Below are 53,974 nucleotides of genomic sequence, written 5' to 3' on the forward strand. Positions count from 1 at the left end.
TAACCCTAAGCATGGGACTATTAAGGTGGAGCATGAAAAAGGTTTTATTCTCATGGACCTAGAGGGGTTCATGACTTTACCGAAATCTAAACAAACAAAGATTTTAAAATTAGGAGGAAATTAATATGGAATTAGTAATCAAAATTAGTGAAAAGGACTTAGTAAACAGTCCGGCAATTATAGATGTTGTAAAGGTGCTGGCAGTAGAGATATCTAAAAACGGTTCACCTGTCGCATCATCTGCACCAGTAATTCAGAGTGCAGCTCCAGTAAACCAAACAATGACACCGGCAGTAATGCAGAACCCAGTACCAACAGCCCAGGTAATAACACCACCCGTAATGCAAAACCCAGTACCAATGCAGCAAATGCAAGCGCCGGTGATGCAGAATCCTATTTCTACTACGGCGCCGACAGCACAGCCGGCAGTATATACCTTAGAACAGCTTTCGTTGGCAGCAGCTCCTTTAATGGATGCAGGTAAAACGGATGTGCTGGTGGCGTTGATGCAGTCCTTCGGTGTACAAACACTGCAACAGCTGCCACAGGAAAGATACAATGATTTCGCAGTGGCCATCAGAGGGATGGGGGCGCAGATATGAGCCATGCTTTATTATCTGCAAGTGCGGCCGATAAGTGGCTGCACTGCACCCCCTCAGCTAGAATGGAGTCAGTTTTGCCAGACACTGCAGGGGAGTCTGCCCAGGAGGGATCTCTTGCCCATGAGCTGGCCGAGTTAAAAGCAAGACGACATTTTCATGGAATGGATAAGGGCGCCTTTACCCGTAAGTTTAACAAAATAAAGAGCAACGAATTGTATATTGTGGATATGGATCACGATACGGACACATACGTAGAATACTTAAAAGATGTTGAAATGATGTTTTCTTCAAAACCCTATGCGGTGTTTGAAACGAAAGTGGACTATTCCCATATTGCTCCTGAAGGGTTTGGAACCGCCGATAGTATTATGATTGGTGGAGGACATCTTCATATCGTGGACTTTAAGTATGGGAAAACCGTTCAAGTGGATTGCGTAGATAACCCACAAATGAAGCTGTATGCTTTGGGCGCTTTGAAAAAGTATGATCTTTTATACGACATTAAGGACATTACCTTACATATTGTACAGCCTAGAATGAGCAATATTTCTTCTTGGACGATTAATTGTGAGAACCTAAATACTTGGGGTGAAAGCATTAAGCCCGTAAGTCAAATGGCATTCGATGGTTCAGGTGAATGCGTTGTGGGCGGCTGGTGTGATAGTCATTTCTGCAAATGCCGTGCTACCTGCAGGGCGTATATGGAACGTATGCAACGTGTAACACAATTCATGGACAAGCTTCCACCCGTACTTACGGATGATGAAGTGGGGCAGTGCCTTACCTTAGCAGCTGACATTAAAAAATGGTATTCCCTTTTAGAAAAATACGCAATGACTGCGCTGCTGGAAGGCAAAAACATTGCCGGTTGGAAAGTAGTAGAAGGGCGCAGCAACAGGGCGTTCAATGACATTGACCAGGCATACAAAGCCTTATCTGTATCAGGGATAGACGAATCTTTGCTGTACAAGCGAGTGCCCATCACTCTTACAGATTGCGAAATTATGCTAGGGAAAAAAGGTTTCTCTGAAATGCTGGCGGATTACGTTGTAAAACCTCCTGGCAAACCCACTATTGCTCCGGAGAGTGATCCAAGAAAGAACTATAACCCTGCAATGGCAGATTTTGCAGGACTTGAATCTAATAAATAATTACATATTGAAAGGATGATTTTATGTATCAGAATATCGCAACAAAATGCCTCACAGGTGAGGTAAGAATTTCTTTTGAACATCTTTCCAGACCGTACAGCAATAACGGTGGTGAGCCAAAATATAGCTGCACAATTTTAATTCCAAAAACAGATACAGCTACATATAATGACCTTCTATCAGCGTTACAGACTGCATATGAACAAGGTGTAAATGATAAGTGGAAAGGTTCTCGTCCCCAGCTAAGATACCCAGTAATTTATGATGGCGACGGCGTTAGACCTTCAGGGGAAGCCTTTGGTGCAGAGTGCAAGGGTCACTGGGTTGTAACTGCGTCCAGTAAACAGCAGCCACAGGTAGTACACCAATCAAATGTTTCTGTGCAGTTGAGTGAGACGGATATTTACAGCGGTATGTATGCCCGTGTGACAGTGAATTTTTTCCCTTATGAAAGTAGTGGAAACAGAGGCGTAGGTTGTGGGCTGGGTAATGTCATGAAAACAAGAGACGGCGAGCCTTTAAGTGGTAGGGCAAATGCAGAGAATGACTTTGCCGGTGCAGGAACGCCTGCAGCTGCAATGCCAATGGGCGGCCCCGGAATGCCTGGATATGCGGCAACTCCTATGGGAAACGCTGCAATGCCCGCTGCTTATAATCCTGCCCCCAGATATGCCCCGGCAGCACCTACAGGCAATATTAACCCAATCACCGGCTTACCTATGTAATCGGGTATGAGGGGGCACATATCCGTCGATATTGAAACCTTCTCCTCCGTTGATATTAACAAGTCCGGGCTTTACAAATATGTTCAAAGCCCGGATTTTTCAATCTTACTGTTAGCTTATAGTATTGACGGCGGGGCGGTGGAAATTATCGACCTTACGAAAACGGAGTTACCAATTGTTATTAAACATTGGCTTTTACATTCTGGTCACATAAAACATGCTTATAATGCTGCCTTTGAGTGGTACTGCTTGTCGAAGTATTTTGGTCTAAAGGAAGAGGAAAGAACAGAGTGGTTGAAACAATGGCGTTGTACGATGATGCATAGTCTTTACTGTGGTTACGTGGCTAAACTGGAGGATGCGGGCAAAGCAATAGGATTGCCGCAGGAAAAACAGAAATTAGCAACAGGGAAAGCTTTAATCAAAACTTTCTGCTCACCCTGTAAACCTTCAAGATCCAATGGAAACAGAACGAGAATTCTACCGGAACATGAGCCGGAACGGTGGAACCTTTTCAAAGAATATTGTAAGCAGGATGTTGTTACAGAGATGGAAATTGAAAATAGGCTGTCTCATTTTCCGGTACCTGATTTGGTGCAGGAGCAATGGGTTTTAGATCAGATACAGAATGAGAGAGGCGTTGCCATAGATCTTGATCTGATAGATGGGGCGTTATATTGCGACAGTGTGGCAACGGAAAAGGCAACAAATATTTCTAGGGCAATTACAAACCTTGAAAACCCTAACAGCCTGGCACAGCTAAAAAAATGGATTGGAGAAAGAACGGGAATAAAAATCTCTAGTTTAAATAAGGAAACTGTGGGTGATATGCTGGATGCGGAAATTCCCGTTTCGGTTCGGAGAGTTTTGGAGTTGCGGCAGCAATTGGGAAAAACAAGTGTATCAAAGTATAAGGCTATGACACGGGCTGAATGCACTGATGGAAGATTGCGTGGATCTCTCCAATTCTACGGTGCGAACCGCACAGGAAGATGGGCGGGACGATTAGCCCAGGTGCAGAATCTTCCAAGAACGTACCTCCATGGTGCAGAGTTGGACTTAGCAAGAAAGTTTGTGAAATTGAAAAATCCCAATGCCATACAGCTGACCTTTGGTAGCGTGCAGGATACCCTTTCCCAGCTAGTAAGAACGGCATTTATACCCGAGAAAGGCAAAGTTTTTGTGGATGCTGATTTCTCTGCCATTGAGGCAAGGGTGGTTGCTTGGCTTGCGGGGGAAAACTGGGTTCTGGAGGTATTCCGTACCCATGGAAAGATTTACGAGGCCACAGCGGCGCAAATGTTTGGGGTACCTATTGAAAAGATTGTAAAAGGAACACCCGAATATGCATTAAGACAAAAGGGGAAGGTTGCCACCCTTGCCCTTGGATATAATGGTGGACCAGGGGCACTTATCAACATGGGTGCGTTGAAAATGGGGATACCTGAGGAAGAATTACAAGAAATTGTGTATAAATGGCGAGGTGCAAATCAAGCAATCGTTCGATGCTGGAAAGCCCTGGAGCATGCAGCCATACAAGCAATTAAAACGGGTAGAGCTGTTGGTACCCATGGATTAGTTTTTGCTAGAGAAGCAGACATTACAAAGGGGCAGGACTTCCTTACAATATTGCTTCCTTCAGGGAGAAAGCTTTTTTATGCAAAACCTCATTTAACTTTAAACCAGTGGGGGAATGAATCCATTGGATATTATGGAATGAACCAGACTTCTAAGAACTGGGAACCTACAGAAACCTATGGAGGTAAATTAACGGAGAATGTGGTGCAGGCCATTGCAAGGGATTGTTTGGCGCATACCCTAACTGTTTTGGAAGCCCAAGGGTACAAAATTGTGTTCCATGTTCACGATGAAGTTATTATCGAAATAGAAAAGGAGAAAGCTGACCTTGAAAAGGTTTGCCAGATTATGAGCCAGCCCATACCCTTTGCGCCGGGATTGCCTATGGCCGCAGATGGCTGGGTGGGGGACTATTTTACGAAAGACTGAGGTGACACGTTTTGCAAAATGACAGACAAATAACCATATCTACTGCAGGTAGCAGAAAGGCCACGAACTGGCAGCCTCAGACCATGCGTATAGCAGAATTATTTGAAAAGCTTCGCACTCCTTTGCGGGGAAAAGAAACTCTTTCGGCTTATATGAGCATGAAAAAGCACCAACAGGATGAGCTGAAGGATGTGGGGGGCTTTATTGGTGGCAACCTGACAGGACGTCGTAAAAAGGGTGCGGTATTAAATCGTGATGTAATTACCCTGGATATGGATAATTGCCCCCCTGAAAGCACAAAAGCAATCCTGCAACGCCTTTCTAGCTTAGGAATGATGTACGCCGTATATTCCACACGAAAGCATAGCCCTGCGGCGCCCAGACTTCGTGTTGTGGTGCCGACAGATAGAAAGATGCTTCCGGAAGAATACGAGCCCATCGCTCGTAAATTGGCAGCATTGGTACAACCGGAAATGCATTGGTTTGATCCTACTACCTTTCAAGTGGAACGTCTGATGTATTGGCCCAGTTGCTGTGTAGATAGTGAGTACATATTTACTTATGAAGATAAGCCGTTATTGTCTGCCGACGGAATGCTTGGCACCTATGAAAATTGGTTAAATGTTGCCTCATGGCCACAAGTGCCAGGAGAACAGAAATTACGGGAAAGGTCAGCGGCAAAGCAGGGAGATCCAACAGAAAAGAGAGGTACCGTGGGTGCATTCTGTAGAATTTACAGTGTGGTGCAGGCACTGGAAGTTTTTCTCCCTGGTGTTTATGCGGCTACGGAACAGTCTGACAGATACACCTTCGTAGGCGGTTCTACCACAGGCGGTGCAATTGTTTATGACGATGAAAAATTTCTTTTCTCCCATCATGCCACAGATCCATGCAGTGGACAGTTGGTAAATGCCTTTGACTTGGTTCGACTACATTTGTTTGGTGAACAGGATGATGAAGCAAAAGAAGGTACCCCTACTAATAAATTGCCTAGCTATGACCTGATGTGCCGTAAGGCAATAGAGGATAAGGACGTTCTTGCTCTGCTACAAAAAGAACGTATGGAACAAGCGGAAACAGAATTTAAAGATATACAAGAAGGTTTTGCAGAAACAGAGGATACCCTTGAATGGATGCGCCGGCTAAGGGTACACCCAAAGACAGGACTTCCGGAAAGCACCATTGATAACGTTTGGATTATTCTCGAAAACGACAGAAATCTGAAAGGCAAGTTTGCCATTAATGAGTTTGCCGGCAGAGGTGAAATTCTAGGTGCACTGCCATGGAACGCAGGAGTAAAACGGCGATTTTGGGATGATAACGATAACCAAGGACTTTATTGGTACTTGGAAAAAAGCTATAGAATATCCGGCGCCGCTAAGATAGATGGTGCTCTATCCCTACACAGCAATAAAAATTCCTTTAACGATGTAACAAAGTATTTGAATGAATTAAAGTGGGATGGTACCCCTAGATTGGATACTCTTTTGATAGATTATTTAGGAGCAGAGGACAGTATTTATACAAGAGCGGTTACACGTAAGGCATTTACGGCGGCAGTGGCCAGAGCCTACATACCAGGTTTTAAATTTGACTATATGACCATTTTTACAGGGCCACAGGGTATCGGAAAAAGTACCCTGCTTGCAAAAATGTCAAAAGGCTGGTTCAACGATTCCATAAGAACTTTTGAAGGAAAAGAAGCCAGTGAGCTCCTACAGGGCGTGTGGTTGGTAGAGGTTGGTGAATTGGATGCATTTAATCGCAGTGACGTTGGCCGTATTAAACAGTTTTTAAGCCAACAGGCAGACAGATTTCGTGCTGCATATGGCAGACATGTAAAAGAAATGCCTCGCCGTTGTGTTTTCTTTGGTACCACTAATGATGCGGAATTTTTAACGGACAGAACGGGAAACCGCCGTTTTTGGCCCCTTGTGGTAGGTGCGAGAAAAGCCAAAAAAAGCGTGTGGGCTGATTTAGATAATGACTTAGACCAGCTGTGGGCAGAGGCTGCCATGCGGTTTAAAATAGGTGAGCCTTTGTATTTATCCGGTGATGTAGAAAAGGCAGCCAAGGAGCAGCAAGAGAGCCACAGAAAGACTTCCACCAGAGAAGGTATTATTTCAGATTTCTTAGAACAAAAGGTACCTGCGGATTGGCTTAGTTGGAAGCTGGAACAACGCAGGATGTTCTGGGAAGGGAATGCTGCTTTTGACGGAGAGCTGGTTCCCAGGAAGAAAGTTTGTGCTTTGGAAGTGTGGTGCGAAGCTTTGGGCTGTGATCCAAGGATGATTAGGAATAGTGATACAGCAGAAATAAACAGCATTATTTCAAGCGTAAAAGGATGGAGTAGATTACAAAATCCACAGCCGTTTGGGTATTGTAAAAATCAAAGAGGGTTTAAAAACGACCAACTACAAAGTCCGTTTTAAGATTGTAGTTTTTACAAAAGTCGAAACTACAAAACTACAATTAAATTTTAGTTTGTAGTTGGGTTTGTAGTCGGCGAAAATGCTGATATTTCAGGGGTTTAAGTATATAAAACTACAAAACTACAATCTTTTTTAATAAATAATATAATAAAGAGAATATATAAATATACCCGCCTGCGCCCATATACGCGTATATATAGGGAAATAGATTGTAGTTAGCGCAAATGGAGGCGATTTTTTGCAAGAAAAGGAAATAGAGAAGTACCTCGTAAAACGAGTGAAGGAAATGGGTGGTAAGGCTTATAAGTGGGTCAGCCCGGGAAATGATGGGGTGCCCGATAGGATAGTTTTCTTCCAAGGGATGACTGTTTTGGTGGAATTAAAGGCCCCTGGGAAAAAGCCTACCCCATTACAGATAGCAAAACATAAGGAATTGGAAAGACTGGGACAGAAGGTTGTAGTATTAGACAGCAAGGAAAGTGTAGATGAATTTATGGGGAAAGTAGAGGGTGGTATGTATGAAGTTTGTACCCCATAATTACCAGCAGTATTGCATCGATAGACTTTTAGTAGAGCCGGCTTTGGGGTTATTCCTAGATATGGGATTGGGGAAAACTGTTACCACGCTTTCGGCAGTAAAGGAATTAAAATATTACCGTTTTGCAATACATAAGGTTTTGGTTATTGCCCCAAAAAAGGTGGCCGAAGCAACCTGGAGCAAGGAGGCTGCAAAGTGGGAACACTTGCAAAATCTAAGAATCTCCACAGTGCTTGGCAGTAAGAATAAGCGTGTTGCAGCGTTGGCCGCCACTGCGGATTTGTATGTGATAAATCGTGAAAACGTAGAATGGTTGGTGGATTATTACCGGAACGATTGGCCGTTCGACATGATTGTGGTTGATGAAAGCAGCAGCTTTAAAGATCAGAGTACAAAACGATGGAAGGCCTTAAAACGAATTCGGCCAAGAATAAAAAGAATCGTTTTGCTGACAGGTACACCGGCGCCCAATAACTTGATTGATTTGTGGGCACAGCTTTATTTGCTGGATGAAGGTGCAAGACTTGGCCGAACCATTGGCGGCTTTCGTGAAAGGTATTTTAGTCCGGACAAGCGTTCTGCAGAAAGAGTGTTTACTTACAAGCCAAAGTATGGAGCAGAGGAAAAAATTGAAACTTTGATCGGTGATATTTGTATCTCCATGAAAGCTGAGGATTATTTGGAGCTGCCAGACTGTGTAACAGTAAATACCCCGGTGGCCTTAGACAGCAAAGCGAGAAAAGCATATGAAACATTAGAAAAGACAATGCTTCTTGAAATCAACGATGAAGAAATTACCGCAGATATGGCGGCGGTTCTTACAGGGAAGCTGTTGCAGCTTGCCGGCGGTGCTGTTTATGATGGCAACCATAACGCCCAGGTAATCCATGACTGCAAGATTGCGGCTTTCATGGAACTGATAGACGGGCTTGCCGGAGAGCATGCATTGGTGTTTTATGGGTATCAACATGAGAAGGACAGGCTGTTGAAGGAGCTTGCTAAAACAAAACTTCGGGTAAGAGTCTTTGGCGGGGCAGATGATGAAACGGATTGGAATAACGGTGAGATTGATGTTTTGTTAGCACACCCCATGAGTACTGCTTACGGCCTTAATCTTCAGGATGGAGGACACCACGTAATCTGGTATGGACCTACGTGGAGTTTGGAACAGTATCAGCAGGCAAATAAAAGGCTGCATCGCCAAGGGCAGAAAAAGCCGGTTATCATTCACCATTTGATTGCAGAGGAAACGGTGGACGAGGATGTTATCGAGGCTTTGGAAAATAAGAGTGGTACCCAAGAGGCGTTACTTGGAGCATTGAAAGCAAGAATCGAAAAATATAAGGGGGCTTCATTTTGAAAATGGCGGATTACAGCAGGGGCAGGAATGACGGCCTTGCCCTTGCATTGAAAATAGTAAAAGAGGACGGGATCGAAGCGCTGGAGAAGGAAATAAAGTTTCGGGGGGTTAGTAATATACATACACCGTTAGCACAAAAGGATTTGGAAAAAGCACTTGCCCCTATCAAGGAGCACACGATTGCCACAATGTTGGCCATGTCCATTCATGTTTTATACGATGAGTTTGATTTCCGTACAGTACGGCTAAATCGTTTTAGGGATAGGTTCAATAGCAAAGTGGACTGTCTCCTTGATGATATGGTGACTTGGGGCGATATTGTGAAGGATATTCAGGAAAAAACAAAGATGGTGATTGCTATACCACATAACGAGTAAGGAGCTGAATAGATTGCTAAGAAAAGAATTGCTGTATGGTGTTATTTTTTTGGTCGGGGATGAAATGAATGAGGCTAACCGCAAGTTTCCATTGTTTGCATCTAACCATGAGGGTTATGCCGTAATCAAAGAGGAAATTGAAGAGGCTGTTGAAGAGTGCAATTTGACGGTAGACAATTTAGAAATCCTGTGGAGCATAATTCGTGAAAACGGTGTTGGATTAGAATCCGTGAATTACATAAAGCAGCATGCGATAAAGGCAGCAGCTGAGTTTATTCAGGTTGCGGCAATGTGTGAAAAGTATGTACTGAGTACCGGTAGAAGATAAAACCAGAAAGGAGTAAGAGGTTTGCTGGCCAGCAATAAATCTGGATTTACTCCTGTGATGATATGGGACAAGAATTATTTAATGACAACATGGATCTCGCTTATTTTATCTTGAGAAGATACTTCCCTTGGTATAAGAATGATGAAGATGCAAAGCAAATTTGCTTAATCGGACTTTGGAAAGCAAGTGAAAAATTCAATCCAGATAAAGGATATGAGTTTTCAACTTTTGCTGCAAGGGTAATTATGAATCAAATGCGGATATTTCTTAGGGACGAAAGAAAGAGAAATAAAATCAAGTACGTTGATAATATTGCATACTTTGAGGGTGAACAGTTCGACATTATAGAAATAATACCTGACAAATATGCGGGTGAGGTTTCATTGGGGTTTTGCTTTAAAGAGCTGTCGGAAAAGTTAAATGAGAGGGAAACACAAGTTCTGCAATTGAAGATCAAAGGGTATAACCAGACGGAAATTGGGAATAGGTTGAATTTATCACAGGTAACGGTATCTAGATGTTTGAAGTGCATTGTAAGTAAGTTGTAGAGAGGTTATTTGTTATGAACAACAATCCAGGAAAATGAAAAAGCCACCCAAAAGGGTGGCCATGTAGAAGGCTTAGTTAGCGCAAACATTGACAGCACGTGTTTTACGGCTATCTCTGGGATCTGCTTCTGTATCGAAAGTTACTGCCTGGCCTTCATTTAAAGATTTGAAACCATTTGTCTGGATGGAAGAGAAATGTACAAATACATCTTCTCCGCCGTTAGCGGGTGTGATAAAACCAAAACCCTTATCTGCATTAAACCATTTTACTGTACCGTTATTCATAATCAGTACCTCCTAAAAAATATTATCTCGAGCATATAAATAAAAAAGTTCTCAAGCATTAGTCAGATAATAATTATCGACTAGGACTTAAGAACGAATAATCATATATACGAAATTAATATCAGTATACAGCAACAAAAATGGTTTGTCAAGAAATATTTTACAGGAATGAAAGGATATACAGATTCATGTGTTTTGAGAGGTGATTAAGTGAGTTGGAAGAATAAGAAGATTATACTAAAGACGATGGTGTGGTGCGGAATTTACAGCGCATTAGGAGGCTTATGGCAGACATTAGAATACATGTTTTATGGACAAGCAATCACAAGCTATGAAGATACGCTTGTAGGAATAATTGTTACTTTTGCAATTTATAAGCTTTTTATGAATGGGATTTCATTTGAATAGTGAGGTGATGTTGTTGGGGAAAGAATTATTAACGCAGTATGCTGATCTTCAATTGGAAATTGAGGATTTGCAACGGAGAATTCTAAAGACTGAATCGCAGATAGAACGCATACAGGCAGGCGGTACGGTATTAGATTCAGTAAGGGGGACAAGGTTAGATGGTACTATTGGGAATATACGTATTGAGGGATTTCCTGTGGTTAGTCTTGATGAAAAACTGGATCGGCTTCACCGCTATAGAACCCAGCTGTATAGATCAAAGAAACGTGCTGTTGATTTGGTAAGCGAAGTTGAGCAATACATAAATTCCATTGAAGATTGCCGTATGAGGAGGATTATCAGATACCGATTTATTGATAAGCTTTCATGGAATGCTGTGGCGGATAAGATGGGCGGAAACAATACAGAAGGTAGCATAAAAATGGCGATTTCAAGATTCATAGATAAATCGTAAAGTTGTTACACATGTTACATTTCGATATAGTACAATGGTACTAGTAAGAAGTGTATGATTGATAAACCCTCCTCGGGAAAGGACATCGAAAGGTGTCTTTTTCTGTGGAGATAACTTTACCTGAAAGATATACTTCTGGGAAATTTTGTGTTATACTAAAAATAAAGGCGGTGTTTAATATGGGTGACAAAAGTCCAAAAAATAAAGAGGCAAAGAAGAAAAAGGAAACTGTAGACAACACTGGCAGCACTGTAAAACAAGGTGGAAAGAAAAAGAAAAAAACGTATGAATAACAGCTTAACCGACATTTAACCATGTCGGTTTTTTCATGATATTATAATAACGTGAAAATTTAACAACTCTCCTTATGGGCATTGGAGGAAGCTGGTGCCCTAAACTTTTCGACAAATGGTAGGAATTTGAAATTTTGTGTCGAATTGTAAGGGTGGAGGTGTAATGATTATGCAGGATAGGGATAAAGAATTATGTCAGGAATACTTAGAAGAACTTAATCAGGATTGCATGAAAGAAAGGGACTATACAGAAGAGAACACTGAAAGAAGTGAAGGGGAATATCAAAGGGACTATACCCGTATTATGTATTCATCTTCATTTAGAAGGTTACAAGGAAAAATGCAATTGTTAGGCTTGAAGGATAGCAGTTTTTTTAGAAATAGACTAACGCATAGTTTAGAAGTGGCTCAAATTGCACGTTCAATTGCTGAAAAAGCCGGGTATGATCCGAAGTTATCTTTTATAGTTGAGGCAGGAGCCTTGGCGCATGACTTAGGAAATCCTCCTTTTGGTCACGCCGGGGAAAGATTTTTGAATGATGCGTATATGTCGATTGGTGGATTTGAAGGGAATGCACAAACGTTAAGAATTTTGACAAAACTTGAAAGAAAAAAGCCGGAGTACAGGGGGCTAAATTTAACACGTAGAACTTTGCTTTCCTGTATTAAATACTTCGCCACCGCAGAAGACAGCAAGTTTAATATAAATAAGAAATTTATATATAATGATAACTATGAAGAAATTTTAAAATTTAAAAATGATAATAAGATTACTTTTAGAACTCTCGATGTACAAGTTGTTGACATCGCGGATGAAATTGCTTATGCAGCACATGATTTAGAAGATGGATTGCGTGTAAAAGCATTTACTATTGATGATGTCTTGCAAGAATTTTGGAATAGGTGTAACTTCGGTGATGAAGGGAAGAGATTGTGTATAGGAGCCTTCATGAAGTTTGAAGGAATTGTTGATGCAGCAAAAAAAACAGCAGGGTATAAAAGAGGTATAAGAATAACGTCATCAGAGTATTTGCACTTGTTTGGAAAAGAATTAGCTTCTAAAATTATAAACACAGCTATTGAAGACATAGGAATGGTACCAGTTGACAAACAACTTCGGAATAAAACTAAAAGCGAAAGAGAAGAAGAATTAGGATTTCCAAGCAAAGAGGTAAGAGATTTAGTTGGTGGGCTTAAAGATATAGTTTTCGAGTGCATCAATCACAATAGTGACGTATATCACTATGAACAACAGGGTAAAAAAGTAATAAATTTTTTAGCGGAATTTTATACAGATGGGAATATTAAATACCTTCCTCCTGAATATCGTGCATCTGAGTGGACAGAATATGGAAAACCTAAATCCCAGGAGAGATTGACTTGTGACTATATTGCTGGTATGATGGATTCCTATGCGATAAAACAATATGAAAAATATTCAGGAAAGAAATTTGAAGGATGAAGGTAAAACTATGAATAAATTAATGGGGTTTTATGAATTAAACAGCATGAATCTTCCGTCAATTCCATGGAAAGAATATACAGAAAATACGATTCTTGATGACAGTCAGTTATGGACGATACGTAGTGCTGTCTACCAAGGTGATGATTTGAATCTTCCGAGGTTGGTGGGGGTATCTTCTGCTGAGGCAAAAGCTTTTGCTGATAGCTTAGTAAATAAGTTGGGTGATAATGGAATGGTAATTTGCTACCCTTTCTTTATTGCTAAAAAGAGTGGAAACCTGAATATTTTTTCAAACTCGGTGGTTATTGAGGCTGTGAAAGACGATTTATGGAATTTAGTGACGTACCATAAAATTGATGTTACTATTCAAATTAATAATGATGGTGAATTTCGGAAAGGTGATGCCGAATTTCTAACTAAAGAAGAAATAAATAACCTGTTAATTTATGTGGGTGAGATACGAAAACTTTTTAGGGATGATCTGACAGAGGGGAAAAGTGTTTTGCTTGAATGGAGTTTTGCGCAAAATAGCGGCATTAATAAGACCCCAATTGGAAGTGAATATTTAGTGTTTTATGAAGCAAGGACTGTTGAATAACATTAATTAGCACTCATATGAGTGCTTTTTTATTGCAACGAAAGGGGCGGTAAAATGCCAAAAGGCAAGGGCGGACGACCGCCGAAATACAAATGCAAAGAAGAAATTGAGGGATTGATTGAAACCTATTTTGAAGAATGCGAGGGAATTCCTTGGCTTGATGAAGAAGGGAAGCCATTGCAAACGGATAAGGGCTTTATTATTTACAAAAAACAACCTAAGCCTCCAACTGTAACAGGTTTGGCTTTGGCGCTTGGCTTTAATAGCCGAATGTCACTGTTAAATTACCAAGGTAAAAAAGAATTTATGGACACGATTACACGTGCGAAGTCTTACATTGAAGAATATGCCGAGCGTCGGCTATTTGACAAAGACGGTGTGCAGGGTGCAAAATTTAGCCTGATTAATAATTTTAAAGGCTGGTCAGATAAACCGAAAGAAGATTCGGACAAGGAGATTTACGAAAAGTTAGATGTTATTCTGGAGGGGATTAATCATGCAGCTAAGTAGCAAACAAAAGGAATTTTGGAACAATGCTAATTCCCGCTGGAATGTTAAATCAGGGGCTACACGTTCGGGAAAGACTTACATGGATTATTATGTCATACCCAAACGCATTCGGGCTGTGGCTGGCAAGGACGGGCTTGTGGTTATCCTGGGAAACACAAAGGGTACACTGCAGCGCAATATCATTGAACCCCTTCAGAACATTTGGGGAATGCAGCTTGTTTCTGATATTCGTTCTGACAATACGGCGATGCTGTTTGGGGAAAAGTGTTACTGCCTAGGCGCTGATAAAATTAATCAGGTAAACCGCATACGAGGCTCTAGTATTAAATACTGCTACGGTGATGAGGTAGTGACTTGGCATCCGGATGTTTTCAATATGCTTAAGTCACGTCTGGATAAAAGCTATAGCAAGTTTGACGGTACATGCAACCCGGAGGGGCCTAATCACTGGTTTCACAAGTTCCTGCAAAGTGATGCGGATTTATACCTGCAGCAGTACACAATTGATGATAACCCTTTTAATGCAAAAGAGTTTGTGGAGAACCTTAAAAAGGAGCATAAGGGTACCATTTTTTACGATAGATACATACTTGGCCTGTGGGTTGCAGCAGAGGGCATTATTTATCGTTTATTTGCCGATGATACAGAAAGGTACATCCTAAAAGAAAATCCAAAGGTTGCATTTGCAACAATCGGCGTTGACTTCGGTGGGAATGGATCCGCCCATGCTTTTAGTTGCACCGGCTTTACACAATCCATGAAAGAGGTTGTGACATTAGAAGAATACTACAGAAAAGAAATTATCAGTCCTACTCAACTTGAGCAGGACTTTGTTGATTTTGTGGAAATGTGCAAATCAAAGTACAAGGTTGCAGAAGCTTACTGCGACAGCGCCGAAACAACGTTAATTCAGGGGCTCAGAAATGCCTGTGCCAAGAAAGGAATAGCAATCTCAATAAAGTCTGCAATGAAAAAAGAAGTAAACGACAGAGTCAGGTTTTATTGCAGGCTCATGTCTTCAGACCGTTACAAGATTTCAAAGAACTGTATCCACACCATAGAGGCCTTTCGGACTGCTTTGTGGGACAGTAAATATATTACGAAGGACAAAAGGCTGGATGATGGCACAACTAATATTGACAGCCTTGACGCACAGGAGTACAGCACGGAGCCGTATATGAAAGCAATTATGAGTATATAAGGGGGTGATTTAGTGCAAGCAATTCTACAATATTTGAGCAGAGAAGGGTATGACTCAGTTGACAGTAGCTATTATGCAAAGATTGCTTTATGGCTTAGCTGGTACAAGGGCAAGGTTGTACAGTTTCATAACTACAGGCAGTACAACGGCATGAAGAAAATAAACAGAACCAGAAAAACCTTGGGTATGGCCAAGAAGGTATGCGAGGACTGGGCGAACCTTGAGTTAAACGAAAAAGTTAGTATTGTAATCGATGATGAGAGTATCAACAATGCTGTTCATGGTGTACTGGAAGACAACAACTTTCGTATAAAAGGAAATCAGCTTCTTGAAATAGCCTATGCCCTAGGTACAGGGGCGTTTGTGGAATATCTGGACGGTGAAAAGATTTGCATTGATTATATTCGTGCAAGCATGATTTACCCTCTACAATGGGACAACGGCGAGATATTAAGCTGTGCTTTTGCCAGTGAGCGTGTCAACGGCAAAAAGAAACTGGTATATCTCAACATTCACGAAAGACAGGAAAATGGATTTTATGTAATCAGGAATCGCATGTTTGAGAGAAATGGGAATAATTTAACTGCCGTGGAGCTCCCCGAAGGATTAGTGGAGGAATACAACACAGGGAGCAGTGTGCCATGGTTTCAGGTGATTACTCCGAACATTGTGAACAATGTGGATTTGGATTGTCCTATGGGGGTTTCGGTTTACGCCAATGCAATAGATCAGCTTGAGGGCGTGGATCTGGTGTATGACAGTTACTTAAATGAATTCCGCTTAGGCAAAAAGCGCATTATTGTACCCAATACCATGGCTAGAATGATGATTGAGGACAGCGGCACTGTGAGCCCTCTCTTCGATGATAATGACACAGAGTTTTATTCACTGGGTATCGAGGGAGAAGAGAATCAAAAGATACAGGAAATCAACATGGAAATCAGAGCTGATGCGCACGAAAAGGCAATCAGCAGAGCATTGAGCTTATTATCTGATAAGTGCGGACTAGGCGAAGACCGATATAAATTTGAGAATAGCGGATTGAAGACGGCAACGGAAGTGGTTAGCGAAAAGTCTGAGTTATATCAAAATCTCAGGAAGCATGAGCTTATTCTTGAAGGGGCTTTGATTCATTTAGTGAAGGCCATTGCAACCATGCTGGGGTATCGGAATGAAATACAGGTAACAATTAACTTTGACGATAGCATTATTGAGGATACGGCGGCAGAGAAACAGCAGTTTCTACAGGAAATAAGGGATGGGATTCGGCAAAGGTGGGAATATCGAGTACGGTTCTTTGGTGAGACGGAGGAAGAGGCAAAGGCAAATGTTACAGATTCACAGAGCAACAACATGCTGATGGGGTTTGGTGATGAATAATGCTGAAACCAAAGTATATTGAACAGCTTCCCGAAAATCTGATTGAGCTGTACAGTCAGTTGGAGCAGGATATTCTTGCTGATATGGCAAGGCGCTTAAGCACTTATAATTATTATATACCTGCTGCACAATGGCAGCGAGATAAGCTGATTGAATTGGGTAATTTTGAGGACTGGATCATAAAAGCTTTAGCCAGCAGAACGAGCATGACCCAGGAAGAAATAAAAGCCCTAATGGAAGAAGCGGGCATGAAAGAACTAAAGTTTGATGATAGAATTTATAAAGCCGAAGGGCTTAATGTGCCTCCTATCTCCGCTTCCCCTGCTTTGCTGGATGTAATCAACACGGGGATTAGAAAAACAAACGGACTGTTTGAGAATTTGACCAATACAACCGCCAGTACTGCGACAAAGCAATTAGAAAATGCCTTGGATCGGGCGTATATGCAGATTATAAGCGGTGCATTCGACAAGGAAACCAGTGTTAGAAATGCAATAAAGGACTTGGCTCGTCATGGTGTTGGAGCCATTACATATCCCACAGGAAAGACGGACAGCTTGGAAACCGCAGTAAGACGTGCAGTTGTTACAGGAGTGAACCAGACAACGTTAAAACTGCAAGAGGCAAGGGCGGAGCAAATGGGCAGTGATCTTGTGGAGACTACCGCCCATGCCGGTGCCAGACCTTCTCATGCTGAGTGGCAGGGGAAAGTATTCAGCTTAAGTGGCAAGAGTGAAAAGTATCCTGATTTTAAAAGCTCCACGGGTTATGGAACAGGCGCAGGTCTTGGAGGGTGGAACTGCCGACATAGTTTTTATCCGTACTTCGAAGGATCGCCACAAGCATACACCAATAATGAATTAAAGGGATATAATTCAAAGAACGTGGAATATAATGGCCTGAAAATGACGGAGTATGAAGCTTCACTGCAACAACGAAGCATTGAACGAAATATACGGCGTTGGAAGCGTGAGAAAAAAGCCATGGAAGCCGCTGGATTTCCCACTGAGGAGGCAAGTGCAAAAATATCTAAGTGGCAGGCGGCTCAAAGAGATTTCATTGACCAGACGGGACTAAAACGACAGTATAACAGGGAACAAATTTACACGAATGGTGTTGTAAAGTCAGGAAAAGATAGTATAATAAGATTAAATAAAGATGCTGAAGAATATCTTAAAACCCTTGATTTTTCGCAAATGGATAGGTACAAGGGAAAGCTTAGCAATAGAGCGGTTCGAAAGTGGTATAAACACCATGATGAAAGCATTTTGAGTTCTATTGACCAGCAGTTGCCTTTGGAAGAACGTGCACGTAAAGCTTGTAGTTTAAGAATTCAATATCGTGAGCAGGCCAGACAATTAATGCGTGATGAGGTTGCAAGGAAAGAGCTTCAGGAGAAATTTCCAAGCAGAACGTTTGAACAATTGGTTGCACATAAGAAAAAGAAGTATGGGTTATCTGATGAAGAAGCTTATCAGGACATTTTGAGAAGCAGTCAAACCACAAATAAGGACTTTGATGAAAAGGCGGGTGTTTGATTATGAAAACCTATAGAGATATTCAAGGTGAACTGTTTATACTAGGACCTTGTAACTTCAACAGAGAAGATGAACGGGTTCTATTTCATATTATTTTAAAAAGCTTAGGAGATCATCAAGGAATCACTTTGGAAAAAGTAAGGTCGTTGCCTTATTGTGATATTGTAGATGGACATTGCGAAAAAGGAGATTTCTTTGTTTCTATAGATCTGAATGATGGCTGTGAAATTAAAAGTAAAAATAGTGATGTGATAGATTTTTTGGAAAAGCTGTTACATTAAACCACTCGGACAAACGTTTGAGTGGTTTTTTCATATAATGAATTAGGGGGTGGTACCAAAATGAAGAAGTTACCAATGGGCTTGTAGCGTGGAGGTGATCCCTTTTATCTCGTCTTTGAGTACAGACGTTAAACAGGCTCTTTTTTGATGCAGAGAATTCGCTTGCCTGAGCGACATACAGGCGAGGCACGAGACACGCGACCTCGTAGAAAAGCGTAGCCTAGAAAGGAGTAAATATGAAACGTGATTTTTTAGAGGGCATGGGGCTGTCAAAGGAAAATGTAGATAGTATCATGGCCGAAAATGGGAAAGACATCAAAGCAGTACAAGACGAGCTCACTACTGCAAACACAACAATTACAACCCTGAAAAACACTGTGGCCAAGTTCGATGGGGTTGATATTGAAAAGCTTAAGGGTGATGCTGCCACTTGGGAAAAGAAATATAACGATGACATCAACGCGCTAAAACTCAATTCTGCGCTGGAAGCCGCTTTGGTAGGTGCCAAGGTTAGGGATGCAAAAGCTGTAAAACCATTCTTAAACCTGGAGTTAATCAAACTGGACGGGGATAAGCTTTTAGGATTCGAGGAGCAGCTAAAGAGCGTAAAAGAAACAAAAGGCTTTCTGTTTGAGGATGATGTAAAGCCTGCTTTTAAAACAGGTATCAAACAGTCAGGCACAGACGGTGGTAATGACAAAAAAGAAGAAGCGAACGCAGCCTTAAGAGCTGCATTTGGAAAAGGAGAGTGAAATAATTTATGCCAATTTCAAGAGAACAGGCGGAAGCCTTAATTCAGGAGCAATTGATTAATACCATTCAGCAGGACACGCCAAAGTCCTCTGTATTTATGGGGATGGCGAGAAAGCTTCCCAATATGACCAGCAAACAGACCAGAATGCCGGTACTGGATATGCTGCCTATGGCGTACTGGGTTAACGGTGATATGGGCTTTAAGCAGACCAGTGAACAAGCATGGGACAATGTGTATCTCACTGCGGCAGAGCTTGCGGTAATTGTACCCATTCCTGAGGCTGTTATTGATGATGCATCCTTTGATATTCTTGGGGAAGTACAGCCAAGGGTTGTTGAAGCAATTGGCCAGAGAGTAGACAGTGCAGTTATCTTCGGTATCAATCGCCCTAGTGATTGGGACTTAGACATTATCTCAAGGGCAAGACAGGCGGGGAACAATGTTTCTGTTGGTTCTAATCCTGATTACTATGATTTAATCATGGGCGAGAACGGGGTTATCTCCAAGGTGGAAGAGGACGGCTATATGGCAACAGGCGTTATTTCCGGAATGGGAATGAGAGCCAAACTAAGAGGCTTGAAAACAGAATACGGACAGCCTATTTTCAAGACGGATATGCAGGGATCCACACAGTATGCCCTGGATGGTGCGCCTATGTATTTTCCTGACAATGGTTCCTTTGACAACAGTGTATGCCAAATGATTGTCGGTGATTTTAAACGTGCTGTTTATGCAATTAGACAGGATATTACGGTGAAAATTTTGGATCAGGGTGTGATTCAGAATCCTACCACAAAGGAAATTGTGTACAACCTTGCACAGCAGGATATGATTGCCCTCAGAGTTGTATTTAGAATGGGCTGGGCTTTACCAAACCCTGCAACAAGGATTGACGAGGATAGAGTGGGTTGTCCTTTTGCTTACTTAGAACCAGCAACAGCGGTTACAACACGGGCGGTTACTTTTACTGTGACAGATAATGCAGAAATGCCAAAAGCAATCGGTGGGGTCGTTGTTGAAATGAACGGTGCAAGACTTAAGACCAATGCAAGTGGTATTGCAGTATTTAATCTGAGAGCTGGTACATATACCGCCAAGATTAAGAAAAAAGGTTTCTCCACTGTAACAGAAACGGTTGTTGTTTCCGGTGCAGCAGTTTCCAAAGAGATTACGCTTATTGCAAATGACTAAGGGGGTGTAAGCAATGGCTTACGCCTCTTATGAGTATTATACCCAAGAGTTTTTCGGTAGGTTAATTCCTTCGATTGAAGAGTTTGACCGCTTGGCAGAAAGAGCAAGTGAATATCTTGATTCAATTACAATGCGGAACGCTAAGTCTTTTCGTGACAGTGGGAATGAATTAAAAAGGGCCTGTTGCGCTATTGCTGAGATTATCGTATCAGAGGAAAGTTGCCAGGGTAAAAATAGTGAAAGTGTTGGAGCATGGTCCGTAAGCTACACCTCGAAAAAAGACCTAAATATCCAAAAGTATAATATTGCAAAGCAGTATTTGCTCCACACAGGACTGCTGTATCAAGGAATGAGGTGATTTTATGTTTCCACATACTATCACAGTTTATAGAAATGAAAATGGCATATGGAAAAGATATTATGTCTATGGCGTACTCTGGCAGGATTCAGAGGCGTTTAATACTATAAAAAGCGGCCTTAAGGATGCAAATTCTTTAAGGCTGTTTATTCCTCATTCCTGCAATTTTGAACCTTTAAAAAAGGATATGGTACTGAAAGGCATTGTTGATTATCAAGTGCAATCAAAGCCGTCAGAGCTGTATCCTCTGGGGGATGTGCGAACAATCACAACAGTTGATAGATTTGACTTTGGTGGACTGAAACACTATGAGGTAGGGGGGAGATAGTCATGGGGAAGTACATTGAAACGCCCAGAGGCAGAATCATTCAAACTTCCAGAGGTAAGGCTCAGCTCATATGGAATCCAGAGTTTCAGCCTAAATGGAACGGTAGATATAACGCCGCCCAAATATATGTTGACGACGAAGTTTTAAGGCTGTCTGATCCATATGTTCCATTTCAAAGCGGCATGCTGAAATTGAGCGGCCAGCTTGGAACAGTAATTGGCAGCGGGCTTGTGGTCTATAATGCCCCCTATGCAAAGTATCAGTATTATGGATATGTAATGGCTGGCAGAGCTCCAAAGCAGCTCACAGACATTCCGATTACATATAAAGGGGCACCGAAACGAGGAAAGCTTTGGTTTGAACGGATGAAGGCTGACCATAAAGAAAGTATCATCATTGGCGCAAGAAGAAGGGCAGGAGGTAATTCTTAATGAGCATCTTAAAATCAGTACAGGAATATTTGGAACAATTTGAAGGGATGGAGTTGCAGCCTATCATGACCGACGGGACGGATACTGAGGTAAAAAGCTATGCCTTGGCACCATCGGGAAACAGCAAAACTATTACCGATATTTTGGGTAAGCGCACCTACATAAACAATTACGTGTTTTATGCAAAGGAATACGTTGGAAGTGAAGCGGATCGGCAGGATAATTATGAATTCCTTGATGACTTTTTTGAGTGGATAGAAGATAACAATGAAAATGAGGTATTCCCTGTTATTAAAGGTTATCAAGTAGAAGAAATGAGCGCCACAAATGTACTTCTTTTCGATGTTGGGGAAGATGGCAAGGGGACGTATCAAATTCAAATACAATTAAAATTACAGAAAGGGTGATTCATATATGGGAAAAATTAAAAGGAGTAAATTTGCTACGTTTTTAAAAACGGGCAGTGGCTCAGGGGGCTCATGGTCTTTGGTTGGGGAAGGTGTTACCGGTATGACGGTAAGCTATAACCCCCAGACCAGTGATGAAACATATATCCATCAGGATAGCGGTACCACAGACGTGGAAAGCTACAAACCAACATCCAGCGTTCCTATGACTGCGGTTCAAGGTGATCCTGTATTCGACTTTGTAGATGGCTTAAGGAAGAAAAGAGCTGTATTGGATGAAGCAAGAAGCGAGGTGTGCCTTGTTTATTTGTACGAAACCGCAACGGGTGGGGCTTATCCAGCTGAAAAGAATACCTGCTCCATTCAGATTGACGATTTTGGCGGAGAGGGTGGCGGTTCGAACGTCATTAATTTTACCATTAATTTTGTGGGTGATCCCGTACCTGGTACGTTTAATCCAAGTACAAAAGCATTTACTGAGGATGCGTGAGGCTGTGTTTGTTTTCAGGGCATCAATTGTGTAAAGGTGCCCTGATTTCTTTATATGCAAATAAGGGGGTAAGGTATGGAAAGTATTAAGTATAACGATGGTAAAATTCGTCTAATGATAAATGATGATCCTGATCGAGTAATTACATTTGCTCCAGATGATGTTGGCTTTGTTAGCCGGTATTATGAGCTTGTGGATTTCATTGAAGGAAAGCAAATGGAGTATGTTCAAAAAGCGGAAGAAATAGATAAAAGCAGTGATATGAAAGATAAGGATGGTTTAAAGCTTTACAAAACAATGTGCGAGGATATAAAGAATCAAATTGATTATGTATTTGGTAATGGAACAAGCCAAGCAGTTTTTGAGGACTCTTTACGTTTGGATATGTTTGAGCAGTTTTTGGTTGGGATAGTTCCGTATGTGAAAAAGGCACGTGAAAATAAAGTTAGGCCGTATTTGCAAAACACGAACGGGGTGCTTTAATGAGTAACTATCTAACTTCTGGATACCCTACGAAGGTTAAAGTAGGTGAAGAGTTGTTTGAAATTACAACAAATTATAGAGATTGTATTAAAGTTTTATTAGCTTTAGATGATGATGATTTAACTAATTTTGAGAAACAATCTATTTTGTTGCAAATTATGTATCGGCAAGTCCCGGCTAACATTGAGATGGCTATTCAGAAAGTTCTTTTGTTCCTTAACTGCGGAGTGGAAGAAATGCAAGGCTCAGGTATGAAAGTATATTCTTTTTGTCAGGACGATAAATATATTTTTTCTGCAGTGGATCAAGTTTTACAAGGAAGACTATCGCTGGGAGAGGCCGTTCATTGGTGGGAATTTGTTTCTGCATTTATGGAGATGCCTGATGACTGTGTCATGAGTAAAATTATTTATTATCGAATGCGATATGCCGCAGGAAAATTAACAAAAGAGGAAAATGAGATTTGGAGAAAAAATAGAAAGCTGTTTTTGTTAGACATTAAAGAAAGTAATGAAGATGTTAATTCCAGAAATGAGTTTATGAATCGCCTTTACGGAAGATATTGAAAAATATTGGAAATTGCAGTATGATATTATTAGAGTTTTCCGAAAGGGGCAATTATTATGGGCCTATTTGGTTCACCGGATTTATATCCTTATGATCAGATCGAAAAAAAATGTGTTGCTTGTGGCAAGATGGGTACTGGAAAGTTTTGCTCTGAGTGTGGAGTACCATATAAACGTCATGCTAAGTATTTTAGTACTGCAGCGACAATAGTAATAACAATGTCTATTGTAATTTTTAGCTTATGCTTTATTGCAGGAGGTACAAATTTAGCAAGTTTATTCCTTTCTGCTATGATTGCCGCTAGTGTTTGTTTTTTTGGTAATTTAATAAATATGATACTGTGCTTTTTTAAGAAAAGAAGAAATAGGCTTTACTTAATACATGCGTTATTATCTCTAGCAATTTTGTTTATTGCATTTTTATTATACGGATTAATATGTATAAATTAATTAATTTTAGCACTCAATAGTGAGTGCTTTTTTTATGTAAAAAACAGAAAGGGGGTGTATTTATGACGACTAGTTATGATGGTTATATAAGAATTGATACCAGACTTGAAACATCAAATTTTAACAAGGAGATATCACTAATTCCTAGTAAATTATCCAAGCTAAAGATTGCAGCGGGAGCACTTGGTACGGTATTTGCAGCGGCCTTTACTGTGAAGAAGATAGTTGAAGTTGGGAGACAAGCTATTTCTTTAGCATCAGATTTACAAGAAGTACAGAATGTCGTTAATACAGCATTTGGTAGTATGTCAGATCGATGTAATGAATTCGCAGAGAATGCCATTGAGAGCTTAGGTATGAGTCAATTGGCAGCAAAACAATTCGCTTCTACATATATGGCAATGGGAAGAGGTTCTGGAATTGCTATGAAAAGAGCAGCAGATATGGCTATTGGTGCCACAGAACGAATTGGCGACGTTGCGTCCTTTTACAATAAATCTTTTGAAGAAGTGGATACAATGATGAAATCGATTTGGACGGGTGAAACGGAAAGTCTAAAGCAAATCGGTGTCGTTATGACGCAGTCAAATCTACAGCAATTTGCATATACCCAAGGTATTAAAAAGAAAATTGCTACAATGAGCCAAGCGGAGATGATACAACTTAGATATGCATATGTTATGCAGCAAACATCGTTAGCTCAAGGAGACTTTTTAAGAACAAGTGATAGTTGGGCAAATCAGACTCGTATTTTAAGCGAAAACTGGAAGGAGTTTTTAGGTATCCTTGGCAGTGGTCTTATTAAAGTTCTTATCCCTGTAGTTCAGTTCTTAAACGAGGTAGTAAAGGCATTAGTAGGTATTGCAAAGGTAGTTGCAGCTGTCTATCATATGTTGGCTGGAGAATCAATTAATGATTCTACTGAGGATATATCAGGGGCAGTAGGGAATTTAGCAGAAACGTCTTTAGATGCTGCAGAGGGGCAAGAGGGTTTAGCGGACGGAATTAAAAGTGCGAGTGCTGCTGCAAAAAATGCACTGGCCAACTTTGATGATTTAGACGTGCTGCAAAATAATTTAGGTGGCGGTTTGAGCGGTATCGGAAATTTTGATATTCCAGAATTTGCTTTTGATAAAGGAACTCTTGAAAATACGAAAAGCAGAGTTAAGGATTTTACGGACGATATAAAAAAGTTGTTGGTGGGACTAAAAAATGACGTTGAAGATTTCGTAATACAACCTGTAATAGCTCAGCCAGTAATTCCAAAATTACCAGTTCCTGTTTATAGACCTGAGTGGGGTCTGGTTCCACCGGGAATACCTGTGCCAGAGTTCCCTCCGCTACCGTTGCCTATTTATGAACCAGAATGGGGATTGGTACCAACTTTACAACAAGAATTGGGTTTGGTTTATGGAGAATTAACAGAGTTCGCTTTTCAACTGCAGTATGCGCTGGAATACGCTTTAGGAAACTCTCAGATTGTATTCGATACTGCGATTAGTAATGCAGCTATGGCTTTTGCAAATGCAAGAATAAATTTTGGTTTAACTAAAGATGCAATGATCGCAAATGCAAATGCGTGGATTTCAGAAACTTCAACTGGCTTCCAGCGATGGAAACAGAACATATCTACAGCAGTATATGATACGGCAAGAAATGCTATTGATAACTGGAACGCTGCACTTGAAACAACCAGTATTAACTCAGCAGCATGGATAAATTCAATGTCTCAAAATTTTGTCAAATGGGGAGAGGGAATGCTTAAAGCTTCTTGGGATGCAGCGAGTGGAATGGCAAACAATATGTTAAGCGGCTTTAGAACTATTTGGGAAAACTTTAAAGAATTAATGAGTGGTATTGGTGAAAGTATCAGTACAAAGTGGCAAGAGAACAAGAGCTGGTTAGTACCTACACTGGTAATAGGAGCGGCCGTTGCTGTAGGAGCGGGGTTGGTTTTATCGGGTGGCACACTGGCTGCACCATTGGCTGCGGGTGCTGCTATGGCGGTACCAATGCTTGCCACGGGGGCAGTAATTCCACCTAATCAAGAATTCCTTGCTGTCCTGGGTGACCAGAAAAGCGGTCGAAACCTGGAAGCGCCCGAAGGTTTGATTCGTCAGATCATGAGAGAAGAATTGGCTGGTTTGGGGGCAACGGATGGTGGTAGTGGTACAACAGTGATTTTGGAGCTGGATAAAAGGGAAATAGGTAGAACCTTTCTACCAATCATTAAGAAAGAGGAAAGCCGTGTAGGTGTATCTTTGCGTGTGGGAGGTGTTTTATAGTTGGCAGCTTTGTTTTCTATAGATGGTGTTACATTTAATATTCCTGTGGTTGAAATCAAGCGGGAAGCCCCTGTTCTTGATAAATATGCCACCCGAACTGAGGGAGGAGATTTAGAGCGTGAAATCATTGGTGTGTATTTTAACTACACTTTGACCTTCCCAAACTTAGCCTTAAATATAGCAGAATATGAAAAGTTATGGAATAAGGTAACAGAGCCAGTTGAGTTTCATGATTTTGTTGTACCAGGGACAACCGGTACTTTTTCTTTCCGTGGGTATATTACCACGGCTGGTGATGCACTTAGGCGGGTGCACAATAACAAAAACTATTGGGGTGGGTTAAGCATTAAGTTAATCGCCAAAGAGCCGGCAAGGAAGTGATTTCATGGCAAAAACAAGCGTTGATATTTCATTTGGTTTGGTGGATGTAACTGCAAAAATGGATACTACAGCCTCTGCAGTAGATAAGCAGCCATTTATCAACTTAAACGACCTCAAGCTTGAGGGGGTGTACCCGCCCAAAGCAGCTACATTAGAACAGGATTACTGGAAGCTTGACGGCACGTTTAACACCTTCCCCGATAATCCGCAGGATATTTCCTGGGGCATATGGTCCTCTTCTATGGCGGGAGGGGATGGGCGTTTTGATGCGCCTATTGTATTAACCCTTTCTTTTCAGAATCTGCATGAAAGCTTAGGCCTTACCTTTGAGTTTAATCCATATGATAACAGCTTTTGCAATGACCTAAACATTAAGTGGTATCAAGGGACAACACTTTTATATAACTTGGATTTTGCACCGGATAGTTGGCGCTATGCCTGCATGCAAAAGGTCGAGAATTACAATAAAATTATCATTTCCTTTCGGAGTATGAGCAAACCATACCGATTTTTAAAGGTGCAGAATATCATGCACGGTGTAATTAAGGAGTTTGGCAGTACGGAATTAAAAACCGCCAAGGTATTAGAGGAAATCGATTTGACAGGGCTTACCTTATCAGTAAACACCTTGGATTTCAGCATGTTCAGCAGGGATGATGCTTTCAATATTTTTAATCCTTCCGGGGTCTACACATTGTTGCAGAGGAAACAGCAGTTAATTGTTTCCGGAACGAAAAATGAAGAGAAGATGCATATGGGTACATTTTTTGTGGATGAAATGGAAAGCCAGACAAATAAGATTTTATCCATTTCTGCAGTAGACCCAATCGGTATTATGGATGGAACAACCTTTATGGGAGCGTTGTATAAAAATGCGATTGCAGCTGATGTGGTTGAGGAAATCATGGAGGGTGCTGGGTTTGGTTATGCGCTGGATAACGCCTTGCGAAATAAGACAGTAACGGGTCATATACCTATCTGCTCTCACCGTGAAGCTTTACAAATGCTGGTTTTCTCCATTGGCGGGTTTGTATCAACTACTCGGGGTGGAACGGTAAATATTAAGGAAATACCCGATATAGCCAGCGTACCCACTTCACAAATTGGGATGAACCGAAAGCACATAGGTACGAAAGTAAAGTTAAGAAACTTAGTAACTGGTGTTGATGTTGTGGAGCATAATTTTACTTTGAAATCAACGTTAGAGGAAATTTGCAAAGTGAATCTGGAAGTGGGTAGTAATACAATCACATTTAGTGAGCCTGCTTCAAATATTTCGGTCAGTCGTGGAACAATTGCACAATTTGGCGTAAATTATTGTATTGTAAATAGCACTGCGGCGGGAGAATGTACAGTTTCAGGAAAGAAGTACGATGACAGCCAAAAGACCATACAAAAAAGACTTCCTAATATTCCTGCGGGAGAAAAGGAACTCATTGAAAAAGTGGATTGCAGACTAATACATTCTATAAATAGTAATGAAATTACCCAGAGGTTGCTCGATATTTACCAATATCGAATTGAGCAGTCTCTTTCTTTTATCCTAGATAGGGAAAGTGTGGGGGACTTAGCGGATATTGAAACGGAATATGGTGTGTACCGTGGTGCTGTGGTAGAAAAGTTGGATATTGATTTGACTGGTGGTTATGTCACAAAGGCGGTGGTTGTGGGTGTTTGATTTTAATACATTGATTCGAGATCGTTCTAGCCTTGATGTTGCTCAGGGTGCGTCGAAAGCGTTTTACAATGATAGCGATGTAAATCGCGTTGAGCAGGCTATAAAAGAGTTGAATGCTACTTTATGTGAAGCTGGGTATCCTGTGGGAGCAATCACAAAAACCAATTGGTCTAAAACGGACTTCCCAACGGAAAATGAAATGCAAAGATTCTTATATAATATTCAGCTGCTGCAAAATAGGTTTTATCCCTCAGAGGCACAAACACCAGCCTCTATGAAATGGATTAGTTATGTGGAAGCAAATAATATTGAACAGATTTTGCTTGATGTAGAGGGAATGAGGAGGAAAATGTTAGCGGCATACAAGTATTGCGGCACGTTGGATTGCGGAGGTGATGTACTTTGAAGAATTTTATAGATAGGGTTCCGATGAATCCAAATCGGTATAAGATTACAAATGAAAGTGGAGGTATAAGCTATGCCACCATTGAAAGAGAAGATAATGCCACCGTAGCAGGAACGGCATTAAACAGAGAGGTATTCATGGCATTGCAGGGCATGGAGGCTTCTAATACTTCTTTTGACGCTGATGGAAGTGTTTCTGAGATATACGGAACAGGAACACTTGTCACATTCTTTCCTGTCAACGGTGATGTGGTTGAGAGATTCACTTCGAATACATGCCAAATTATAACGAAAACAACAAAATTTAACACAGACGGAAGTATAAGCGAGGTGATTAGTTAATGGGATTATGGGGATTTGGCAAGAAAGCTCTGAATAGTACTATAGGGCCAGATATGATACCTTTGGATACAGTGGTAAATAACCTGTGGGGTGCCAGTGTTGAGTACACCACGCCCGGAGAGTACACGCTCGAAATACCGCCCTTCGTATCTTGCATTAAAGTAACAGCATGTGGAGGCGGAGGAGGGGGTGGTGGCGGTGCGTACAGTGTAGGTGGCGGTGGCGGTGGCGGAGCGGCGGCTATAGTTTCGCAGAAGTACATTCTTAAAAGCAGAACCGTATCTGTACTTGTAGGCAGCGGCGGAGCAGGAGGAGCAATGAAACAAGGGGGCATCGCAGGCGGTGCTACAGTTATAGCCGGTTATGTAACTCTAGCTGGAGGCAAAGGTGGGTCGGGGAACACAGGTTCCTTAACGTCAGTATCTGGTGGTGCCGCTGGGGGAAGCGGCGGCGGTAATGGGGGTGGTGCAAGCGAAAATCCATCTAATGGAAATCCGGGTATTATCGGTTCCGGCGGAAGCGCAGGAACCTCTACGGGTCAATTTTACGGAGGCGGAGGCGGTGGCGGTTCTATCAATAGCGGTGGAAAAGGCGGCAACGGCTATAGCAGTAGTGCTGGTAATGGTAGCGTCGGCACAAGCGGCGGGGGTGGTGGCGGCGGTGCAGGCTACGCCTCCAATAGTGCAGGTGCGGGCGGTGCAGGCGGTAATGGTTACGTAAAAATTGAATGGGGGCTTGCATCATTATGAGATATGCAATGGTTTTAGAAAGAACAGTTATTGATGTTATATCAAATCGTGCTGTTATACCACAGTGGCCTCCTAGTCCTGACGGCGAAGAAGTAACAGCAGTGGAGTGTGACGATTCTATCTATATTGGTATGCTCTACATTGACGGCGAGTTCCGCGAGCCCGAAATCCCGAAGCCTGAGCTTGCGAAACCCTACAAGCCTACTGCAGGGGAACTTGTAATTATGGAAACACAGGCAACAATATATGAAGAAATGAGCGCAAGTGCGCTTGCTTCTGCCGAGGCAACAGCAGAGGTTTATGAAGCTATTTTATTGATGGGAGGTAACGCCAATGGCTGAAACTTATTTTATGTTGGTGATAAACCAAAAAAGGACATGCGATGTAACAAACACAGAGGTGAAACCAGTACCATCCGCGTGGAGGACGGAAGTAGAAACCCTATTGGATACAAGGGGTTATGATCTGAACGGATATCGGGTAGATAAGTGATAAGACCGAAAGGTCTTTTTTTATTGCAAAGGGGGCGAAATATGAATCAGGATGAAATTTCAGAAAAGTTAGTCGAGGTTGACCAGCGAAGCAAAAGCAATAAGCATCGATTAGATAAAATGGAGGAACGACAGGACAATTTAGAGCAGCTCACTAGTGCGTTCACTAAGATGGAGACGGAGCAAAGCTATATCAAAAAAGATGTTGGGGAGATCAAAGCGGATGTGAAAACCCTGGCCGAAAAACCAGCGAAACGCTGGGAAAGTATCGTGGAGCGGGTGATTACTGTTGTAGTGGGTGCGGTGGTCGGGTATTTCCTTTCTGGGGGGCGATTGCCTTGAGACGAAGAAATGTAAAAGGTGAGTTTTCTAAAAGAATTATGCTGATGGAAATGGCTCTATTGTGGGTGAATACACTTGGGGTGATCGGACTTGCCTACTATAGCGTATTCCGTGGCGCAGATTCAGCTTTCCCTTGGCTCACCGCAATGGTATCGCTTCCATGGGCGGCATGGGGCGTGAGCAAGACAGGCTATACCATGAAAAGTATGAGAGAGAATACAGCAGGCGGGGTTGTTTATGATTCCGTTGTATCCAGAGAGGAGAATTATAATGATGTGGCTGGTTGAGAATTGGTTTGTTTTAATTGCAGTATTGGCGGTTTCTGCGGTGGGTTCTGTAGCCACCTATCGTTTCTATGGACTTCCCTCAGCGAAGCAGATAGAAACAATCAAAGAATGGCTGTTATACGCCTGTATCGAAGCAGAAAAAGCCCTTGGCAACGGTACAGGGCAACTTAAATTAAGGTATGTTTATGATTTATTTATTACACGTTTTCCGGCGGTGGCCAGAATGATTTCATTTACCGTTTTCTCGGGTTGGGTAGATGCAGCACTAGAGGAAATGCGTATCATGCTGACTCAGAATAAGGCGATTCGTGAAGTGGTAAAGGGGGATGTGGCATGACAGGACAAGAGTTAGTAGATTTTGCACGTTCCAAGTTAGGGACGCCATATGTATACGGTATGAAGGGCTCAGTAATGACACAGGCCAACTTCAACTATCTGCAGGGTCAATACGGGAAAAAGTGTGTTTGGGATTCTGATGAAAAGAAGGTGGGTAAAGTTTGTGTGGACTGCTCCGGGCTGATTTCTTGGGCTACAGGGGTTGTGTTAGGATCCGCTCAACTATTTGATAGGGCAATCAAAAAGGAGCTTATAAGTACAATTAAACAGGCTCCTGTAGGTGCTTTGGTTTGGATGAAAGGGCATGTGGGTATTTATACAGGTATGAAAAATGGTGTGCCATATTACATAGCTGCAGATGGTTCGGCGCATGGGGTACGGGAGGTACCGCTAAGCAAGAATGACTTCACCCATTGGTTATTGATGGATTATATTAATTATGTAGAAAGGGATGATGAAGTGGTAAAACGAGAAAAGATTATTGTAAATGGCAAGGAATGCGAAGTGGATATGATTCGTAAGGATGGAATAACGTTTATTAAGACAAGGGATGTTGCAAAATTGCTGGGTTTGAAAGTTGGAAATAAGGGCAGTGTTCCGACATTGGATAAGTAATGACTTTGGGGTGGCGTAAAAGCCACCTCTTTTTAATTTGGAAATAATACAGAGGTGTGAATAGGTGATCGTCTAGAATTAAAACTGCAGAAGCAAACGCCTGAATGGTTATATTTTTTAATATAATATGAAATACTTGACATTTTAAGATATAAAGTATAAAATAATTTATATAAAAAATGTAAATGGGGTGTAACAATGGTTTTGGATGAATTGTGTATAAATAATTTTGATAATAAATTTAAGATTGAAATTACTAAAAATCTTAAAATTGCTTTAGCAGCATACAGTATGTTTATTAAAGAACAAGAAGATAAATATTTAAGAGGCCCCAAAAACTTGCCTTTACTATGTTATTTGAGAGCTCATGCTATTCAACAGCAATTTTATTTAAGTGCATTTAAACCTGATTCAAGATATTCAGCTATTACCAAAGAAACAAATAAATTCCAAAATCCAACTTTATTTTTAGAAACAAATGATTTCATCATTAATATTGGTAAGACTGGACGTCGAGGTATATTATTACCGAAGGCTAATTATAAAACTGAACTTGCTAAAAAAAATTCATCTTCAAATATACAATTAGAATTTAATTTTTTTTCAGAAAAAAACACAATTACAGAGGATCATAAAAAATACGCTGTTATTGCCTATGGATATAATACTGTTACAGGAATAACCCATTTGGATTTGCTGATACCTGATAGCCAATATCGGGGCTTAATTATGCCAATTATTGATTTAAAGATACCTGAATTTATAGATTTGTCTCAAAATAAAGAAGAATATGAGCCACAAATTGCATCTTTAAAGACTCATTTAGAGGAGACAATAAACAAATAGGGGTTTGATGAAAATGGAAAAAAGACTAATACCATATAGAATACGCCAGGCGAGAGTTTCTCGTAATATGTCAATAGCCGAGTTGGCAGAATTAATTGAAGTTAGCAAGCAGGCCGTTTCGCAATACGAAACAGGAAAGACTATACCCAGTATGTTTGTTCTAAATAATATTTCCAGGATATTAAAGTATCCAAACAGTTTTTTTTATAAGCCAGTCCTAGCCACAGAAAATGCAAATAGTATTGTTTTTTTTAGAAGCAATAAAACAGCAAGGGTAAAAAGTAAAAATGCCGCAAAGGAAAAAATGGAGGTATTCCACGAGATTACTCATTATCTTGAACAATATATAAATTTCCCTGTGCTAAACCTGCCCAAAATTTGCTATGATGATAATGGAATAGATCCTATAGATAATGATACAATCGAAGGGTATGCGATGACACTTAGAGAGGCGTGGAACTTAGGCGATGGACCTATAAATAACCTAACAGCAGAGGTTCAAAAAAATGGTATTTTTGTTTCAAAAATTCGTTTGAGACTTCAAAAAATTGATGCCTTTTCTGTTTGGTATGGAAATAAGCCGTATATATTCCTTAATGGCGATAAAAATACGAATGCTAGAGTCAGATTCGATATTGCTCACGAATTAGGACATATGTTGATGCATGCTGATTTCTATACCAATGAGGATTTCGAATCTTCTGCAATTAGTGCAAAGATGGAGGATGAGGCTAATAGATTTGCTGCAGCACTACTTTTACCTAAAAAAACTTTTGAAAAAGATGTTTTTTCATCTTCTATTGATCATTTTATACAGTTAAAAAATAAATGGAAGTCTTCAATTGGGAGTATGATTTATAGATGTGATTCTTTAGGTACTCTGTCTGATAATCAAATAAAATATTTAAAAGATCAAATGACCAAGCGTTTGTATTGGAAAAAAGAGCCGTTAGACAATGAAATTCCTGTTGAGAAACCATTCGCACATAAACAGGCGATAAATTTATTATTAAGTGAAAATATTTTGACACCATTTCAAATTGTTGAAGAAATAGGATGCTATGGAGATGAAATTGAAGAATACTGTTTTTTAGACAAAGGGACACTTGATTTTTCTGCTATAAATACTGGAAATGTAATTTCTTTGAAACCGAAGTCATTTAGTTGATAAATCCTTCTCGCGCGAAGGGTTTTTTATTGCCATAGACAAAAAGAGCCAGATTGAAGTCTGGCTCTTTTTATATAATCATGCTAATTGACCACATTAGACCGTAGGCCCCGAAAGGGGCTTATATTTATAATTTATTGCCCAAAAATGAAATTATTCTGACTTGCATTCTGACTTGCATTTGACTTGCAAAATGATGTAAAAAGACAAAAAAGCATGCTAAACTATAATATTAATTCACTTCAAAACAAAAACAAAAAAGTGCCGAAAACCCTGTAAAATCAACGTTTTCAACACCTTTTATAAGTCATCGAGGCGACAAGATTTGAACTTGCGACCTCTACATCCCTAATGTAGCGCTCTACCAAGCTGAGCCACGCCTCGCCGACGACTTCTATATATTACAACAGGAAAAACCAAATGTCAACACTTTTTTTATTTTGTTGGGGCAATAAATTTGGCTAATTATTTTCATTTGAATGTCTACATTAATATGGTAAATATTAACGCTTTTGAGAGCCAACAGTGCTTTGAAAATTGAAAAGTAAAACTTTTGAAGCATAGAAAAGAGCCATGTGAAAAGTAAAAGATTTAGAAATCTATATAAGATTTATATTATTTAAACATAATGGAGAGAATAGAAGTGTCTTTATACAATCTTAATACCGCAAAGAATATTTTAATTCCTTTTTAACTGTGTATGGAGTATGCTGAAAAATGAATTAATTGCAGATTTTTAGAATGGAAATGCATTCTAATTATGGTATATTTATGAGGATAAATTGAAGTATTCATGCAGATTGTTTTGAGGGGGCGTTTGAAATAAAAGATAAACTTATGAAGCATTTTACTGATATCTCGCCGATGAAGATAATTCTTTTTGGATATTGCTTTATTATTTTAATGGGAGCATTATTACTTATAATGCCATTTGCAAGTCAGGATGGAAAATCTACGGAGTTTTTGACGGCGATTTTTACGGCGACGTCTGCAACGTGTGTAACGGGGTTGGTTGTGGTAAATACATATACCCATTGGTCCTTTTTTGGACAGCTGATTATTCTTTGTTTAATTCAAATTGGCGGAATCGGGTTTATGACATTTTGCATTGCTGCGATTTCACTAACGAAGAAAAAAATTGGATATATTTCCCGCTCACTAATGCAGAATTCCATTTCTGCACCTCAGCTTGGAGGAATTGTGCGGATGACCAAATTTATAATATATGGAACTCTTTTAGTAGAAGGAAGTGGGGCACTGTTTCTTTCAAATTTTTACATTCCCCGTTATGGCTTAAGCAAAGGGATTTGGTATTCTATATTTCATAGCATTTCTGCCTTTTGTAATGCCGGTTTTGATTTAATGGGTGAAAAAACCCATTTTATTTCTTTTACAGGGCATGTAGGAAATGTATATGTTAATGTAATACTAATGATTCTAATCATTGTGGGCGGCCTTGGTTTTTTTGTGTGGCAAGATTTATTAGTAAGCAAGTTGCATTTTTCTAGAATGCATTTGCATACGAAGCTGGTTATTTTTCTAAGTGGTATTTTGGTTATTGGTGGAGCAGCACTTTTTTATACCAGTGAAAAAGGTGGAGCTGAATTTCAATTGCTAAATTATTCGGAACGGATTATGGCATCATTCTTTCAATCTGTTAGTGCAAGAACAGCAGGATTTAACACGATTGATATAGGTTCCATGACACAAACAGGTCAGTTTTTAATGATATGTCTTATGTTTATTGGTGGTTCACCAGGCTCAACAGCTGGTGGTATAAAAACAACAACTTTTGCTGTGCTTACGCTGAGTGTGCTTAGCACCTTCTGGCATAGAAAATCCATTGAAGTTTTTGGGCGCAGAATGGAAGATGGCATTACCCGATTGGCATCTTGTGTTTTTATGATTTATCTTTTTTTGGTTTGTTTTGCCGCTATGACCATTTCTCATATAGAAGGGCTTCCACTGCTTTCTACTTTATTTGAGAGTGTCTCGGCAATTGCAACTGTTGGTTTAACAACAGGGATAACACCCAGTTTGGGAAATACATCTTTGGTTTTATTAATTGTTTTAATGATAATTGGCAGAGCGGGTTCGCTGACGATGCTATTGGCTTTTTCATCCAGAAAAAATCCTGCGGTATCTACACTTCCGCTGGAAAAAATTCAAATAGGTTGATTGTTTGAAAGGAAGGCTGTAAAATGAAATCGATATTAATTGTTGGACTTGGAAGATTTGGCAGACATATGGCTCACAAACTGGTAGAGCAGGGAAACTCTGTTTTGGCTGTGGAAAAAAGCGAAGAGCGAGCAGACAATGCTATAAATATTGTACCCAATATCCAAATTGGGGACGCTGCAAATGAGGTTTTTGCCCAATCTTTAGGAGTGAGTAATTTTGACCACTGTGTGATTGCCATTGGGGATGATTTTCAAACTTCATTGGAAATTACTGTTTTATTTAAAGATTTGGGTGCAAAATTTATCTTAGCTCGCGCCAGCAGGGATGTGCATCGAAAGCTACTGCTTCGTAATGGCGCGGATCATGTGGTTTATGCAGAACGAGAGATGGCAGAACGTTTAGCTGTTAAATATGGCTCAAAAAACTTATTTGATTATATTGAGCTAACACCGGAAGCGGCAATCTATGAAATGAGAGTTCCTGAAAGTTGGTACGGCAAAACCATATTGGAAAAGTCCGTCCGAACCAGATATCACATTAGTATTTTAGCAACTAAGAAGAAGGGACAAATTATACCCCTTCCTCAACCGGAGCATGTTTTCACTCCGGATGAAACCTTGATTGTATTTGGTGGAAAATCTGCGGCGAGGGATTTATTAAAGTAAGTATCTGGGTTTCTTTTCTACCAAAAAATATAGGGATCGTATCGAATAAAGATGGAATTTATTACGAACAAAAGGAAATCAAATTTAGGAAAAGCCAGCAAAGGCAATGAATTGCGGTCTTATGGCATAGCATGTTTTAAAAAACTTACAATAGTGAGAAATATGTTACATGCTTAAGCAAAGGGTGATTTTGGGGGAACTTTCTGTACATAATGAAGAGTCAACCAGAAATGTCCTTTGAACATTTTCACTTTTAGATATACCAGGATTTCAAGCGGAAAGGGGAACCGTGCTTGAGAAAAAACGGCAAAATAAAATGGTTGAATATTGTTTGGACTATTTTAGTATTGATAGGAACTTCCTTATTGGGAGGAGCATTCCATTCGGTGGGCTTTGAGTCCTCTAATATTATTATGATTTATATTCTGGGAGTGCTATGCACAGCAATTTTAACATCAAATCGTGTATATACTATGCTTTCGGCCATGATAAGTGTTTTAATGTTTAACTTTTTTTTTACAGAGCCCATTTTTTCCTTTACTGCTTATGACACGGGGGATACCATAACAATACTAATCATGTTTGTTGTTGCTATTTTTGCAGGCAGTCTGGCTGTAAAGATTAAGTTGCAAGCAGAACAATCCGAAGCAATGGCCTACAGAACAAAAATCCTGTTGGAAACAAATCAGCTTTTACAGCAGGCCAAGGATATGGATGGTATTTTGGAGGAAACAGCCAAGCAGCTAGTTAAATTAATGGATCGAACGGTTATCTGCTACAGAAAAGAAAATGGTAATCAATTATCAAAAGGAAATTTATTTCAGGGAACGAATGAAACAAATGGTATGGCATATCTTACTGAAAATGAGATGGACGTGGCTATCTGGACATTTTATCATAACCAACAGGCCGGTGCAGGGACGCCCCATTTTGGTGAAGCCCTTTGCAGATATCTTGCCATAAGAAGCAAAGGAATGGTTTTTGGGGTATACGGAATAGCCATTCAAGGAAAGCCATTTGACACTTTTGAAACGAATTTGATGCTGTCCATTATAGGGGAGTGCGCCTTGGCTTTAGACAAGGAACTAATCAGCCGACAGAGAGAAGATGCGGCAGCTCAGGCAAAAAACGAGAAGTTGCGGACCAACCTTCTAAGAGGAATTTCTCATGACCTTAGAACTCCATTAACCAGTATTTCGGGAAATGCGGCGGTGCTTTTAAATAATGGAGATACCATTGATGAAAAGCGTAGAAAAAATCTATATCTGGATATTTATGATGATTCTATGTGGCTAATAAATTTGGTAGAAAACCTACTTTCAGTGACGCGAATTGAAAATGGAACCATGAAGCTGTATTTACAGGCAGAGCTGATGGAAGAGGTGATTACCGAGGCAATGCGTCATATTGACCGTAAAAAGGCAGAGCATATGATTATCGTGGAAGATAGCGACGAGATGCTCTTAGCAAAAATGGATGCTAGATTGATTATGCAGGTGGTAATAAACCTAGTTAATAATGCAATCAAGTACACAAGGCCGGGTTCAGAAATTAAAATCAGCATGAAGCGAGAGGGAGAGCAAATTCAGGTTTCCGTAGCGGATAACGGGGATGGGATTCCCGATCATCTAAAGAAAAAGCTTTTTGAGCTGTTTTATACTGCGGGGTATACGATTTCAGACAGAGGAAGAGGTTTGGGTTTAGGATTGCCTCTTTGTAAAAGTATCATTTTAGCCCATGGAGGGACAATTACCATAACAGATAATATTCCTCATGGGGCGGTTTTTACCTTCACATTACAGGCAGAGGAGGTACCTACACATGAATAAGCCTTTTATTTTAATTGTTGAGGATGACAGCGCAGTGCGCAACCTGATTTCAACGACGATGGAAACTCAAGATTATAAGTATCATACTGCGGCTTCAGGAAGCGAAGCTTTAATCGAAGCTGTTTCTCAGAATCCGGATGTGGTTTTATTAGACTTGGGTCTGCCGGATATGGAAGGTGTAGAAATTATTAAGAAGATTCGCTCATGGTCTAATATGCCTATTATTGTAATCAGTGCAAGGGCTGAGGATCGAGATAAAATTGAAGCCTTGGATGCTGGGGCAGATGATTATTTGACAAAACCCTTTTCTGTGGAAGAACTATTGGCACGTTTGAGGGTGGCTTTAAGAAGGATTAGCTATACACAGCGTATGGGTAGGGAGCAAGTTGAGTTTGTCAATGGTGATTTGCGTGTGGATTATGCCTCCGGCTGCGGATATTTTGCAGGGGAAGAGTTGCACCTGACGCCTATAGAATATAAATTATTATGCCTACTTAGTAAAAATGTAGGAAAGGTTCTCACACATACCTATATTACCAAGGAAATTTGGGGGAGTACATGGGACAATGATATAGCTTCTCTAAGGGTATTTATGGCAACTTTACGAAAGAAGATTGAAGAAAACCCAGCGCAACCCCAATATATTCAAACCCATGTTGGAGTGGGATACAGGATGCTGCGTATTGAGGAATAAAAATGTACCGATAGTTTGAAGTTAGCAAGCTAAAGAAGCTGGCCGGCGACAGTCTATTTCGGTGCTTTTTTTATATAAAATGAAGAAAGAATTATTTCGTTTTTAAAATTTAAAAAAATTGAAATATATTAAAATAAAGTGTAAGAAAGTTGACAGAAATTCCTAATAGAATAAAAATAAAAGATGTGTATACTTAAGAGTATAAGTAATTTATTTGCAGGGGGTATTTTAGATGAAGAAAAAAGGTTTTGCTATCGTTTGTGCAGCAGCAATGCTGGCATCTTCGGTGCCTGCATATGCGGCGGATGGCATTAAGGTTTTTGTAAATAACTATGAAGTTGTTTTTCATGGGCAGCAGCCTGTGATTTCCGACGGTTACACCTTAATTCCGGTAAGGGGAGCTTTGGAGGCTATGGGTGTTCAGGTGGTTTGGAATGAAAAAGAAAAATCAGTTTTGCTGAAGAAGGATAAGCAGGAAGCAAAGCTTGTGATTGGTAAAAAATCTTTTGAGGGGGGCACGGTTCAGTTAGAAACACCTGCACAGATTATTGGCGGATCAACAATGATTCCTTTAAGAGCAGTTGCAGAATATTTTAATGGACAAGTGGCTTGGGATGGTAAGAGTAAAGCCGTTTCGATAACTATTGATAAGAAAGAAGATGCATATTCTGCTGTTACATATAAAAAGGATTTAAAAGGGGAAGACGGCACAGTTTTAATTACAGGTACGGTGAAATATCCTCAGCTTAATACCGAAACATTAGGTGTAGAGGCAAGAGCAATTAATGATAAAATTGCATCTTGGGCAAAAGGATGCTTGGAATCCTATTTATCTGAAAACAAAGAGTTAGTTAAAAAGGAAGCAGGAGATCTAGGCAGTGATTTTAGAACCCATGATTTTGTCATTGATTTCGAAACACCTTATTATAAAGATAATCTTTTTTCTTTTTATACCAATCAATATACCTACACAGGTGGTGCCCACGGTAATTCCTATGCGAAGGGTTTTACCTATGATTTAAAAGCTGGAATTGAAAAATCTATATCAGATTTTGTAGCATTAAAAGATACAAATGCTGAGAAACTATTTTTGAAGAATATTATAAAAGACGATATCAAACAAAATCCTTCTAAATACTTCGATGGTGCAGAAAAAATGTTGGAGGAAAGCCCGGCGGATATTGGGTTCTATTTGACAGCAGAAAATCAACTGGTGGTATTTATTAGTGAAGCAGGGGTAGTTGCTCCGTATTCTTCAGGAATTATCAGAGTTGAAAAGAAACTGTCTTTGGGAAATAAATAGGTGGAACTTTAAATAGATCCATGAAAAAGTTCTACTATTTAATAGATAGTGAAATATGATAAAAAAATGATAAAAAAATGGCGCCAATCAATGAACGTAGGTTGGCGTCATTTTTATGACTTCAAAAGATGGTAAGAAAATAATGATTTTTTGCCATATGTGGTTAATATGATGAGTAAAGTTATTTTTTTACATGTGATATTGAATCAACCCTAAGTCCATGGGGTTTCTTTTCTTTGTATTTGGTTACATTTAGCATTCACGGTAGATTACCAGAATTAGGGGACTTTTGTTCTGGAAAATATTGTGATACAATAAATGTAACCATATAAACTTTAGATAAATTAACAATGGGGGGAGAAACAGTTGGAGAGACCATTACTAAAAGATGGGAATCAGTATCCTACGGATATTATTCTAGCTTCTGTACTAGGAAACAGCATGGAAGTTTATCAAGAACTGGTAAGTACTCTTTCCCAATTTCAGATTGAGCTGGATTGGCACTTTTATAATGATAGCAAATCGTGGCTGGGAAAAGCTGTTTCAAAAAAGAAAACTGTTTTTTGGCTGTCAATTTGGCAAGGGTTTTTTAAAGTGAGCTTTCACTTTACTGAGAAAACGCGATTAGGCATAGGGAGTCTGCCTATTTCAGTTGATATTAAAAGGGAAATAGAAGATGCGCCTATTAAAGGGAAGCTGGCGAGTGTTGCTATTAAAGTTTCAGAACAAGGACATCTTGAGGATATCTTAACATTAATTTCCTATAAACGAAGCTGTAAATAAATCTTGTATTTCAAAAATGATATAATAATGTTTTGGTGTATGAAACGGACACAGTATTGTTTATTAATTAAGCTACTGTGTAGTGTGTTATAATAGGAAAGAAGGGATAGGCATGAATTCTCCCCTATATATTCGAGATGTAGCATTAACTTCGCCTGTATCTGGGGAATCATATCTGTCTCAGATTCCGGCGGTACAATACTTGAAAGAAAACAAAAGGCTATCATTCACAAGTCCAATTACATTTTTTGTTGGTGAAAATGGCACGGGAAAATCCACACTGCTTGAAGCAATTGCAATTGCCTACGGATTCAATGCCGAAGGTGGCACCAAAAACTTTCAGTTTTCCACAAACAATTCCCATTCTGAACTTTATAAACATTTAACATTGCTAAAAGCTGCTTTTTCCAAGGATGGGTTTTTTCTTCGGGCGGAGAGCTTTTATAATGTAGCCAGTTATGTAGATGAGGTGAGTGCCATCGCAAGCTATGGAGGAACCTCTTTGCATGACCAATCTCACGGTGAGAGTTTTTTGGCATTGGTTCAAAATAGATTTAAAGGAAATGGAATGTATATTTTAGATGAACCGGAAGCGGCACTCTCGCCATTGAGGCTGCTTACTTTAATGGCAGAAATTGATTTTTTAGTGAAAAATAATTCTCAATTTATTATTGCCACCCATTCACCTATACTTATGACTTTTCCCGATGCAGAAATATTAGAATTTTCTAAAAATGGCATACAGTCTGTTTCCTATAAGGAGACGGAGCACTACCAGATTACAAGAAGCTTTTTAGATAATCCTGAGAAAATGTTAAAGCACCTGCTAAACCCATGATTTTATACTGGGGTTCGTGTATTAATAATGAAGAAATAGCTGTAAAAGAGTAAGGATATGAAGTGTATGGGCGAAGGTGAATGAAGCTTAATTCAGCAGATACGCTTAGAATGCAGGGGTTGTATATTGAGAGCTAATATACCTATAATAATGAAAGATTTACACCCCCTAACGCGCCCTTAATATAGGCAAACATAAACTATTCGGTTATTTAAAGTGAGGAGAAATATATGAAAATTATTGATTTGACACGCACCATTTCTAATACAATCCCTGTTTATCCCGGGACGGAAGGCCCTGATCTCTCTATTTCCAATACATATGAGAAAGATGGTTTCAAAGAAACCCTCCTGAAGATGTTTTCTCACACGGGAACCCATATGGATGCGCCCCATCATATTTTCCCTAAGGGAATTTCTTTAGATAAAAAGGATGCATCAGGATTTGTGGGGAAAGGCTGTGTCATTGATGCTACGGATGTACCCGAGGGTGGAACCATTGATATTTCTTATATTGAACGGAACAAAGAACGGGTGGAGAGGGCTGAATTTATACTTTTCCAAACAGGTTGGGAAAAATATTGGGGTCAAGATGCTTATTTTGGTGCATATCCTGTGATTTCTCAGGAAGTTGCCAGATATCTGGTGGAGCATAATAAAAAAGGCATTGGATTAGACAACATTGGTTTAGATCCCATTTCTGATACTGCTCTTACATTACATCATATTATTTTGGAAAAGGAAACTATGGTAATTATTGAAAATCTTTGCAATCTAGACTTGATAGGCCAAGATGATTTTTTTCTGGTGGCACTTCCTTTGAAATTTGAAAACTCTGATGGTGCTCCTGTTAGGGCGGTAGCAATTTTAAGATAAAAACGATGGGACATTTTAAGGAAATTAATTGTAAGATTGAAATGCAAAAAAATAATGAAGGAACCCTCATTTGTAACAGCAAGCTGTTGAAAATGAGGGTTTTTTGGTCCTAGTCACAATTTGAGTTCGTAAAAATTCATTTTAAATGGTACGAAATTGTTTATGGAAGGGTTTTCTCTCATTCAGAATTAGGGGTTTGGTTTATACTATGTTTTTCAACGCTTGTGTATATATTGTGATGAGTCATATTTATTTTAAAAATATTGACATATTATGTCGAAATTATTATAATTAACAATAATATCTCAGATAATGGCAAACTCGGTGAAAACCGAGGACGCAAAGCTGCGGGTCTAAAGCATTCTGCTATGATAGCCGGGTTACCGAAGAGGTCACAGGGGTAATAGACTGTGTGTCACTTTCGGCACGCAGTTTTTTTAATACATTTTATTTTATCTAAAGAGGGGAAGTGTAAAAGAATGAAAAAATTTTTAAAGCTTTTTTTTGCAATTACTATGGCCTTGTCGGTGTCAGTCACTCCAGTTGCTGCTAAGTCTACTGAGGGAAAGTCTAATGTTTCAACTTCACAAAAAGAAACCAAGGAAAAGGTAACCAAGGAAAAAGAAACTAAGGAAAAAGAAACCGAAAGTGCTATAAAAAAAACAAATGACTCAGCATCAAGTCAGAAAACAGAATTAAATAGCCAGACAGATAAAAAAGTTTTCAAGAATGAACTGAATGAGCAAAAGAAGGAACTACAACAAGAAAAGGCTTCTTTAAATCAACAATTAGAAGAACTTAAACTAAAATATGAAAGTTTGATTGCCTCAGGAGATACAGAAGGTGCCAAATCTGTTTTAGAAAACATAAACGCACTGAATCAGCAGATTCAAGAGGTGCAGGCGCAGATGAAAGAGACAATAAATGAGCGTTATATGCTTGTGAAAACAATGTATACGGATGAGGAGCTTGCTGAATTTACTAATGCGAAAGAACTAATTTCTAAGATGTATGCCGACGCTGAAGTTTTATCAGCTGGCAGTGTGACTATAAATAACAATCTAATTAAGTTTGATACACCTGCATATATTAAAAATGGTGTAACATTGGTACCACTCAGAGCTATATCAGAAGCACTGGGCGGAGAAGTGTCATGGGATGGAGAGACACAGACTATAGTAATAAAAAATGGTGATACAGTGGTTCAAATCACTGCAAACAGCACAACAGCAACCGTTAATGGTGAATCTGTTAAAATAAGTGCTCCACCCACTAAAAATTGTGGCAGGACATATGTCCCCCTCCGTTTCTTAGCTGAGACGTTAGGCTTTAATACGGAATGGGATAGTGAAAATGAGCAGATTGAGATTCGTGATGATATAGAAGCACCTTCGAAGGAAGAATCCACAAATGACAGTGTGGAAACAAGCCCTGAGGTGGCTTCTGTTCAGGAATAATTATAATAGGAATAGAGAACTACTAAAAAAAGTTTTCCAGAAAAAACAGCCTCCTATGTTGACATAAATATAGGAGGCTTTACTATGCTTCGTATAGCTAAAAAGTTGGGGAAAGGTTTTTAATTGGTATAAATAGAAAAGCACATATTAATAGGAATAAAAAGAAAAAGAGCCTTGGAAATGCTACGAATACAGCATTCCAAGGCATCTTATTTTTTATTCTGCTTCAATCATGGCATGGATATCTGCCGCCATTTTTTGATAATACCCTGTTTTATCTTCGGAAACCAATTTTGCTGTTTGGGATTCATAATACGCTCCACATGCTTCCAAGGCATCAAAAGTATGCGTCTTTGCAAGCAATGCAACAACCTCAGAAACCAAGACGGTTCTCTCTTTGTAGTGGGCGTAGTCGTTTTCTTCGGCATCGCTTTCCATAGCTACGATCCCATCTATCATTCCGGCATAAAACTCCAAATCCATTTCTGGGAAGTTTCTGTTGCTCTCTAAAATCATATCAAGAATAGAGTTCTGTCGAAATGAAAGAAACACTTTATCAGCAGGAATATTTTTTAGAAAACTGTAATATTCAACACAAGATACAATCAATACTTTTTGCTCCATTTTTGTTCTCTCCTTTACAATTCATCACAGAGTATGATACCTGTTTTTGAGGCAGATTTCAAGGGGTAGAGGACATGCAAAGTCAGTTATCGATTTTTTAGATAACTGAGTATAAAAAACTGCTAATAACTGGATAATTTTTCTCTGTGATATAATAATAAGTACATTATAATAGGAAGAGGAGTGTTATATATGGCACATGAGAGCGGCGGTTTTGGTACAAAGGCAATCCATGCAGGGAATATTAGAGATAAACAATACGGTTCATTAACAATGCCCATTTATCAAACTTCTACATTCTTTTTTGAAAACTGCGAGCAAGGGGGACATCGTTTTGCAGGACAAGAGAATGGCTATATTTATACCCGTTTAGGTAATCCTACCACATCGGTTTTGGAGAGCAAAGTAGCGGCTTTGGAAAATGGCGAGGCCTGTGTTGCTGCATCAAGCGGTATGGGTGCAATTTCTTCCTGTTTATGGAGTATTGCAGGTGCTGGAAAACACATTTTGGCTGATGAAACCCTTTACGGCTGTACCTTTGCTTTATTACAGCATGGAATGACCCGTTATGGGGTTGATGTTACCTTTGTGGACACTTCCAATTTGGACGTGGTAAAGGCGAATTTAAAAGAAAATACTGTGTGTATTTATTTAGAAACACCTGCAAACCCTAACTTGAAAATTGCAGATATTTCAGAGATATCAAGAATTGCCCATAGTTTTAATCCTTCTATCAAGGTTGTATGCGATAATACCTTTGCATCTCCCTATCTGCAAAGACCTTTGGAATTGGGCGCGGATGTTGTTGTTCATTCTGCGACAAAATATTTGAATGGCCATGGTGATGTCATTGCTGGCTTTGTAATTGGTAAGGCGGATTTTATGCAGGAAGTAAGAATGTTTGGTCTTAAAGATATGACTGGGGCTGTGCTTGGGCCTTTTGAGTCCTTTTTAATTCTAAGAGGTTTGAAAACCTTGGAAATTCGTATGCAAAGACATTGTGCAAGTGCCAAGGCAATAGCGGAATTTCTGGATGGACATGAAAAGGTGGAAAAAGTCTACTTCCCTGGACTTGTAAACCATCCTGGTCATGAAATTGCTAAGAAACAAATGGACGATTTTGGTGGTATGATTTCTTTTGAGGTAAAAGGTGGCAAAGAGGCGGGCATGAAATTTGTAAACAGTCTGTCGCTGGCAACCATAGCTGTTTCCTTAGGAGATGCGGAAACCTTAATCGAGCATCCCGCATCTATGACCCACTCCACCTATGGAGAGGAAGACCTGAAAGCAGCAGGCATCTCTGCCGGACTTATTCGTTTATCTGTAGGGCTAGAGAATGTCGAAGATATTATTGCTGATTTGAGCATGGGCTTGGAAAAAATTTGATAAAAAGAAGCGCGTTTCTCAATTATTTGCACAAATATATGATGTGATGTTAAATCAACAGCGGTATCTGGCGTGAAAGAACAAGCTATGAATTTATTGATGATTGCATTGTAAACGGTCATAAGAAATGGGGTATATAGAGAGAGTTATTAGGCTGTATAAAAGCCCTTTTATGAGAGAGAAAGAGATACATTTTATTTAACCTAGAACCCTTTTGTTCTAAATATGCTTTTTCAGGTTTGAGGCTACCGTTATATAACGGCGGCCTCAATTTATTTTCACAATAAAATTTAATATTTTTTTATTTGTTCTTCCAAAATTTCAACGAACTCTTTTGCCTTTTGGGAAAGGCATTCCCCTTTTCTGGAAAGCCACCCGATGCACATATCGCAAACCGGAGCGGCTAAAGGGATTGCGGAAATGCGAGGATCATAATACCCATCAGGTAAAACGCCGCTGCCTGTGGAAATTGCGGTGGTGTGGGCAATAATATTATAGGCGGTTGCTCGATCATTCACATAAATAATTTGGCTATATTCTATATTTTGACTGAGGACGGCTTCTTCTGAAAAATTCAGAGAGCTTTCTTCCTTTTTTGAGAAGATGACGAAAGGATAATCTTTTAGCTCAACGAGAGAGATTTCTTCTTTTTTGGCCAAGGGATGCTCTTTATTCATAAAAACATGAGGACGTAGACGTTTCATCTCGTGGAAAATTAGGTTTTTAGAATCAAAAAGTTTGCTCAGAAAAACTTCTGTGATATCTGAAAGAAAAATGATTCCTAAGTCACTTTTTCCATTATGTACTTCTTCAATAACCTTACCCATGGGGCATTCCTTAAAGCCATAACGGAAGAAAGGATCATTCTGCTTTTTTAGAAATTCAACAAAGGCCTTGGCACAGAAGGGGTAACGCTGGGTTGAAATATAGAGACGGTTATTGATGGGGCCATTTTTTCCAGAATAAAACAGAGAAACGTCCTTTGCTTGCTGCAAGAGAGGATGAACTTTCGCAATAAATTCTTGACCTTCTTCTGTCAAAGAAATGCCTCTGTTGCTGCGAACAAAAATGGAAATGCCCAATTCCTCCTCCAATTCTTTAATGGCGGAGGAAATTGCAGATTGGGAAACAAATAAATTTTGTGCCGCTTTATTCATAGAACCACAATGATAAATTTCCATGATATATTCCAACTGCATCAAGGTCATGACAGGATTCGCCCCTTTTTTCTTTTTATCATACCATAATACTTTATAAAAGAGTAAGTGAAGGAGTAAATTTAAAAAAATACATTATTTTCTTGACAAGATATTTTTTTGTCGTAAGCTGAAAGAAGGAGAAATTTAGGAGGGAGTAACTTATTATGAGAAATATTTCAATAGATAATAGTATTAAAGAACGTTGTCCAGAGGCGGTTTTGGGGTTATTGCAATGCAAGGTTGTGGTGAAAGAAGATGACGCCCTATTCTTGGAATTATTAAATAATAAAATTGCAGAGTTGGCTGAGGTTGAGCTTTCTCAAGCAAATAAGAGAGAAAAGATTCAATCCACAAGAAAGGCTTATAAGGCTTTGGGTAAGGATGCAAATCGTTATCGCTGTTCTGCCGAGGCAATGTGCCGTAGGATTTCCAAGGAAAGAGGACTGTATTATATTAATAATGTGGTAGATATTAATAATTATTTGTCAATAAAAACAGGTTATTCCATGGGGACGTATGATTTGGAGCAGGTGCAGGGAGATATTTTATGGGCTCGTGCTCCAGAAGGCACAGCGTATCAGGGGATTGGCAAGGATGTATTGAATATCGAGTTTTTGCCTGCATTGTTTGATGAAAGGGGGCCATTTGGTAACCCCACCAGCGACAATACTAGGGCGATGATAACAGAAAAAACTAGTGAAATTGTTATGGTTTTTTACGCCTTTGACGGAGGGGAAGAGCTTCTAGATCTTCTGAAAGAAGCTGAGACATTGTTGAAAGAATTTGCTGGCGGATGGGATTTTGAAGGTAAGCTAGTTAAATGATGGTGCGATGCTTATGAGATATAGAATCTTTTGTTAATCAGGTTATCCTGGTAGGCAGGGAAGTTATGCAAGAATAGGGGAAATCATTGCGTTTTAATACAAGTTGCGGAGATACATGTGATGCTAGATAAAATTTCATTATTTGTGAATGGAACATATTACGATTGTCATTTTGTTTGGAGAGATGAATTAGGGGCCATATCTTTCATTATCAATTTTGAATTTAGGCAAATTGCTCTCAAAAAAGCAACCCCTTTGTAAATTCAAGTTAAGGAATGATTGTTAAAAAATATTTGAGCAGATACTTGTTATGGGTGAAAAATTCAGAATGAGGAGAGTTTTTATGAAAACACTTTTATTTTTGGCAAAAGGTTTTGAAACAATGGAATTTAGCGCTTTTGTGGATATTTTGGGGTGGGCCAGAAATGATTATGGATATGATGTTCCTGTGGTAACTTGTGGTTTTCAAAAAGAAGTCATAAGTACATTCCATATACCTATATTAGTAGAAAAAACCATTGATGAAATTGACGTGAATGAGTTTGATGCTCTGGCTATTCCAGGTGGGTTTGAGGAATTTGGATTTTACGAAGAAGCTTATAATGAAAAATTTTTAAAACTCATACGGGAATTTGATGAAAAAGATAAAATAATAGCAGCAATATGCGTTGCAGCGCTTCCAGTTGGAAAAAGTGGAGTTCTCAAGGGGCGGAAGGGTACAACCTATCATCTGAATGGTGCTTATCGCCAAAAACAGTTGAGGGAGTTTGGTGTTGATGTGGTAAATGAAGCCATTGTGATTGATAAAAATGTGATTACTTCTTATTGCCCGGAAACTGCACCCGGTGTTGCGTTCAAACTCTTAGAAAAATTAACTTCAACGGAACAAATGGAGATTGTAAAAAAAGCCATGGGATTTTGACGAAACAGGAATCGAAGTTTCGTTTTTCTTGCAAGGCCAGATATACAAACACTTTTTGCTTTGAACCTTTTCACATTACCCAATAGTCATAGATATTAATTTAATTAAGTACTATGACAATCATATGAACCTCAACACCTCATAATCTTTCGTGTGGATTTTTTAAGAATTCTATGGTATGATGGCACTAGATTTTATTGAGAGAAGGTGATGGATTGAAATCCTTCGAAGCCCTTTATACAGAGTATTACGACAGGGTATATTGTTTTTTATATCGGCTATGTGCCGATGGGGACTTGGCAGAGGATATGACCCAGGAAACGTTCTTACAGGCATATACTGCCTTTCATAGGTTCCGTGGAGAGTGTGAACTTTTTACTTGGTTGGCTTCCATTGGAAAGCATGTGTATTTTAAATATTTGAAAAAAAATAAATTAGATTTGGATTCTGCCAATTTGGAATTGGTTGTGAACACATATTGTGATGGATGCGTTGATCCGGAAGAACATATGAGAAGAAAAGATGTGGAAAAGGCGGTACGGGCAATTATTGATGGTATTCCGAAAAAATATCGAGATGTTATATTGCTTCGTATTTATGCTGAATTATCTTTTTCTCAAATTGCCTTGGTTTTAAAAATCAGCGAAAATTCCGCAAAGGTTATTTATTTTAGAGCAAAAAAAATGTTGGTGGAGGTGTTAAAACATGAGTTTGAACTGTGATATTGTTAAGGATCTTGTGGCATTATACCACGACGGTGTGGCAAGCGAAGCCAGTGATTCTGCTGTAGAGGCTCATTTAAAGGAATGTAAAAGTTGTCGCAATTATTATAAACAATATGGACATGGCCAACCTGCTTCTTTAAAGTTTGATGTGAATGCCTCTGGGGATTATGGAGAATTGGCAAAGCATATGCGCATCCGTAGGCTATGGATGCTAGTTAGCGCGTTAGCATATGTAAGTGCTTCTTTATGTGCATTTATTATGCTATTTATGCGAATTAGGAGAAAATGAATAAAATTTGCAAAAATTAGAAAATTATAATAAAATGATAAAAAGTTGGAAGGATAGGCTTTATAGCCTGTCTTTTCTTTTTTTGGAAGTACACGTCGAAAATTTTTTTATTTTTTTTGTAACCTTTTTCAAGTTTTTAGGTACTAAGTATGCATAACACAAAAGAATGCGTTTCGGAGGATTGAAAAATGACTTTTAATGTGCTTGGAACGGGGATGTATGTACCCCCCAGGATTGTAACCAATGAAGATATTTCAAAATTTGTGGATACCAACGATGAATGGATTATGCAAAGAGTCGGCGTAAAGCAAAGACATATCAGCGAGGATGAAACTGCGGCGGACATGGGATGCAAGGCAGCCTTGGCAGCTTTGGAAAATAGTGGTGTTAAAAAAGAGGAAATCGATTTAATTTTAGCAGCCAGTGTGAGCGGTGAGTCAATTTCTCCTTCTGTTTCTTGCATGATTCAAAATCTTTTGGGTGTTTCCTGTATGGCTTTAGACATTAGTGCTGCTTGCTCAGCCTTTGTTTTTATGTTGGAAACTGCGGCTGGTTTTTTTGCAAGAGGACGTGCAAAAAAAGTTTTGGTGATTGGCGCGGAACGTTTAAGCCGTATTGTTGATTGGGAAGATAGAGGAACCTGTGTAATTTTTGCAGATGGTGCTGGTGCTATGGTGCTTGGTGAGGGTGATTCTTATATTGATGCTGTCTTTGATGTAAAAGGTGGTTCTGACGTAATGGATATTCCTCAGCCAATTGGTAAATCCCCATTTTATAAAGGGACTCAGAAAAAGCCTTATATTCACATGGCAGGACAGGAAACTTTTAAGTTTGCTGTAAATGCAATTTGTAACGATTGTACTGCCCTTTTAGAAAGACAAGGGCTGACCATGGACGATATAAAATACATTGTTCCCCATCAGGCGAACAAACGAATTATAGATTTTGCCAGTGTAAAGCTGAAGGTGCCAAAAGAAAAGTTCTATGTAAATATTGAACGGTTTGGAAATACCTCCTCAGCTAGCATTCCCATTGCATTGGATGAATTGAACCGTCAGGGAATGCTGAAAAAAGGTGATTTGCTTCTGCTGCCTGCTTTTGGCGGTGGTTTGGCAAGTGCCACTTGTATATTAAGATGGTAATGAACGCCTAAGGGCTTCATATAAAAACTAAAAAATAATTGTATTTAAAAGGAGATTATAATCATGGTATTCGAAAAAGTTGCAGCAATGTTGGCAGAAAAATTGGAATGTGAAGTAAGTGAAATCAAAATGGACACAAAGTTTGAAGCTTTGGGCATTGATTCTTTGGATGTTATGGAATTGCTTATGAATGTTGAAGAAGAATTCGGTACTGAAATTGAATTGGGTGAAAACAAAGTAAATGCAGTTGGCGACTTGGTTACACTTATCGAAAACAAATTGAAGTAAGAGAGGAGGAGGACAGAATGATCCTTTCACCGATCTGTTCTATGTTGGGAATTAAATACCCCATTTTTCAGGGCGGCATGGCATGGATTGCCGATGGCAAGCTTGCGGCGGCTGTTTCGAACGGCGGCGGCTTAGGCATTATCTCTGCAATGAATGCCGGAGGAGACTATCTTCGTGAGCAAATTCAAATTGCACGAAGATTAACTGATAAACCCTTTGGCGTAAATATTATGCTGATGAGCCCCCATGTGGAGGAGGTCGCAAAGATTGTTGTGGAGGAAAAGGTTCCTGTGGTAACAACGGGTGCTGGCATTCCCACAAAATTCATTCCCATGTGGAATGAGGCAGGAATTAAAGTAATTCCTGTTGCGGCATCTGTAGCGGCGGCAAAAATGATGGAAAAAGCAGGGGCGACGGCGGTCATTGCCGAAGGCGGAGAATCCGGCGGTCATATTGGTGACATGAGCACTATGCCTTTAATTCCTCAGGTTTGCGATGCTGTGAAAATTCCTGTATTGGCGGCAGGTGGCATTGGTGATGGCAGAGGAATTGCGGCGGCCTTTATGTTGGGAGCTGTTGGGGTACAAATGGGTACCAGATTCCTTTTGGCAGAGGAGTGTTCCGTTCATTCCAACTATAAGGAAATGGTTTTGAAGGCAAGCGATATTTCTACCACAACAACAGGTAGAAGATTTGGTGGAAATACCTGCCGCAGCTTGAAAAATAATTTTACACGAGAGTTTTTAAAAACAGAATATGCACCTGAGACCACGCCTGAAATGGTTGCGGAGTTGGGTGTAGGCGCTTTGAGAAAGGCGGCTGTAGAAGGCGATACCAAGGAAGGATGTTTCTTAGCGGGGCAGATTTCCGGTTTGGTGAAAAAAGAACAGCCAGCTGCAGAAATTTTGAAAGAAATTGCGACGGAAGCAGAGTTTTTGTTAAAAGGAGGCGCAAAATGGGTAAAATAGCATTTGTTTTCTCTGGTCAAGGTGCCCAGAAAGCGGGCATGGGCAAAAGCTTTTATGACGCAAAAGAAAGTATTCAAAACTTATTTGATGGGGCGGAGGAAATTCGCCCCAATACCTTGAATCAGTGTTTCTTTGGAACAGAAGAAGAACTGAAAAATACAGAAAATACGCAACCCTGCTTATATCTAACAGATTTAGCAGCGGCATTGGCATTAAAAGAAGAAGGCATTATTCCAGATGGTGTAGCTGGCTTTTCTCTAGGGGAAATACCTGCACTAGCCTTTGCGGGGGCTTACACTCCCTTAGATGGTTTTCGACTGGCCTCTTTCAGAGGAAAGGTTATGGCAAGGGAAGCGGAGAAAAATCCGGGCTCAATGCTTGCCATCATGAAGCTGGAAAACAGCAAGGTCGAGGAAATATGTAAAAGCTTTGAGCAGGTTTATCCTGTGAATTACAATGGCCCCGGGCAATTAGTGGTTGCAGGGAAAAAAGAGGAAATGGATGCCTTTTCAAAGGCAGTAAGAGAAGCCGGAGGCAGAGGGTTGCCCATTAAAGTGGGTGGCGGTTTTCATTCCCCTTTCATGAAAGAAGCGGCAAAGGATTTTGCCCAGGTTCTAACTGAATATCAGATTCAAAAGCCACAAATTCCCGTATATTCCAATTATATGGCAAAGCCATACGAGGAAGATGTGCGGGCTTGGATGTCACCCCAAATTGATCATGCTCTGCGTTGGCAGGAAAGCATAGAGCAAATGGCGGTAGATGGTTTCGATACCTTTATTGAAGTAGGCATAGGGGATACCCTTAAGAAATTAATTTCTCGTATCTTGCCAGACAGCAAGGTTTATGCTGTTTCTTCTATGGAGGAGATACAAAAGCTGAAAGAGGAGGATTTGATATGCTCAAAGGAAAAGTAGCAGTGGTGACGGGCGGTTCCAGAGGAATTGGCGCGGCTATCTGCAAATTATACGCGACAAATGGAGCAGATATTGCTTTTTTATATGCAGGAAATACCCAAAAGGCTGAGGAAACCCAAAAGGAATTGGAAGCACTTGGGGTAAAGGCTAAAGGCTATCAATGTAATGTTGCTGATGCAGAGCAGGTAGCAACAAAAGTTA

The 53,974-nt window shown here is 39.9% G+C and carries 65 protein-coding genes, 1 tRNA gene and 1 riboswitch; of the genes, 62 read left to right on the forward strand and 4 right to left on the reverse strand.

What is annotated here, in order from left to right:
* Window positions 1–125 precede the first annotated feature (125 nt).
* The 10 genes from RTK36_RS04465 to RTK36_RS04510 all read left to right on the forward strand — a co-directional run bounded on the left by RTK36_RS04465 (window position 126) and on the right by RTK36_RS04510 (window position 10,068).
* Window positions 126–602, forward strand: a complete 477-nt coding sequence (locus RTK36_RS04465) for a hypothetical protein (RefSeq protein ID WP_312044768.1) — start codon at window positions 126–128, stop codon at window positions 600–602.
* Entirely contained in the window at window positions 599–1,753 is a 1,155-nt protein-coding gene (locus RTK36_RS04470) for a DUF2800 domain-containing protein (RefSeq protein ID WP_066047975.1), read from the forward strand. Before RTK36_RS04465 ends, RTK36_RS04470 begins: the two co-directional genes overlap by 4 nt.
* Window positions 1,754–1,776: 23 nt before the next feature.
* A complete protein-coding gene (locus RTK36_RS04475) occupies window positions 1,777–2,478 on the forward strand; it encodes a DUF2815 family protein (protein ID WP_312044770.1) in 702 nt (233 codons plus the stop codon).
* Window positions 2,479–2,484: 6 nt separating this feature from the next.
* Window positions 2,485–4,485, forward strand: coding sequence for a DNA polymerase (locus RTK36_RS04480; protein ID WP_312044772.1), 2,001 nt, complete (start codon window positions 2,485–2,487; stop codon window positions 4,483–4,485).
* Between the two features lie 11 nt (window positions 4,486–4,496).
* Window positions 4,497–6,917: a virulence-associated E family protein gene (locus RTK36_RS04485; protein ID WP_312044774.1), complete on the forward strand. Its 2,421-nt coding sequence runs from the start codon at window positions 4,497–4,499 to the stop codon at window positions 6,915–6,917.
* 238 nt (window positions 6,918–7,155) lie between these two features.
* A complete protein-coding gene (locus RTK36_RS04490) occupies window positions 7,156–7,455 on the forward strand; it encodes a VRR-NUC domain-containing protein (protein WP_066047982.1) in 300 nt (99 codons plus the stop codon).
* Entirely contained in the window at window positions 7,436–8,815 is a 1,380-nt protein-coding gene (locus tag RTK36_RS04495) for a DEAD/DEAH box helicase (protein WP_312044776.1), read from the forward strand. The genes RTK36_RS04490 and RTK36_RS04495 overlap by 20 nt, the downstream gene beginning before the upstream one ends.
* The gene (locus RTK36_RS04500; RefSeq protein WP_082754212.1) at window positions 8,812–9,192 is read left to right on the forward strand and encodes a hypothetical protein; all 381 of its coding nucleotides are present in this window, start codon (window positions 8,812–8,814) and stop codon (window positions 9,190–9,192) included. The genes RTK36_RS04495 and RTK36_RS04500 overlap by 4 nt, the downstream gene beginning before the upstream one ends.
* 13 nt (window positions 9,193–9,205) lie before the next feature.
* Window positions 9,206–9,520 (forward strand): hypothetical protein, encoded by a 315-nt coding sequence (locus RTK36_RS04505; protein ID WP_312044778.1) that lies wholly within the window; start codon window positions 9,206–9,208, stop codon window positions 9,518–9,520.
* 62 nt (window positions 9,521–9,582) lie between these two features.
* The gene (locus tag RTK36_RS04510) at window positions 9,583–10,068 is read left to right on the forward strand and encodes a sigma-70 family RNA polymerase sigma factor (protein WP_312044780.1); all 486 of its coding nucleotides are present in this window, start codon (window positions 9,583–9,585) and stop codon (window positions 10,066–10,068) included.
* Between the two features lie 72 nt (window positions 10,069–10,140).
* Here RTK36_RS04510 and RTK36_RS04515 read toward each other — a convergent pair whose 3' ends face one another.
* Window positions 10,141–10,353, reverse strand: coding sequence for a cold-shock protein (locus RTK36_RS04515; protein WP_066047990.1), 213 nt, complete (start codon window positions 10,351–10,353; stop codon window positions 10,141–10,143).
* Between the two features lie 210 nt (window positions 10,354–10,563).
* On the opposite strand from RTK36_RS04515, the gene RTK36_RS04520 reads away from it, so the two are divergent.
* The 33 genes from RTK36_RS04520 (at window position 10,564) to RTK36_RS04680 (ending at window position 33,864) form a co-directional block, all read left to right on the forward strand.
* Window positions 10,564–10,761, forward strand: coding sequence for a hypothetical protein (locus RTK36_RS04520; protein ID WP_312044783.1), 198 nt, complete (start codon window positions 10,564–10,566; stop codon window positions 10,759–10,761).
* Window positions 10,762–10,774: 13 nt separating this feature from the next.
* Window positions 10,775–11,215 carry a hypothetical protein gene (locus RTK36_RS04525; protein ID WP_312044785.1) on the forward strand — a complete coding sequence of 147 codons (441 nt, stop codon included), beginning with the start codon at window positions 10,775–10,777 and terminating at the stop codon, window positions 11,213–11,215.
* Window positions 11,216–11,671: 456 nt separating this feature from the next.
* Window positions 11,672–12,970 carry a deoxyguanosinetriphosphate triphosphohydrolase family protein gene (locus tag RTK36_RS04530; protein WP_312044787.1) on the forward strand — a complete coding sequence of 433 codons (1,299 nt, stop codon included), beginning with the start codon at window positions 11,672–11,674 and terminating at the stop codon, window positions 12,968–12,970.
* 10 nt (window positions 12,971–12,980) lie between these two features.
* Window positions 12,981–13,571, forward strand: a complete 591-nt coding sequence (locus RTK36_RS04535; RefSeq protein WP_312044789.1) for a hypothetical protein — start codon at window positions 12,981–12,983, stop codon at window positions 13,569–13,571.
* A 54-nt stretch (window positions 13,572–13,625) separates the two neighbouring features.
* Window positions 13,626–14,081 (forward strand): terminase small subunit, encoded by a 456-nt coding sequence (locus RTK36_RS04540; protein WP_312044791.1) that lies wholly within the window; start codon window positions 13,626–13,628, stop codon window positions 14,079–14,081.
* Window positions 14,068–15,282 (forward strand): PBSX family phage terminase large subunit, encoded by a 1,215-nt coding sequence (locus RTK36_RS04545; RefSeq protein WP_312044793.1) that lies wholly within the window; start codon window positions 14,068–14,070, stop codon window positions 15,280–15,282. Before RTK36_RS04540 ends, RTK36_RS04545 begins: the two co-directional genes overlap by 14 nt.
* Window positions 15,283–15,294: 12 nt before the next feature.
* Complete coding sequence (locus tag RTK36_RS04550; RefSeq protein WP_312044795.1) at window positions 15,295–16,662, forward strand: phage portal protein; 1,368 nt, start codon at window positions 15,295–15,297, stop codon at window positions 16,660–16,662.
* Window positions 16,662–18,200, forward strand: a complete 1,539-nt coding sequence (locus tag RTK36_RS04555) for a phage minor capsid protein (protein WP_312044797.1) — start codon at window positions 16,662–16,664, stop codon at window positions 18,198–18,200. Before RTK36_RS04550 ends, RTK36_RS04555 begins: the two co-directional genes overlap by 1 nt.
* 2 nt (window positions 18,201–18,202) lie before the next feature.
* The gene (locus tag RTK36_RS04560; RefSeq protein ID WP_312044799.1) at window positions 18,203–18,481 is read left to right on the forward strand and encodes a hypothetical protein; all 279 of its coding nucleotides are present in this window, start codon (window positions 18,203–18,205) and stop codon (window positions 18,479–18,481) included.
* A gap of 236 nt (window positions 18,482–18,717) precedes the next feature.
* Window positions 18,718–19,233: a phage scaffolding protein gene (locus tag RTK36_RS04565; RefSeq protein WP_312044801.1), complete on the forward strand. Its 516-nt coding sequence runs from the start codon at window positions 18,718–18,720 to the stop codon at window positions 19,231–19,233.
* 8 nt (window positions 19,234–19,241) lie between these two features.
* The gene (locus RTK36_RS04570) at window positions 19,242–20,426 is read left to right on the forward strand and encodes a phage major capsid protein (RefSeq protein ID WP_312044803.1); all 1,185 of its coding nucleotides are present in this window, start codon (window positions 19,242–19,244) and stop codon (window positions 20,424–20,426) included.
* A gap of 13 nt (window positions 20,427–20,439) precedes the next feature.
* On the forward strand, window positions 20,440–20,784 hold the full coding sequence (locus tag RTK36_RS04575; RefSeq protein ID WP_066048008.1) for a hypothetical protein: 345 nt from the start codon (window positions 20,440–20,442) through the stop codon (window positions 20,782–20,784).
* A 4-nt stretch (window positions 20,785–20,788) separates the two neighbouring features.
* Window positions 20,789–21,112, forward strand: a complete 324-nt coding sequence (locus RTK36_RS04580) for a DUF6751 family protein (RefSeq protein ID WP_066048010.1) — start codon at window positions 20,789–20,791, stop codon at window positions 21,110–21,112.
* Between the two features lie 2 nt (window positions 21,113–21,114).
* A complete protein-coding gene (locus RTK36_RS04585) occupies window positions 21,115–21,543 on the forward strand; it encodes a minor capsid protein (protein WP_066048011.1) in 429 nt (142 codons plus the stop codon).
* Window positions 21,543–21,950, forward strand: coding sequence for a hypothetical protein (locus tag RTK36_RS04590; RefSeq protein ID WP_066048013.1), 408 nt, complete (start codon window positions 21,543–21,545; stop codon window positions 21,948–21,950). The genes RTK36_RS04585 and RTK36_RS04590 overlap by 1 nt, the downstream gene beginning before the upstream one ends.
* Window positions 21,951–21,957: 7 nt before the next feature.
* Window positions 21,958–22,440, forward strand: coding sequence for a phage tail tube protein (locus RTK36_RS04595; protein WP_066048015.1), 483 nt, complete (start codon window positions 21,958–21,960; stop codon window positions 22,438–22,440).
* Window positions 22,441–22,515: 75 nt separating this feature from the next.
* On the forward strand, window positions 22,516–22,923 hold the full coding sequence (locus tag RTK36_RS04600; protein WP_066048018.1) for a DUF6673 family protein: 408 nt from the start codon (window positions 22,516–22,518) through the stop codon (window positions 22,921–22,923).
* Window positions 22,923–23,489, forward strand: a complete 567-nt coding sequence (locus RTK36_RS04605) for a Gp15 family bacteriophage protein (RefSeq protein WP_066048020.1) — start codon at window positions 22,923–22,925, stop codon at window positions 23,487–23,489. Before RTK36_RS04600 ends, RTK36_RS04605 begins: the two co-directional genes overlap by 1 nt.
* Window positions 23,490–23,546: 57 nt before the next feature.
* A complete protein-coding gene (locus RTK36_RS04610; RefSeq protein WP_066048022.1) occupies window positions 23,547–23,939 on the forward strand; it encodes a hypothetical protein in 393 nt (130 codons plus the stop codon).
* A 62-nt stretch (window positions 23,940–24,001) separates the two neighbouring features.
* The gene (locus RTK36_RS04615) at window positions 24,002–26,224 is read left to right on the forward strand and encodes a hypothetical protein (RefSeq protein ID WP_312044805.1); all 2,223 of its coding nucleotides are present in this window, start codon (window positions 24,002–24,004) and stop codon (window positions 26,222–26,224) included.
* Window positions 26,225–26,605 carry a hypothetical protein gene (locus RTK36_RS04620; RefSeq protein WP_312044807.1) on the forward strand — a complete coding sequence of 127 codons (381 nt, stop codon included), beginning with the start codon at window positions 26,225–26,227 and terminating at the stop codon, window positions 26,603–26,605.
* Between the two features lie 4 nt (window positions 26,606–26,609).
* Window positions 26,610–28,283 (forward strand): hypothetical protein, encoded by a 1,674-nt coding sequence (locus RTK36_RS04625; RefSeq protein WP_312044809.1) that lies wholly within the window; start codon window positions 26,610–26,612, stop codon window positions 28,281–28,283.
* Window positions 28,276–28,689 carry a hypothetical protein gene (locus RTK36_RS04630; RefSeq protein WP_312044811.1) on the forward strand — a complete coding sequence of 138 codons (414 nt, stop codon included), beginning with the start codon at window positions 28,276–28,278 and terminating at the stop codon, window positions 28,687–28,689. The genes RTK36_RS04625 and RTK36_RS04630 overlap by 8 nt, the downstream gene beginning before the upstream one ends.
* The gene (locus RTK36_RS04635; RefSeq protein WP_312044813.1) at window positions 28,686–29,030 is read left to right on the forward strand and encodes a hypothetical protein; all 345 of its coding nucleotides are present in this window, start codon (window positions 28,686–28,688) and stop codon (window positions 29,028–29,030) included. Before RTK36_RS04630 ends, RTK36_RS04635 begins: the two co-directional genes overlap by 4 nt.
* Window positions 29,030–29,779, forward strand: a complete 750-nt coding sequence (locus RTK36_RS04640) for a glycine-rich domain-containing protein (protein ID WP_312044814.1) — start codon at window positions 29,030–29,032, stop codon at window positions 29,777–29,779. Before RTK36_RS04635 ends, RTK36_RS04640 begins: the two co-directional genes overlap by 1 nt.
* Window positions 29,776–30,120 (forward strand): hypothetical protein, encoded by a 345-nt coding sequence (locus RTK36_RS04645; RefSeq protein WP_312044816.1) that lies wholly within the window; start codon window positions 29,776–29,778, stop codon window positions 30,118–30,120. Before RTK36_RS04640 ends, RTK36_RS04645 begins: the two co-directional genes overlap by 4 nt.
* Window positions 30,113–30,271 carry a hypothetical protein gene (locus tag RTK36_RS04650; RefSeq protein WP_312044818.1) on the forward strand — a complete coding sequence of 53 codons (159 nt, stop codon included), beginning with the start codon at window positions 30,113–30,115 and terminating at the stop codon, window positions 30,269–30,271. The genes RTK36_RS04645 and RTK36_RS04650 overlap by 8 nt, the downstream gene beginning before the upstream one ends.
* Entirely contained in the window at window positions 30,268–30,612 is a 345-nt protein-coding gene (locus tag RTK36_RS04655) for a hypothetical protein (protein WP_312044820.1), read from the forward strand. Before RTK36_RS04650 ends, RTK36_RS04655 begins: the two co-directional genes overlap by 4 nt.
* Window positions 30,609–30,899 carry a hypothetical protein gene (locus RTK36_RS04660; protein ID WP_066048785.1) on the forward strand — a complete coding sequence of 97 codons (291 nt, stop codon included), beginning with the start codon at window positions 30,609–30,611 and terminating at the stop codon, window positions 30,897–30,899. Before RTK36_RS04655 ends, RTK36_RS04660 begins: the two co-directional genes overlap by 4 nt.
* Entirely contained in the window at window positions 30,883–31,236 is a 354-nt protein-coding gene (locus tag RTK36_RS04665; protein ID WP_312044822.1) for a hypothetical protein, read from the forward strand. The genes RTK36_RS04660 and RTK36_RS04665 overlap by 17 nt, the downstream gene beginning before the upstream one ends.
* Window positions 31,233–31,850 carry a hypothetical protein gene (locus tag RTK36_RS04670; protein ID WP_312044823.1) on the forward strand — a complete coding sequence of 206 codons (618 nt, stop codon included), beginning with the start codon at window positions 31,233–31,235 and terminating at the stop codon, window positions 31,848–31,850. The genes RTK36_RS04665 and RTK36_RS04670 overlap by 4 nt, the downstream gene beginning before the upstream one ends.
* A 198-nt stretch (window positions 31,851–32,048) precedes the next feature.
* Window positions 32,049–32,696: a hypothetical protein gene (locus tag RTK36_RS04675; protein WP_312044825.1), complete on the forward strand. Its 648-nt coding sequence runs from the start codon at window positions 32,049–32,051 to the stop codon at window positions 32,694–32,696.
* Between the two features lie 13 nt (window positions 32,697–32,709).
* A complete protein-coding gene (locus RTK36_RS04680) occupies window positions 32,710–33,864 on the forward strand; it encodes a helix-turn-helix domain-containing protein (protein ID WP_312044827.1) in 1,155 nt (384 codons plus the stop codon).
* A gap of 310 nt (window positions 33,865–34,174) precedes the next feature.
* On the opposite strand, the gene RTK36_RS04685 is transcribed toward RTK36_RS04680, so the two are convergent.
* A tRNA-Pro gene (locus RTK36_RS04685) sits at window positions 34,175–34,248 on the reverse strand.
* A 540-nt stretch (window positions 34,249–34,788) separates the two neighbouring features.
* Here RTK36_RS04685 and RTK36_RS04690 point away from each other — a divergent pair.
* The 9 genes from RTK36_RS04690 to RTK36_RS04730 all read left to right on the forward strand — a co-directional run bounded on the left by RTK36_RS04690 (window position 34,789) and on the right by RTK36_RS04730 (window position 44,489).
* The gene (locus RTK36_RS04690) at window positions 34,789–36,042 is read left to right on the forward strand and encodes a TrkH family potassium uptake protein (protein ID WP_312044829.1); all 1,254 of its coding nucleotides are present in this window, start codon (window positions 34,789–34,791) and stop codon (window positions 36,040–36,042) included.
* A gap of 23 nt (window positions 36,043–36,065) precedes the next feature.
* Window positions 36,066–36,710 (forward strand): potassium channel family protein, encoded by a 645-nt coding sequence (locus RTK36_RS04695; RefSeq protein ID WP_312044831.1) that lies wholly within the window; start codon window positions 36,066–36,068, stop codon window positions 36,708–36,710.
* Window positions 36,711–37,003: 293 nt separating this feature from the next.
* Entirely contained in the window at window positions 37,004–38,539 is a 1,536-nt protein-coding gene (locus tag RTK36_RS04700) for an ATP-binding protein (RefSeq protein WP_312044832.1), read from the forward strand.
* A complete protein-coding gene (locus RTK36_RS04705; RefSeq protein WP_312044833.1) occupies window positions 38,532–39,233 on the forward strand; it encodes a response regulator in 702 nt (233 codons plus the stop codon). The genes RTK36_RS04700 and RTK36_RS04705 overlap by 8 nt, the downstream gene beginning before the upstream one ends.
* A 232-nt stretch (window positions 39,234–39,465) precedes the next feature.
* On the forward strand, window positions 39,466–40,536 hold the full coding sequence (locus RTK36_RS04710) for a stalk domain-containing protein (RefSeq protein WP_312044835.1): 1,071 nt from the start codon (window positions 39,466–39,468) through the stop codon (window positions 40,534–40,536).
* A 366-nt stretch (window positions 40,537–40,902) separates the two neighbouring features.
* Entirely contained in the window at window positions 40,903–41,319 is a 417-nt protein-coding gene (locus RTK36_RS04715; RefSeq protein ID WP_312044837.1) for a DUF3788 family protein, read from the forward strand.
* 112 nt (window positions 41,320–41,431) lie between these two features.
* Window positions 41,432–42,157, forward strand: a complete 726-nt coding sequence (locus tag RTK36_RS04720) for an AAA family ATPase (RefSeq protein WP_312044839.1) — start codon at window positions 41,432–41,434, stop codon at window positions 42,155–42,157.
* Window positions 42,158–42,387: 230 nt separating this feature from the next.
* Window positions 42,388–43,032: a cyclase family protein gene (locus RTK36_RS04725; protein WP_312044841.1), complete on the forward strand. Its 645-nt coding sequence runs from the start codon at window positions 42,388–42,390 to the stop codon at window positions 43,030–43,032.
* A 304-nt stretch (window positions 43,033–43,336) separates the two neighbouring features.
* Window positions 43,337–43,420, forward strand: a riboswitch (cyclic di-GMP riboswitch).
* Window positions 43,421–43,511: 91 nt separating this feature from the next.
* Entirely contained in the window at window positions 43,512–44,489 is a 978-nt protein-coding gene (locus RTK36_RS04730; RefSeq protein ID WP_312044843.1) for a stalk domain-containing protein, read from the forward strand.
* Between the two features lie 216 nt (window positions 44,490–44,705).
* Here RTK36_RS04730 and RTK36_RS04735 read toward each other — a convergent pair whose 3' ends face one another.
* Window positions 44,706–45,113 carry a hypothetical protein gene (locus RTK36_RS04735; protein WP_312044845.1) on the reverse strand — a complete coding sequence of 136 codons (408 nt, stop codon included), beginning with the start codon at window positions 45,111–45,113 and terminating at the stop codon, window positions 44,706–44,708.
* 192 nt (window positions 45,114–45,305) lie between these two features.
* Between RTK36_RS04735 and megL the strand changes: the two genes are divergently transcribed.
* On the forward strand, window positions 45,306–46,499 hold the full coding sequence (gene megL, locus RTK36_RS04740) for a methionine gamma-lyase (protein WP_312044847.1): 1,194 nt from the start codon (window positions 45,306–45,308) through the stop codon (window positions 46,497–46,499).
* A gap of 290 nt (window positions 46,500–46,789) precedes the next feature.
* On the opposite strand, the gene RTK36_RS04745 is transcribed toward megL, so the two are convergent.
* A complete protein-coding gene (locus RTK36_RS04745) occupies window positions 46,790–47,707 on the reverse strand; it encodes a LysR family transcriptional regulator (RefSeq protein WP_312044849.1) in 918 nt (305 codons plus the stop codon).
* 155 nt (window positions 47,708–47,862) lie between these two features.
* On the opposite strand from RTK36_RS04745, the gene RTK36_RS04750 reads away from it, so the two are divergent.
* From RTK36_RS04750 to RTK36_RS04790, 9 genes are all read left to right on the forward strand, one after another.
* Window positions 47,863–48,522 carry a B3/B4 domain-containing protein gene (locus RTK36_RS04750; RefSeq protein WP_312044850.1) on the forward strand — a complete coding sequence of 220 codons (660 nt, stop codon included), beginning with the start codon at window positions 47,863–47,865 and terminating at the stop codon, window positions 48,520–48,522.
* 343 nt (window positions 48,523–48,865) lie between these two features.
* On the forward strand, window positions 48,866–49,444 hold the full coding sequence (locus RTK36_RS04755; protein ID WP_312044851.1) for a DJ-1/PfpI family protein: 579 nt from the start codon (window positions 48,866–48,868) through the stop codon (window positions 49,442–49,444).
* Window positions 49,445–49,659: 215 nt separating this feature from the next.
* Window positions 49,660–50,166: an RNA polymerase sigma factor gene (locus tag RTK36_RS04760; RefSeq protein ID WP_312044852.1), complete on the forward strand. Its 507-nt coding sequence runs from the start codon at window positions 49,660–49,662 to the stop codon at window positions 50,164–50,166.
* Window positions 50,150–50,458 (forward strand): zf-HC2 domain-containing protein, encoded by a 309-nt coding sequence (locus tag RTK36_RS04765; RefSeq protein WP_312044853.1) that lies wholly within the window; start codon window positions 50,150–50,152, stop codon window positions 50,456–50,458. Before RTK36_RS04760 ends, RTK36_RS04765 begins: the two co-directional genes overlap by 17 nt.
* A 188-nt stretch (window positions 50,459–50,646) precedes the next feature.
* Entirely contained in the window at window positions 50,647–51,600 is a 954-nt protein-coding gene (locus RTK36_RS04770) for a beta-ketoacyl-ACP synthase III (RefSeq protein WP_312044854.1), read from the forward strand.
* A gap of 63 nt (window positions 51,601–51,663) precedes the next feature.
* On the forward strand, window positions 51,664–51,888 hold the full coding sequence (locus RTK36_RS04775; protein ID WP_082754207.1) for an acyl carrier protein: 225 nt from the start codon (window positions 51,664–51,666) through the stop codon (window positions 51,886–51,888).
* Window positions 51,889–51,908: 20 nt separating this feature from the next.
* Window positions 51,909–52,856, forward strand: coding sequence for a nitronate monooxygenase (locus RTK36_RS04780; protein WP_442871335.1), 948 nt, complete (start codon window positions 51,909–51,911; stop codon window positions 52,854–52,856).
* Window positions 52,844–53,773, forward strand: coding sequence for an ACP S-malonyltransferase (locus tag RTK36_RS04785; RefSeq protein ID WP_312044856.1), 930 nt, complete (start codon window positions 52,844–52,846; stop codon window positions 53,771–53,773). Before RTK36_RS04780 ends, RTK36_RS04785 begins: the two co-directional genes overlap by 13 nt.
* The coding region (locus RTK36_RS04790; protein ID WP_312044857.1) for an SDR family NAD(P)-dependent oxidoreductase at window positions 53,755–53,974 on the forward strand (220 nt) is incomplete at its 3' end. The genes RTK36_RS04785 and RTK36_RS04790, both read left to right, overlap by 19 nt.

Origin of the sequence: Anaerotignum sp. (assembly GCF_031981185.1) — a bacterium.
In the GTDB taxonomy this organism is placed as follows: domain Bacteria; phylum Bacillota; class Clostridia; order Lachnospirales; family Anaerotignaceae; genus Chakrabartyella.

Excerpts from the sequence above, each read along its gene's own strand:
- RTK36_RS04465 (WP_312044768.1), top strand. The coding sequence starts at position 126 with ATGGAATTAGTAATCAAAATTAGTGAAAAGGACTTAGTAAACAGTCCG.
- RTK36_RS04470 (WP_066047975.1), top strand. The coding sequence starts at position 599 with ATGAGCCATGCTTTATTATCTGCAAGTGCGGCCGATAAGTGGCTGCAC.
- RTK36_RS04475 (WP_312044770.1), top strand. The coding sequence starts at position 1,777 with ATGTATCAGAATATCGCAACAAAATGCCTCACAGGTGAGGTAAGAATT.
- RTK36_RS04480 (WP_312044772.1), top strand. The coding sequence starts at position 2,485 with ATGAGGGGGCACATATCCGTCGATATTGAAACCTTCTCCTCCGTTGAT.
- RTK36_RS04495 (WP_312044776.1), top strand. The coding sequence starts at position 7,436 with ATGAAGTTTGTACCCCATAATTACCAGCAGTATTGCATCGATAGACTT.
- RTK36_RS04510 (WP_312044780.1), top strand. The coding sequence starts at position 9,583 with ATGGGACAAGAATTATTTAATGACAACATGGATCTCGCTTATTTTATC.
- RTK36_RS04515 (WP_066047990.1), bottom strand. The coding sequence starts at position 10,353 with ATGAATAACGGTACAGTAAAATGGTTTAATGCAGATAAGGGTTTTGGT.
- RTK36_RS04530 (WP_312044787.1), top strand. The coding sequence starts at position 11,672 with ATGATTATGCAGGATAGGGATAAAGAATTATGTCAGGAATACTTAGAA.
- RTK36_RS04535 (WP_312044789.1), top strand. The coding sequence starts at position 12,981 with ATGAATAAATTAATGGGGTTTTATGAATTAAACAGCATGAATCTTCCG.
- RTK36_RS04540 (WP_312044791.1), top strand. The coding sequence starts at position 13,626 with ATGCCAAAAGGCAAGGGCGGACGACCGCCGAAATACAAATGCAAAGAA.
- RTK36_RS04545 (WP_312044793.1), top strand. The coding sequence starts at position 14,068 with ATGCAGCTAAGTAGCAAACAAAAGGAATTTTGGAACAATGCTAATTCC.
- RTK36_RS04555 (WP_312044797.1), top strand. The coding sequence starts at position 16,662 with ATGCTGAAACCAAAGTATATTGAACAGCTTCCCGAAAATCTGATTGAG.
- RTK36_RS04560 (WP_312044799.1), top strand. The coding sequence starts at position 18,203 with ATGAAAACCTATAGAGATATTCAAGGTGAACTGTTTATACTAGGACCT.
- RTK36_RS04565 (WP_312044801.1), top strand. The coding sequence starts at position 18,718 with ATGAAACGTGATTTTTTAGAGGGCATGGGGCTGTCAAAGGAAAATGTA.
- RTK36_RS04570 (WP_312044803.1), top strand. The coding sequence starts at position 19,242 with ATGCCAATTTCAAGAGAACAGGCGGAAGCCTTAATTCAGGAGCAATTG.
- RTK36_RS04575 (WP_066048008.1), top strand. The coding sequence starts at position 20,440 with ATGGCTTACGCCTCTTATGAGTATTATACCCAAGAGTTTTTCGGTAGG.
- RTK36_RS04580 (WP_066048010.1), top strand. The coding sequence starts at position 20,789 with ATGTTTCCACATACTATCACAGTTTATAGAAATGAAAATGGCATATGG.
- RTK36_RS04585 (WP_066048011.1), top strand. The coding sequence starts at position 21,115 with ATGGGGAAGTACATTGAAACGCCCAGAGGCAGAATCATTCAAACTTCC.
- RTK36_RS04590 (WP_066048013.1), top strand. The coding sequence starts at position 21,543 with ATGAGCATCTTAAAATCAGTACAGGAATATTTGGAACAATTTGAAGGG.
- RTK36_RS04595 (WP_066048015.1), top strand. The coding sequence starts at position 21,958 with ATGGGAAAAATTAAAAGGAGTAAATTTGCTACGTTTTTAAAAACGGGC.
- RTK36_RS04600 (WP_066048018.1), top strand. The coding sequence starts at position 22,516 with ATGGAAAGTATTAAGTATAACGATGGTAAAATTCGTCTAATGATAAAT.
- RTK36_RS04605 (WP_066048020.1), top strand. The coding sequence starts at position 22,923 with ATGAGTAACTATCTAACTTCTGGATACCCTACGAAGGTTAAAGTAGGT.
- RTK36_RS04610 (WP_066048022.1), top strand. The coding sequence starts at position 23,547 with ATGGGCCTATTTGGTTCACCGGATTTATATCCTTATGATCAGATCGAA.
- RTK36_RS04615 (WP_312044805.1), top strand. The coding sequence starts at position 24,002 with ATGACGACTAGTTATGATGGTTATATAAGAATTGATACCAGACTTGAA.
- RTK36_RS04625 (WP_312044809.1), top strand. The coding sequence starts at position 26,610 with ATGGCAAAAACAAGCGTTGATATTTCATTTGGTTTGGTGGATGTAACT.
- RTK36_RS04640 (WP_312044814.1), top strand. The coding sequence starts at position 29,030 with ATGGGATTATGGGGATTTGGCAAGAAAGCTCTGAATAGTACTATAGGG.
- RTK36_RS04645 (WP_312044816.1), top strand. The coding sequence starts at position 29,776 with ATGAGATATGCAATGGTTTTAGAAAGAACAGTTATTGATGTTATATCA.
- RTK36_RS04650 (WP_312044818.1), top strand. The coding sequence starts at position 30,113 with ATGGCTGAAACTTATTTTATGTTGGTGATAAACCAAAAAAGGACATGC.
- RTK36_RS04665 (WP_312044822.1), top strand. The coding sequence starts at position 30,883 with ATGATGTGGCTGGTTGAGAATTGGTTTGTTTTAATTGCAGTATTGGCG.
- RTK36_RS04670 (WP_312044823.1), top strand. The coding sequence starts at position 31,233 with ATGACAGGACAAGAGTTAGTAGATTTTGCACGTTCCAAGTTAGGGACG.
- RTK36_RS04675 (WP_312044825.1), top strand. The coding sequence starts at position 32,049 with ATGGTTTTGGATGAATTGTGTATAAATAATTTTGATAATAAATTTAAG.
- RTK36_RS04680 (WP_312044827.1), top strand. The coding sequence starts at position 32,710 with ATGGAAAAAAGACTAATACCATATAGAATACGCCAGGCGAGAGTTTCT.
- RTK36_RS04690 (WP_312044829.1), top strand. The coding sequence starts at position 34,789 with ATGCCATTTGCAAGTCAGGATGGAAAATCTACGGAGTTTTTGACGGCG.
- RTK36_RS04695 (WP_312044831.1), top strand. The coding sequence starts at position 36,066 with ATGAAATCGATATTAATTGTTGGACTTGGAAGATTTGGCAGACATATG.
- RTK36_RS04705 (WP_312044833.1), top strand. The coding sequence starts at position 38,532 with ATGAATAAGCCTTTTATTTTAATTGTTGAGGATGACAGCGCAGTGCGC.
- RTK36_RS04710 (WP_312044835.1), top strand. The coding sequence starts at position 39,466 with ATGAAGAAAAAAGGTTTTGCTATCGTTTGTGCAGCAGCAATGCTGGCA.
- RTK36_RS04720 (WP_312044839.1), top strand. The coding sequence starts at position 41,432 with ATGAATTCTCCCCTATATATTCGAGATGTAGCATTAACTTCGCCTGTA.
- RTK36_RS04725 (WP_312044841.1), top strand. The coding sequence starts at position 42,388 with ATGAAAATTATTGATTTGACACGCACCATTTCTAATACAATCCCTGTT.
- RTK36_RS04730 (WP_312044843.1), top strand. The coding sequence starts at position 43,512 with ATGAAAAAATTTTTAAAGCTTTTTTTTGCAATTACTATGGCCTTGTCG.
- RTK36_RS04735 (WP_312044845.1), bottom strand. The coding sequence starts at position 45,113 with ATGGAGCAAAAAGTATTGATTGTATCTTGTGTTGAATATTACAGTTTT.
- megL (WP_312044847.1), top strand. The coding sequence starts at position 45,306 with ATGGCACATGAGAGCGGCGGTTTTGGTACAAAGGCAATCCATGCAGGG.
- RTK36_RS04745 (WP_312044849.1), bottom strand. The coding sequence starts at position 47,707 with ATGACCTTGATGCAGTTGGAATATATCATGGAAATTTATCATTGTGGT.
- RTK36_RS04750 (WP_312044850.1), top strand. The coding sequence starts at position 47,863 with ATGAGAAATATTTCAATAGATAATAGTATTAAAGAACGTTGTCCAGAG.
- RTK36_RS04755 (WP_312044851.1), top strand. The coding sequence starts at position 48,866 with ATGAAAACACTTTTATTTTTGGCAAAAGGTTTTGAAACAATGGAATTT.
- RTK36_RS04765 (WP_312044853.1), top strand. The coding sequence starts at position 50,150 with ATGAGTTTGAACTGTGATATTGTTAAGGATCTTGTGGCATTATACCAC.
- RTK36_RS04770 (WP_312044854.1), top strand. The coding sequence starts at position 50,647 with ATGACTTTTAATGTGCTTGGAACGGGGATGTATGTACCCCCCAGGATT.
- RTK36_RS04775 (WP_082754207.1), top strand. The coding sequence starts at position 51,664 with ATGGTATTCGAAAAAGTTGCAGCAATGTTGGCAGAAAAATTGGAATGT.
- RTK36_RS04785 (WP_312044856.1), top strand. The coding sequence starts at position 52,844 with ATGGGTAAAATAGCATTTGTTTTCTCTGGTCAAGGTGCCCAGAAAGCG.